We start from the raw sequence: 57,671 nt of genomic DNA, 5'->3' as shown, positions 1-57,671 counted from the left end.
TTGAGCCGGAAAACAACACGGTTTCCATTCAGGAGAACGTGGCCCTTGGCACATACATCGCCACCGCAGTGGGTGAAGATGTCGACACAACCAACCTGACCTTCTCCATCGATACCGACGGACCGTTCACCATCGACCCGAACACCGGCGTCATCACCGTGAATGGCGAAGTTGATTTCGAGGCCATTGAGAGCGCAGGCGGCCAGTACGCCATTGAAGTGTCCGTGTCCGACGGCATTGCCGATCCGGTTACCGACACCCTGTATGTCAATGTCGGGGATGTGAATGAAGGATTCACCGCACCTAATGTCACGTTCGACTCCATTGATGAAGAAACATCCATCACTTTCAGCAAGGAAGAGCTTCTCGAAAACGCTTCCGACCTGGACGGCGACGACCTCGCCGTGACTTCGGTCACCCTTGAAAAGGGCGATGGCACTCTTGTCGACAACGAAGATGGAACCTGGACCTTCGAGCCCACCGATGATTGGAGTGGCGATGTTGAATTCGGTTTCACCGTAACAGACGGAGAACTTACCGCTGACAGAACCGCTTCTGTCAAGGTCGAGAACATCAACGATCCGACCCTGCTTACATTTGCTGCTGCAGTGAATGATGACAACTTCATCCTTAACGGCAGCTTCGAAAGCATCGACATCGATAGCGGTGACTGGGCGAAGGGTCACGTACCCGAGCCTTGGCAGCTGGTCGAAGGCGACCGCTGGGAAGTCATGAGCGGCAACCGCGACGGCATTCCCGGTGCATCCGACCAGGACAACGTCATTGATACCGGCGTAGGAAGCGGCGAGGCACTGGTAATTTCGCAGACCATCAATGGCCTCAGCCAGGGACAGTATGTCATCGAGCTGGACCTCTTTGACCGCGGAGCCAACCTCAATCAGGCCGACAGCGGCAACATTGACGTGTATTGGAACGGCCAGTTGGTCGGTTCTTTCAACCCCGAAAACATTGACTGGGAAACCGGCACCATCGTCGTGGATGTCCCCGAAGGTGCGACCTCCGGCGAGCTGGTTCTGGCCTCCCATAACAACGATGGATTCGGTAACGTCATCGACAATATCACCATGCGGAGCGTGGACACCCTGACCGAGAATCCGGAACTGAACGTGGACGCCGCCAACGGCACCTACGTCGCCACCGCAGTTGCATCGGACATCGACTCCACTGACCTCACCTTCTCTATCGAAGGCGACTCACCGTTCTCCATCGACCCTGACACCGGAGTAATCACCCTGACCGACTCCGCAGCAATCGACTGGGACAACGCTGACGACCTGTCTGTCACTGTCACCGTGACGGACGGACAGAACAACACCGTTGAAGAGACCCTGAATATCGGCGTCAACGAACGTCCCACCGGATCGGACTTCACTGTTGAAGAAATCAACATGAACCAGCCAGTTGAGATCAACTTCATCGAAGACACCAACGTCTTTGATGCAGACGGCGATGTCACCGGCATCACCATCACTTCCGAACCCACCGGCGGCACCCTGCTCTACAACGGCGAGCAGGTGGTTGTTGGCGAGACCTACGATCTCGGCTCCGGTTCCTTCACCTTCGAAGCAGACCCGTCCCAATCATCCACCTTTGTTCTCGGCTCCATCGACGGCCAGAACCTGAACTGGGACAACTGGGGAACGTTGGTACAAGGCGGCCACAAGCTCACCCAGACATGGGGCGATAACACCGTGACCGTCACCAGCGGCAAGCTCAAGCTGTCCGGTAATGCCGAAGAAGGATACACCTTCCACGCAAATGGAACCGGCGGAAAGTTCGTGCAATACGACAACGATGCGAATCATATCGGCCAGGGGATCGGTGTCGGCAAGGGAGATGGAATTGAAAATACCAAGAACCACACTGAGTCCATCACTGTTGATTTTGGAACAACCATCGACAGTGCCACTGTCGGATTCGACGGACTGGGCGGCCACTTTGATCCTGATAACGTAGAGGTGGATGCCAACGCGGTCTGGATCGCCATGCTCGACGGCGAGATCGTCGGCTCCGGCGCGGTCAAGAACCTTGGCAACGGTGAACTGCTGAACGAGTACACCATCACCTCGGAAATGACCGGTGGAAATGGTTTCGATGAGATCGTATTCACTACTGACTCCGACGTCGGTTCCAACTGGGAACTGCGTTATGTTGGTGTGGAAAGAGGCCTTGAGACTTCCTTTGATTACATCCCCGTGGACAACGACGGTCTTCCGGCAGCAGAAGAATCCACTGTAACCATCGATATCAATCCTCAGACCCTGTCCAACGAGGCTCCGACTCTGGACCTGGCTCAGGGAACCGAGGTCACTGTCGACAGCGAACATGCGAGCTACACCAACATGCTCGGCGTTTACTTCGTGTCCGATGGCGATCCCATACCAGAAAGCCCGGAAGTCATTCTTACCAATTCCAACAATGCGTCCATGCTGCGGAACGTACTCGAGACCTTCGAGGGCGATCAGGATGTCCACTTCTTCCTGATCTCCGATGCAGGTGGCAAGGGCATCACCAATGGCGACATTCAGTCCTCGAACCTCCAGTTCGTCATGCATGAAGGGCATTGGGCTCTCTCCCTTGACCGGGGAGGAAACAGCAAGATTGTCGACGTTCAGTTCGACATTGCCGCCTTCAACCCCGATGGAGAGGAAGCGACATTCCAGTTCGTCAACGAAGCCGATGGTTCACTGACCGTATTGGTCGATGACCAGTTGCGGACCAATGACGATGACGATTTCGACGATCTGGTCATCAGCGTCGACTCCGCACAGGACAACACCGCTGATTACGCTGCCACCTATGTTGACAGCGAGGGCAAGGTTGCCGTGGCCGGCGATGTCTCCATCAATGATGTGGACTCCGCTGAAATGTCCGGTGCGACCATCGTTCTGACCAACGCCAAGGATGGTGACATCCTGAATACCGGCGACCTGCCGGACGGCATGATCGCTGAGATAACCGAGGCGAACGGCGAAATCACTGTCTCCCTTTCCGGCGACTTCCCCATGGACGTCTATGAAGATGTCATAGGAGGCATCACCTTCGAAAACAGCCGCACTACTCCTGATGAGACCGACCGGGTCATCGAGATCACGGTCATGGATACTGCCGGAGAAGAGAGCAACACCGCCACCTCGACCATTGCTGTCGTGGATGTTGCGGCCACCGGCCAGATTGTGCTGAACTCGGGATTTGAGTCCACTGCGACAATGACTGAAAACCCGTTTGCAACGACTGAGGTCGACAACTGGTCTAACAATGGCAACGACATGGCCGTTCGCGACTACGCCGGAGAAAGAACTCGCGATAACGGCCAGTTCATGGAATTGGATTCGACCCACGGCAATGACGTTCTCTCGCAGACTATCGCCACCAAGGCAGGAGAGACTGTCTCCATCAGCTTCGCTTTTGGCGGAACCTGGGGCTCGACGTTCGAATCAAACAACTTCGATGTCCTGCTGGGCGATAGCCTTGTAGCCAGCGTGCTCTGGAATAGTGATTCCGCGAAGTACGAACTGGTTCAGGATGGCGTAGTCATTCAGACCTACGAGCCGAACATCAAGAACGCTCACTGGGCAGAAGCTGAGTTCGAAGCTGTGGCGCCCACTGATCATGCTGAGTTGACCTTTGCCGAGCACCACTCCGCAGGCGGAGATCACACCGGAACGATCATTGACAACGTCCAGGTGGAGCGCGTCTTCGACACCCAGATCATCGGTAATGATGACGATCTGCTCAACGGTTCCAAGGGTGACGACATCATCTTCGCAACCGATCCGGAACAGCCTGAAGACGCTGCCGCAGATGGTGTGCAGATCTTCGGCGATGAGGGCAACGATGCCATCTACGGCGGAAACGGCAACGACCTTCTGAATGGCGGCGACGGCAATGACTTCATCTTCGGCGGCGACGGTGACGACATCATCAACGCCGGTAGTGGCAACAATTACGTGATCACGGGTGAAGGCAACGACACCATCCTCATCGACAGATCAGCATTGTCTGATGGTGAAGACATGATCGTGGTCGAGGACTTCCACGTCGGCACCGACGCCCTTGAACTGGGTGACGGCATGTCGGTAAAGGATATCACCTCGCACACGGACAATTCCATCGATTACACGGAAGTGCTCGTTGGTGACGATCAGGGCAACGATGTTGTCGTCAAGCTCCTGGGCGTAACGCAAACCGAACTCTCCGAGCACCAGACCACAATCAGCGACACCAACACCGCTGACGACCTAATCCAGTTCATGATCGACTCCGGTACTGAATAACAACAAAAGCCCGGCATATCATATGCCGGGCTTTTCGTTACAAGGGCTTGCCAACAAGCCGGATTCAAGCTACCAGAAGACTATATACTTTTACTTTACGATGAGGACTCAGATGAGACGACTGATCTTTGCAATATTCATTTCCATTGTGTCATTCAGCCCGGCCCTTGCCGGCCCGGACGGCACCACAACCATCAAGGAGTCGGTGGAGGCTGCCGTAAAGCACCATCCGCAAATCAAAGCACTGCTGCACAACCGTGACGCAGTATCCAATGACTTGTCATCGGCCCTTGGTCGTTTTTTCCCGTCCCTTGATCTTTCGGTCAACTACGGACTGCAAAACTACGATAGCAGAGCAACTCGTATTGACAACAAGGACGGAGACACCAACACTGCTTCCGACTCCACGCTGACTCTGACCCAGAACGTCTTTGACGGCATGAACCGTTACAATGACTACCAGGGTTCCAAGAATCGTCTCGAATCTGCCGAACATCGTTTGTATGACAACGTGGAAAACATCGCTCTGGACGCCATCCGCGCCCATATCGACATCGTTCGCGAACGCAAGCTGGTTGCGTTGGCCGGTGAAAACATCACGGCTCACCAGGAAGTGCTGGACTCCATCGCAGAACGCGTAGCCGGTGGTGCTGGCAATAAGGCTGACGAGATGCAGGCCAGAGGCCGTGTCGCACGCGCTGAGACCACCCTCATTTCCGACATGGGCGCCCTGCGTATCGCAGAAGCTGAATATCGCCGTGTCACCGGGCTTCAGGCCGGTCCGCTGCAGGACACAGGTTTCCAGATGGACGCAATCCCTGCTTCCATGGACACCATCATGGACAAGGCTCTGGATAACAACCCCAAGGTCAAGGCCATTAAAGCGGATGTCGCTGCAACCGAACGCGACAAGGGTGTTGTCACTGCCGCTTACATGCCCACTGTGAATATTGAACTCAGCTCACGCTACACCGATGACTTGGACGGTTCCGAGACCTACCTCAACGACAACCGTGCCATGCTCGCGCTGAACTGGAATCTGTTCAACGGCACCTCTGATTACTACGATCGCCAGTCTGCTGATGATCGCATCAAGGAAACCAAGGCCACTCTTCAGGATACCGTGGAAGATCTTTCCCGACAGGTTGCTACAGCCTGGACCGAGTACCAGACTGCGGTTCAGTCCATCCAGAAGCACCAGGAAGCCCTGCAGTACAGCATGGAATCCCGTGACATGTACCTGATGCAATTCAATGTTGGTCAGCGCTCCCTGCTGGATGTGCTCGACTCCATCAATGAAGTATTCAGCAACTCGGTACTGCTGGAAACCGCCATGTCCAACCGCGAATTCTCCCTGTACCGTTTCCTCACTCTGGAAGGTCGCCTGATCAATGCATTGGAAGTCAAACAGGCAGCTTACGATCCGGAAGCTCAATAAACAGAGCAACAATTGAATTCAAAAGGGCGTAGCTTTAGCTACGCCCTTTTTGTTTGTGCGGTGGTCCACATCATCCGGTCCTAGTGACGAGCCATCGTAACCGTACCCAGTCCGCTTCATTGCCAATAGCTGATGAAGATGCATTACGTTGGCTGACATCTCACTCAATAAGAAAAAGGTCGATCATCCAAAATGGACGATCGACCTTACTTTCCGAATTAGCATTAACGCGCAATGAAAAGCGTTGATAGCTTACCGATCAATAGTCTTCGATAACGCGATGAGAGCGCCATACGCCCTTGTTGAACCGCGCACGGAACACGACTGCAAGAACTGTCACGTACAGCACGAGGCATATCCATGGACCGTGAACGGAAGTTGATCCGAAGTAGCTGAGCAGCGAAAGCGGGATGACAAGACATCCGAATGACGCGCTGCCCATGACAGTCATGATGAATCGCGTATCGCCTGCACCCTTCAATGCTCCCACATAGACGATGGCCACCGCATCCACGAGGGTAAAGGCGGCAACGTACCGCAGGAGAACAATTCCAAGCGGGACGACATCATTGAAAGCCGCCACTTCGCCACGGGTTCGGAACAGCTCCAGAAGAGGCACCGGGAACACGAAAAAGATCATCGCCATGAAGAACATGTAGGTCAGCGCGATGTGCAATACGGACTTGGTTGCATAGAAAGCCCCGTCCGGGTTCCGATTGCCCATGGCCTGCCCAACCATGATGGACACGGCGATGTTCAGCCCCAGGGTCGGCAGGAACGCCAGGGTATCGATGGAAATGGCGATATTGCTGGCAGCCAGTTCGACTTCACCGATACGCCCGACGATGAACACGAAAAAGGTAATGCCGAATATTTCCAGAAAGAACTGCACACCACCGGGCAACCCGTATTTCATGAACCGCTTGAACAGCTCCGGCTCGAACCGGACAGCGGAAAGCACGCGGAATGACGCGTCATTGTGCTTGTTGAAGATGAGCAGGGCGAAACAGACGGCTGGTAGCGTATAGCCGAAGACGGTCGCCAGACCGGCTCCTACGATACCGAGTTCGGGGAATATCCAAACACCGTTGATCAGACAATAATCCAAGGGGATATTGATTCCGGCAGCCGCAAGGTTGACCAGCATCACCGGCTTGGTGATGCCGCGCCCGGAATAGAAACAGGACAACGTGATGCCGAGTAAGAACGGTCCGCCGCCCAGTGTCAGGATACGGAAGTAGACGACTTCCAATTCCCTCACTTCCGGCGGATGTCCACCAAGAGCAAAAAGCGGTTCGGCAATGAACCAGAGCGACGCGAGGATCAGGCCCGCGGGAATGCAAAACCATATACCCTGCCACAAGGCTGCCCCAACCCGCTCATGACGGCATGCACCAGTATATTGGGAAACAAAGACTCCGGTGTATTCGGCAACACCAAAGAAAAAAGAAAGGAACAGGAACGCGGCAATGCTCGCAGGGAGCGACGCGCCTAAGGCCTCGAGGGAATAGTTTCCCAGAAAAATTCTGTCCGTGAATGTCATCACTGTGGACGACATCATACTAACGACCAAAGGCATCCCTATTTTCAGGGACGCCCTATAGCCATTCGGCGCACTCCATCTTGTAAGCATCCGAGTGGGATATCCTACAAGAATGCACTCCACAACATTTTTGTACCAACAGCATACAACAAAATTGCAAAGATGCGTTTCAACTTATCGACAGGTAACGAGTGAGCAAGCTTGGCCCCGAAAGGCGCGGTCAACATGCTGGTGGCGATAATACCGAGCAGGGCCGGGATGTAGACATATCCGATGTGCGGCCCGGGGATATTCTCAACCCCTGTACCATTGATGATGTATCCTGCGGTTCCGGACAACGCGATGGGCAATCCCACGGCAGCGGCGGTGGCGATGGAGCGATGCATGGTCTGACTACACCAGGAGAGAAACGGAACCGTCAAGGTGCCGCCGCCAATACCGACGATGGCAGAAAAGATGCCGATGACATTTCCGGCGCCAAAGATACCGACAGTCCCCGGCATTTCCCGAGTTCCTTCCGTCTTCTTGCCGAAAAGCATCTGAGTGGCGACGTAGTACAGGAATATCCCGAACACCGCCTTGAGGACCATGGTGGAAAGGATCGACGCAATCCACGCACCAAGGTAGGTGCCGAGAATGATCCCCGGTGCCAGCCGCCAGAAGGCGGTCCAGTCGATGGCCCCCCTCTTGTGATGGGCACGCATGCTGGAAAGGGAAGTAAAGATGATCGTCGCCAGCGACGTACCCAGCGCAACATGCTGGATGTGCACCTCGGGGAATCCCTGCAACTCAAATGCGAAATTGAGCATGGGAACGATGACCAACCCGCCGCCGATGCCGAGCAGTCCGGCAAGTACTCCGGCCAAAGCGCCGAGTACGAGATAGAGAATATATGTGGTGATCATAATGAACTCGGCCCGCTTCATGTGAAGCGGGCCCGGTTATTGAATTATTCGCTGAACAGAACGCGCGAGGTAATATCCTCGACGGTCTGGGAACCGGTCAGCACCATTGCCTGCAACAGTTGGCCCTTGAGTGTGGCGAAGTAGGTTTCCACCCCTTCCTGCAAGCCACCCACGGCAGCAATGGAGACAGGACGCCCGATCATGACGGCATCAGCACCAAGGGCCAGCATCTTGAGGACATCCACACCATCACGGATGCCACCGTCAACGATGACATCGAGCTTGCCGGAAACAGCCTTGGCGATGCCCGGAAGCACAGCAGCGGAACCGGGAGCATGGTCAAGCACGCGGCCACCATGGTTGGAAACGACAATGGCGTCGGCCCCGACTTCAACAGCCAGTTCGGTCTCATCCGGGGTCATGATACCCTTGAGGATGAACTTGGCACCCCAGCCATGAACCGTATCGATCAGCGCCTTAATCTCTTCCGGCTTTTTGGGCGAAACAGGGCGACCCATCTGACGAAGGGTGATCAGTCCGGCGGCATCGACATCCACACCAAAGGTGGTACAACCGGTGGCCTTGGCTTTTTCAAATTTTTCTTCCAGCTCTTCCCCTTCCCAGGGCTTGATAAATGGAATGCCGTACCCGTCATTCTTATCAATGGCAGCGTATCCGGCCTCGTGAATGAATGGGGGCACGCCGTCACCGACACAACCGATGACACCGGCAGCCTTGGAGCCACCGACGACAGCATCGGCATATTCGTCTTCAGTGATTTTGCCGCCCATATTAAAGGATACACCACCGATGGGCGCTGCCATGATCGGCATAGCCAGATCATACCCAAGGACTTTGGTCGAACAGTCAGGCTCGGTAGCACCGTGCAGCAAACGCATGTTCAGCTTGACTTCGGCCAGTGCGGAGAGGTTGTTCTTGAACGATGAGGCAGTGCCAAGTCCGCCCATACCCGGAACTTCTCCGGCGCAGGCCTTACCGTCACATACCTTGCAGACCCGGCAGAATCCTTTCATCATCTCACGGGCTTTATCCTTGATTTCCTTCATGGTTCCTCCATCTGTCGTTATTTGTCTGCAAACACTATTCGTTCGACTTCTTCCAAATGTTCCCGCATGGCCTTTTCCGCCTGCATGATGTGGCCGCCCTTGATGGCATCAACGATGGCCTTGTGGGCTTCCAGTGAACGCTGCTGACGGTCCTTGGACTGCAGAACAGAGATCCGGCTCTCCACGAACTCGTCGTGCAAGGCGCCGATCATTATGCGCATGACCGAATTGCCAGAGGCTTCGGCCAATATTTCATGAAACAACTGGTCCAGTTCGCTGGTCATCTTACCGGCCTGAGCCGCCTCTTCCTGTTCGGAAATGACATTCTCCATCCAGGTGATATCACTAGGAGATGCATTGCGCGCTGCCAGAGCCGCAATTTCCGGCTCCACCAACTTGCGAACCTCGAAGATGTCCTTGAGTCTGGGCTGACTGCGAACGATTGAACCGGCAAAGGCTTCGGCAAAGCTGTCGGCATCGGCAACACGGACAAACGTCCCTGCCCCCTGCCTGCTTTCAAGAATATCCTTTTGTGCCAACGCCTTGATGGCTTCGCGGACCGTATTGCGCGAAACAGAGAACATCTCTGCCAACCGCCGTTCCGGTGGAAGCTTATCGCCCGGAGTCAATTCACCACGTTCGATCATGGCCCGTATCTGAAGTACGATATCCTGATAAATAGATTTTCGATTGATTGGTTTGACGTCCATAACTGTAGCTCCGTGGGTGAGAAAAAAGCATGTCCGGGTTGTGAGGCACGACTCTTAGGCTAGCATCTTCGGGACCAGCACCCCCACAACCCGGACCGGCCCGGCTCAAACACGTAAAAACCAACACCTCACGGCATTCACGGTCATTGGTTGGACCAATTCCCCAATTAGACCACTCTTTCACACAGGTCAACAACAGAATGCGTAAAAATGCAGATTCGCGCCTTGCAAGCTCACCCTTGACATTTTCATGTATCGAAAGGACTATCATGATACGTTGGACTATAATGTACCAAGGAGGTCCTGTGACACCCGACATTCTCATTGTTTCACTCATTCTGCTTGCCGCTATCATTCTTCTGGTGACGGAGCGGTTCACCGTTGATGTCACAGGCATCGGGATTATCGTGGTTCTCATGTTGACCGGGCTGCTCACTCCCAAAGAGGCCATGGGAGGCTTTTCCAATCCTGCTCCATTGGCTGTGGCCGCCCTGTTTGTCGTCAGTTACGGGCTGGTCCGCACCGGCGCCCTCAACTTTGTCAGCCGCATGGTCATCAGATACGCTAATGGAAGCCGATTGAAGCTTATGCTCCTGACCCTGTTGCTGGTCGGCACCCTCTCGGCGTTCCTGAACAATACCCCGGTGGTGGTTCTGTTCATGTCAATCGTCATGACAGCTTGTGTCCGGTTCGGGTTCACGCCGTCGAAATTCCTGATCCCCCTTTCGTACATCTCCATTCTGGCGGGAACATGTACGCTCATCGGTACATCAACCAACATTCTCGTCAGCGACGTGGCAGCCGGTCTCGGAGCCGCACCTATTACCATGTTCGAGTTGTCCATACTGGGCGTACCCATAGCGTTGGTGGGTGGCGCGTTCATGCTCATGTTTTCCGACTTTCTGCTCCCAGCCCATGACTCTCCGGATATCGACAGCCCATCTTCTCCCGAACTGTATCTTTCCGAACTGACCATTCCTGCCGACAGCAGCCTTATCGGAGAAAAGCCGGTGAAGGGCCGACTGGAAAGCCGGCCGGGAATCAAGATATACGAGGTATATCGCGGTCAACGTATTTTCCGGCTGGATGTAACCCGGATCATGCTTCGAGAGGACGATTTGATCCTTGTTCGGGCTTCAGCAGATGAAATAACCCGACTGCTTGACCAACGAGATGTCAGCCTGCCCTCATGCAGCAAGCCTCACTGTTTCAAAGCGCTCCATTCCGGCGTTTCCAAGTTGGTAAAAGTGCTGATCCCATCCGGTTCCAAGGCGCGCGGCACCCGGCTTCGCGATCTGTATCTGGCCGACTTTGAAGATGTCAGCATCGTCGGGCTTATCCGCAGGCACGAGCACTACTCGTGGAGAAAGGGCAACTCACAGCGCCTCAAGGTCGGTGACGTACTGCTCGTGCAAGTCAACGAAGCATCCCTGGCAACCATTCGTGAAGAAGACGATTTCATAATTCTCGACGATGACGTGGTCAAAGACATCGTCAACTGGAAGCGTGCGCCTATCGCCATGGTCATTTTTATTGCCATGATCATCGCAACAGCCAGTGGTATCACTGATATCCTGACCGCATCCTTTGCCGCTGGATTTGCCATGATCCTGACCAACTGCCTGAACATCTCCGATGCCTATCGGGCGGTGGACGTCAAGGTCATCATGCTGATCATCGGAACCATTGCCCTCGGGTCTGCCATGCAGAAAACAGGGGCGGATGCGTACTATGCCCACGCATTTCTCGGCATGTTCCAGGATGCAGGTCCCCATGTCATCCTGACGGCGTTTATTCTTCTTACCAGCCTGCTGTCCCACTTTCTATCCAACAACTCCACAGCCGTGCTCCTCGTGCCCATTGCCATTGCAACGGCTCAAACCCTGAATGTGGACCCCCGACCATTCATCATCGGAGTCGCCTTTGGTGCTTCGGCCTGCTACGCAACCCCCATCGGCTACCAGACCAACCTCATCGTATACGGACCTGCGGGATACCGTTTCGCGGACTATCTGCGTCTTGGTCTGCCAATGGTCGCCATCGTCTGCGGTGGAGCCGCCCTCTTCATTCCCGAATTCTGGCCGTTCTGATCAAAAGAGAACACAAATACAAAAAAGCCCGGAGCAACAGTTTGTTGCTCCGGGCGATACGTTTTCACTGATTATTCGGAGATCAGGCTTTCCGCAAGGTGTGCAGGGTGATCTCAGGCCCTGAACCAAGTCGCATGGGCGGTCCCCAGTAACCTGTCCCCACGTTGACGTACAGCAGCGTGTTTCCATGCAGGTGCAGCCCACGGACATAGGGCTGGAACAAATGCACGGCAAAGTTATACGGGAAGTATTGCCCGCCATGGGTATGCCCGGACAACTGGATATTGAATCCGGCTGCCTCGGCTTCATAGATGGAGCGAGGCTGGTGCGCCAACAGGATGGAAACATCATGATCCGGGGCATTGGCCATGGCCGCCTTGGGCGACGACTTGTGCGCGGGATGCATATGCTCACTACGAATATCGGTTACACCGCCAAGCAGGATGCGGCCCTGTCCGGTATCGATCAACCGGTGCTCGTTGAGCAGCGGCTTCATGCCGAGCTGATCCGACTTCAAGGCCCACTGCTCAACCCCGGAATAGTACTCATGGTTGCCGGTGCACATCCAGACGCCATGCGGGGCAGTGAGATTGGAAAACGGTGCTACCGCCTCGTTCAACTCCTGCACGGTCCCGTCGACGACATCGCCGGTGTGCACGATCATATCCGGGTTCTGGGCATTAACGGCATCGACCACTGCCTGAAGCCAGTCTTCTCGGATGGTCGGCCCCACATGGGTGTCGGATATCTGGGCAATGGTGAATCCGTCCAGACCGTTCGGCAGGCCTATGACCGGCAGTTCATTGGGTACAACAGGCGGCACGGAGCGGGCCTTGAAGATAGAGTAGCCCGTCAGCGGGAGTGTGGCTGTCAGGATAGCCGTATTACTTGCATTGAGCAAAAATCGCCGACGCTCCTGATCCGCCTTTTTGGTGTAGATGCGAGGGCGCCGACGGCCAAGGCGAAGACTGATCTTCTGCCCGATCCGCTTACACAATACCGGGATATCCCGCCCCAACATGAAAATAACCAGAAGGGACACGAAACCCAGGAACGTGTATCCCACCCAGTTCACATAAACCAATATATCGCTATCTAAACCCTGGCCATCAACCAGCCACTTGAGGCGCTGGCCGAACAGCAGAACCGGCACAGCCAGCCAGGCCGCAACCTTCCACCGTCTGCGTATGGAGGCAGGGTTTATGAGCCGCCAGCCGATGTACAACGTCAGAAACGTTGCCACCGCCAGCACGACAAACTTCCACATGATTAAATCTCCGCCATTTTAGATTGGTATCGACTTCACATGGGCATAAACGGTCTCAATGTCAAATATGTGCACCTATATTCCATTACTTCATAATAGACGATGCACCTTTGCCTCGACTGGCGGCTCTTCAATTAATTCAATATTTTCAACATCGGCAGTATCTTGTCATGGACCAGTTCAAGGTAGGACCTGGCAGCCCGGTGGAACTGGAACGAATCGGTAGAGGATGCAAGTGGATTGTCCATCACAGCTCGAATACCCCACCCGGAAGGCGAGAAATTACGATCAACATCACTGGAGGCAACATTGCTGAAAAGAGAACCATCTTCAATGCGCATCTTCCATACTTTACACCGTTCTTCCTTGATCCCCTCGTAGGCCAATATTTCCTTCAGTATCGGCTCCTGTCTTTCTGAAAACGGCTCATGGGGCGCATCCAGGGACGACTGGCTGGAAAGGAACGCCTTGTACACAGCGTGAAGACGCGTGCACGCCTCGTAAAAGGACTGGGCATTATCCCTTTCGGATGCGAGATATTCTACCTCCGGGTGACCGGAGTTGCTGTATTCGAATTGCCAGCGCATGTACGGCCTGTCCGGAAATGTCGCGGCACCGGCATGTCCCAGCATGGATGCTTCGGCAAACGATGCGGCTACACGCTCCTTGAACAGGTCAAGTTTGCGCGAAACATATGAATCCAGAACATCGGCATTCAAGGCTTCAAGTGTGGTCTGATCGACTTCATTGAGCGGAGAGGCTGTGCCGGAGAACCCGTAGTGCGAATAGGTGTCTTGAATGACGTGAGAGATGATGCCCAGCAGATGAAGTGCGTACGGCTCATTGGCAGCATTGGCAGCGAGGGTATGCTCGATAATCGCTTCGACCGCCCTGTTTCCTTCATCTCCCTTAAGACAGATCATCCGTGACTCGACATTGTCGCCCATACCACCGGGCAGGAAATGAAAGGGCACCCACACGTTCCACTGATCCATCCTGTCAAAGTTCTTCGACACCTCCAGCATCTTGTGCGCCGAAACCACCGGCAGCATGTACCTTCTATTGGCAATATCAACCGGCTGAGCGCAGACCGACTCGTCCACATATTGCGCGGCGGTGGCGATGGTGTTGGCAAGGTCAGGTGAAAACCCCGCCATTCTGGCGACCGCATAGGTCCCATGGTAGTGCATGTCCAACTGCATACGTTCCTCCAAGTTTGAATGTAATGAGTCAAAGCAATATAGACAACACGCATGAATTAGGCAATAAGATATTGAACAGCGGTATAATCCTGCAAAAAACAACTATCAAAGGGTTGACAAGTGCGAACCGTTGAGCCGCAATAGCTAGCGAGACTCAGGAAAAAATCCCAACTTAACTGTTCATTTTTCTGTGGAATCCTTCCAAAAACCGGTTTCAAACCGAAAGCCCTTATGGTAAGCCATTCTCGTCGTGGCGCACCGACGCCCACCACACCTGCCGACCGCCATACCTGTCGAAAATCAACCCAGCTGAATTTGATCCATTTTTTTTCTAAACTAGCTCTAGAAAAAAGTTAAATATTTTGGTGAACACTGGATGCGACAGCCTGTGGAAAACTTTTACAATTCCCGCATATTTGCCTATAATTAGTTACAATCAAAATACAGCAGCTCACTATTAAAAAAATTCCAAAACACCCCCTGTACAAAATCGGAAGCGTAGGATATCAATGTGGACACACTTCGGCTGTGCTCCACACACCCTGTCTCACAGCTAAAGTTCGCCGGAAAATCACCGCCTCACACGACATTCAGAGCGACATTCGGCACCCAATAAAAACCATTTCTGCGCGCAGTAGCAGAGGAGATTCGAGGATGGATACACCCGTCGGGGTATGGAACTACGTACGCGGTTTTGAGAACCTGAGCCTTTGTGACTGGCCAGGGCGAGCCACGTGCATTATTTTTCTCGGCGGATGCAACCTGCATTGTCCGACTTGCCACAACCATGAACTGGCGTGGGACATGCAATCGCTCCCTGCCATCGACAAGACCCGCATCACATCCTACCTGCGCGACCGCGCCGGATGGCTGGACGGTGTGACCATCACCGGAGGGGAACCCACACTGGTCCCTGCGCTGGGCGAGTTGCTCATGGAAATCAGAAAAGTCGGACTGCCCATCAAAATCGACACCAACGGGATGCGGCCCGACATCGTCGCCGAACTGCTGGAATGCAATCTGGCCGATGTTTTTGCCGTCGATGTGAAGGGACCGTACGCCAAGTACCCCGCCCTCACCGGCCATGCCGTTTCCGAAATTGCCGCCAAAGCCAACCTCGAACGCATATTCAGGATTGCACAGGCCAAACCCGAGGCATTTTACTTCCGCACCACCCAGGTGCCCGGGCTTACCGATAGTGATATCGAAACAGCCCAAAGCTACTTGCCTCTCGATTACGAACTGAAGATTCAACAATATGTGCCCCCAAGGAGGAAGACGGAGCATGCCCAGTCAGATCATGAAACGCGACGGCCGGTTGGAAACGTGGTCAACTGACCGCATCTCCCAAGCCATTTTCAAGGCACTCGCTGCCAGCGGTATCAAGGACCCCATTCTCGGCAAACGTCTGGCGAGAAAGGTTGAGCAAAAACTCGATGGAGTGGACATCCCCGAACAGGAGCATGTCCAGAACACTGTCGAGCAGATTCTCATGGAGTCCAGACAGTTTGAAATCGCCAAAAAGTATATCCTGTACCGGGAAAAGCGCAGACAGCTCCGTTCTCAGAAGGAAGCATATCTTGATATCAAGGATGTCATCGACACCTACCTTGATCAGGCCGACTGGCGCGTTAATGAAAACGCCAACATGACCCATTCCTTTCAGGGATTGATGCTCCACCTTTCGGGGACGGTCCAGGCACGCTACGCGCTGGAAAAGTACCCGGAAGAAATCCGCATGGCGCACGAGCACGGATACTTCCATATCCACGATCTTTCATTCGGTCTTGCCGGATACTGCGCAGGCTGGTCCCTGCGCGACCTGCTGCTCGAAGGGTTCAACCTCGAAGGCCGCGCCTCTGCCGGTCCTGCCAAGCATTTTGACACTGCCCTCGGCCAGATGAATAACTTTCTCGGCACGTTGCAGAACGAATGGGCCGGAGCCCAGGCGTTCAACAACGTCGACACCTACCTGGCACCCTTCATTCGCCACGACGGTCTCAATTACGAGCAGGTACGCCAGTGCATGCAGAAGTTCGTCTTCAACCTGAACACGACCTCTCGCTGGGGCGGACAGTCTCCGTTCACCAACCTTTCGTTTGACCTCGTCGCTCCCAAGCACATCGCTTCCGAGCCGATCATCATCGGCGGCAAATACGACGACACATTGACCTATGGCGACTTCGAAGAAGAAATGGCCATGATCAACAAGGCGTACATCGAAGTCATGCTGGAAGGAGACTACCAGTCCCGCATCTTCTCGTTCCCGATCCCGACGTACAACGTCACCAAGGATTTCCCGTGGGAATCCGACATCGGCGAATTGTTGATGCAGCTCACCGCGAAATACGGCGTACCTTACTTCCAGAATTTCATCAGCTCTGATCTCAATCCCGAAGACGTTCGGTCCATGTGTTGCCGTCTTCAAATGGATCTTCGCGAACTTCGCAACAAGACCGGCGGCCTGTTCGGCGCAGGCGATCTCACCGGCTCCATCGGTGTGGTCACACTGAACCTGCCCAAGCTCGCCTATCTTGCTCAGTCCGAAGATGACTTTCTTGAACTGATCACCGAATACGCAGAACTTGCCAAGGAATCCCTTGAATACAAGCGTAAGGTCATCAACAACAACCTTGAAGCGGGCATGTTCCCGTGGTCCAAGCGCTACCTCAAGAACGGATACAAGGGACACTTCTCCACCATCGGTCTTCTTGGCGGGCATGAAGCATGTCTGAACCTGATCGGCCGTGGAATCGAAACTGAAGGCGGCGTTCGCCTGATGCGCCGGGTGCTCAACCACCTGCGTCGTGTCACTTCCCGCTTTCAAGAGGAGACAGGCTCCCTCTATAACCTGGAAGCGACGCCTGCCGAAGGCACCAGCTACCGTCTGGCCAAGATCGACAAGTCGCTCTACCCGGACATCCAGGCACAGGGTAACGGAACCCCGTATTACACCAACTCGACGGCACTGCCGGTGGGCATTTCCGACGATGTACTCTACGCGTTGGAGCACCAGAATCAGTTGCAGCCGCTCTACACCGGCGGCACCGTATTCCACACCTTCCTTGGCGAAGCGGTCACTGATCCGGCTTCATTGAGGAACTTCATCCTGAAGGCGTTCACCAAGACCAAGATTCCGTATGTCTCGGTCACACCGACCTTCTCCATCTGCAAAGAACACGGATATGTATTGGGCGAGCACTTCGAGTGCCCCACCTGCGGCGAGGAAGCCGAGGTATACACACGCATCGTCGGCTACTACCGTCCGGTTTCACGCTGGAACAAGGGCAAGCAGGCCGAGTACACCGATCGCGTGGTATTCAGCGACTGTCTGTGTAGTTAAAAAAGTTTCTCCAGTCCTGTTTGAGGAAGCAGGATTTGAGGATAATGGGAATGTGAGGACTTCCATGTATGTGCATGGAAGTCCTCACGATTTTTTATGATGTCATCTACATCGCTCTCAACGCGTCTTTCCTCACACGCGTTTGAAGAACAAATGCCACACAACTACCATCAGGCACAAAAAAGGCGCACACTCACACGAGCATGCGCCAAGTCAAATCTGTATTGATCCCTCCACAGGTGGTCGATCCGTATCACACTGGAACAGAAACCGATTCAACGACCTCTCAGGCCATTGAATACTTCCGCCGTGAACGACCTTTCGGGAAAGAATCCAAAAAAATGTTACTGCAACTGAGCTATGGTGGCGTAGCAGGCAAAAGCCGCAGCCACACAAAGCGCCACTTTGATGGAGCTGACCATCAACCCGAGGCGCATCTGCTCACCAGAACCAGTGGAATCTTCAGGCGAGAAAATCTGACTCACCAGTTCACGCGGAGTAACAGCCTTACGATGACGTTTCGTGCCTATCAGGGTCGGTGTCCAAGTCTGCATATGAGTGCTCCTTTTTGCAGTTTTCTTAAAGCCCTCATAGGATGAGATTACAAGAATGTATAATCGTGTTTCGTTAGCCCTGCGATAACTTTTCGTTATGACTGGCTCTGCCATGAAAAAAGGCCACCCTTGCGAGCGGCCTTCTGATTTCACGTAATTCCAATGCGCTAGGGCATCATGGGGGCCATGGGCAGCCCTTCGTCGATATCAAGCCCGCAAATCAGATTGGCATTCATGAGTGCCTGACCGGAAGCACCGCGACACAGGTTGTCGATGGCGGAAACCACAATCAAGCGGTTAGTGCGCGGATCGACGACAATCCCGATATCGCAGAAGACCGTACCTCGCACGTAGCGGGTCTCGGGCAGTTGCCCTTTGGGCAGCACGCGAACCATGGGCTTGTCAGCGTAGAACTCCGTATACACTTCAAGCACATCATCCACTGTATGCTCGCCGCTGAGGGTCGTATACATGGTGGACAGGATGCCGCGATCAATGGGGAGCAGATGTGTGTTGAAAGATACGGTGATGTCCTTGCCAGCTACTTTGGAAATCTCCTGCTCGATCTCCGGGGTATGACGATGGGAAGCAAGACCGTACGCTTTGAAGGAGTCATGCACTTCACAGAAGAGCGTGCCGACCTTGGCGCCACGCCCTGCACCGGAGGTACCGGACTTGGAATCAATGACGATATTCTCGGTGCTGACCAGACCGGCAGACAGGGCAGGCGTCAGCCCGAGAATGGCCGATGTCGGATAACAACCGGGATTGGCGATCAACCGCGCACCCATAATCTCATCAAGATACAGTTCGGGCAGTCCGTATACGGCCTCAGCCAGATATTCCGGCTTGGTGTGCTCGGTGGCATACCACTCTTCATACGTGGCCTTGTCATTGATGCGGAAATCGGCTGACAGATCGACGACCTTAACGCCTTCATCCAGCAGCTCTGCGGCTATCTCCATGGCTGTCTTGTGCGGCACGGCAAGAAAGACCACATCACACTCGGCAGCCAGATCAGCCGGGTCGGGCTGGGAGATGACCAGCTCACCAAGCGGCAGTCGGGTCAGGAAAGGATAGATATCGGCCAGGGTTTTACCAGCCTCGGAGCGGGACGTTGCGCGGACGAGTTCCATGGACGAGTGGTGCGTCATCAGCCGCGCCAACTCCATGCCGGTATAGCCGGTGACGCCGACCAGACCCGCCTTGATTAGTTGAGACATATTCTCTTCTCTTATTTGGATTTGTTCACGTAGGTCATGCGAAGGTCATAGACGATATCGCACAACAGCTTCCGTTCGTCTTCGTCCAACCCCTGGTCGAATTTTTGCTTCAACATGCCGAGCACATCGATGGTGTGTTTGGCCATCTGCGGGTGAAATTCAGTCTTCCCGGTGCTGGGGTCAGCGGCTTCACCCAGGGCGACCATGGCCGAAGACGACAGGGAATAGATAAACGTGGTAAAATTGATGCCCATAGGAATCCCCTGCATGGGGTTTTCTTTGCACGGTTTGTCAGCCATCCTCTCCTCCAGTCTGCGATATTGTTGGTACAACTGTAAGTAAAGGCTGCAAGGTCCCGAGTCAACAATGAGAAAAGACAAAAAATACCATCTGCCAATAAAACCGCATACGTATTATGTTAAGGAGAAATAATATTTGATATGAATAGGCTTTTCTGGTTACACTCCCTGATGGAATCAAACAATATTAACAGTCTTTTCAAAGGTATGCCGATGCCATACAAAAAAGCAGCTCCCATTTTCCCCGTCATTTTTCTCTGTCTCGTTGGTCTCGTTTTTTCCGGCTGTACGGAAAACGAAGAAAAACAGGCAGCTGCACCCGAAGTCAGACCGCTGAAGGTGTCAAAAGTCGAAACGAGAGACATGCCCAATTGGGGCGAATTCATTGGTCAGATAAGTGCTGTTGATACAGTCGACATACGAGCCCGGGTAGAAGGGTTCCTTCTTGAAAAGCAGTTTGAGGAAGGTCGGGCAGTCAAAAAAGGCGATTTGTTATTCGTCATCGACCCGAAACCTTTCGAGGAAGACCTCAAAGAGGCAAAATCGGAGCTTGATTACAATCAGGCATTGCTGGAAAAAGCAAAAAAAGACATGGCCCGTTACTCAAAACTCCTTAAAGAAGGAGTGGTCAGCCAGACCGAGTTCGAGTCCTACCAGACCAGCTTCAGCACCTATCAGGCCAAAGTTCGCCAGAACAAGGCCCAGGTCGAAAATGCCAACATACAGTTGGGATACACCAAAATCTATTCGCCCATCGATGGCATCATCGGTCGTGTTCAGGTTGATGTCGGCAACCTCGTGGGTAAGGGCGAATCCACCCTGCTCGCCACCATTTCCACCGTCGATCCGGTCTATGTTTCTTTCAGTGTCAATGAAGCCGACTACCTCAAAGCCAAACGCAACCGGGAGCAGAGCAACCTTCCCGACGACGGCCTCAGGATGCTGCTTTCCGATGGTACCGAATACGAACACTCCGGTCAGTTGAGCATGGTTGACCGCGCCGTTGATCCGAAGACCGGCACACTGGGCATTCGAGTCCAGTTCCCGAATCCGGACGGCCTTCTTCGTCCCGGACAGTACAGCCGTGTTCTCATCCTTATCGAAGAAACCAAAGATGCCATTGTCGTTCCTTCCCGCAGCATCATCGACGTGCAGGGCATGACCTCCATCTACAAGGTTGATCAGGACAACAAGCTCGTGAACCAGCCTGTTGAGACCGGATATGAAGTCGACAACTTCGTCGTAGTCAAAGAAGGGCTCTCCCCTGATGATCTTATTGTCACGGATGATGTCCGTCGACTGCGCCCGGGCATGGAAATCAAGCCCATTGTCGTTCCCATGACAAAGCCGGGTGGCGAAGAGGTTGATCTGAATTCATCCCAGCCAAACGAGTCAAACAGCGACCAAGATGGTGCTGAGAACAAGGACGGCTAAGCCATGTTCGTCCAATTCTTCATCAATCGCCCTATTTTTGCCTCGGTTGTCGCGATCATCATTCTGCTGGTCGGGACACTGAGTCTTTTCTCACTGCCCATCGCGCAGTACCCGGAAATCGCACCGCCATCGGTCAGTGTCCGCGCCAACTATATCGGCGCCGATGCGGAGACCGTCATGGAATCGGTGGCAACGCCTATCGAAGAGCAGGTCAACGGCGCCCAGGACATGATGTACATGTCCTCCATCTCGGCCAACGACGGCTCCATGGCCCTCAACGTCACATTCGACCTGGGCAGAGACCTTGAACTGGCGACTGTTGATGTACAGAACCGCGTCAACCTCGCTGCGGCACAGCTGCCCCAGGAAGTACGCAATGCAGGTATCTCCGTTCGCAAACGGTCGCCTGACATCGTTCTCATCATCAATCTGACGTCAAAAGAACCGCAATACGACTCCCTGTTCCTGAACAACTACGCCAAAATCAACCTCTATGATGCCTTGCGTCGTATCGAGGGTGTTGGCGATGTTTCCCTGTTTGGTGACAAGGACTACGGAATGCGCCTCTGGCTGGAGCCGAACAAGCTCGCCACCTACGGCTTGACCGTAACGGATGTCATTCAGGCAGTGCAGGAGCAGAACGTTCAGGCACCGGCCGGACAGATCGGCATGCCCCCGACCCCCAAAGGCCAGCAGTACCAGATGTCCTTGCGCGTTCAGGGACGACTGGCGGATCCCGAAGAGTTCGGCGCGATCCTTCTCAAGGCCAATGAAGACGGCTCCACCACCCGCATCAGGGATGTGGCCCGAGTGGAACTGGGATCACGCAACTACTACACTTTCGCCCGTCTGAACGGACAGGACACGGCATCGTTGCTGATCTACCAGCTTCCCGGCGCCAATGCCCTGAACGTAGCATCTGAAGTGCGTAACGTGATGGACAACCTGGCCCAATACTTCCCGCAGGGAGTGGAATATCAGATCCCATACGACACGACACTGTTTGTTGAGTCGTCCATTGAAGAGGTCCAAAGCACCCTTATTGAAGCTCTGGTCCTCGTCTTCATCGTGGTGTTCGTCTTCCTGCAGAACTGGCGCACAACGCTCATCCCGATGATCTGTGTGCCAGTCTCTCTGATCGGTACCTTTGCCCTGTTCCCCATGCTCGACTTCTCCATCAACACACTGACATTGTTCGGGCTTGTCCTCGCCATTGGTATTGTTGTTGATGACGCCATTGTCGTGGTCGAGGCAACGCAGCGAATAATTGACGAAGAGGGCCTGTCAGCCAAAGATGCCACCATCAAGGCCATGAAGGAAGTAACCGGGCCGATCATCGCTTCGACGTTGGTACTGGTAGCGGTCTTCATACCTGTCGCCTTCATGGGCGGTATCACCGGTCAGCTCTACAAACAGTTTGCCCTGACACTGTCTGTCTCCGTTCTGATTTCATCAATCAACGCGCTGACTTTGTCACCAGCGCTCAGTGCCCTGCTGCTCCGGCCTTATACGCCAATCGGCGGACCACTGGGATGGTTTTTCGATAAATTCAACCTCATCTTCGACTGGGTGACCGCCCGCTACAACTCCGGTGTTTCGCTGATGGTCCGACGCTCCATTCTTGGGCTGCTCGTGGTTATCGCACTGACAGCCGGAGCCGGTGGTTTCCTCAAGATACTGCCATCAGGCTTTGTGCCGGACGAAGATCAGGGATACTTCATTGTCAACTGCATGCTTCCTGAAGCTGCCTCTTTGGATCGAAGCGACATGGCTGTCCAGCAGGTTGAGGAATACCTCAAAAATGCACCGGGCATCCGCAGCTTCGTCACACTGGGCGGTTTCAGCCTGCTGACCGGGTCCTATTCATCCTACAACTCGGCCCTGTTCGTCGTTTTGGATGACTGGTCAGAGCGTACGACTCCGGACCTCAGTTACCAGGCGATCATGGGGCGGGCTCAAGCTGAATTCAACAGGATTCAGGACGGCATCGTCATGGGATTTGGACCGCCTCCGATTCGTGGTCTCAGCTCGACCGGCGGCCTGCAATTTGAACTGCAGGATCGCACCGGTGGCGCACTGACAGACCTGTCGGCTGTCTCCCGATCCTTTATGTCGGAAGTCAACCAACTGCCCGAAATCGCCTCAAGCTTTACGACTTTCTCCACCAATGTTCCGCAATTTTCCGTGGAACTGGATCGCGACAAGGTCAAAAAGATGGGAGTACCGGTCAATCAGGTATTCCAGACCATGCAGACGTACCTCGGCGGTTACTACATCAACGACTTCAACAAGTACGGACGCACCTACCGCGTCATGGCACAGGCCGAGCCCGAGTACCGAACCAAGATTCAGGATATCTCCCGCTTCTACATGCGTTCGGAAGATGGCAAGATGGTCCCGCTTTCAACCGTAGCCGAAGCCGAAAGGACAACCGGTCCGGAGTATGTGCAGCGGTACAACATCTTCAAAACGGTTGAGATCACGGCCAACCCGGCTCCCGGAGTCAGTTCCGGTCAGGCCATGGCCGCCATGGAGGCTGCTGCACGGCAGAACCTCCCGGATGGCTACGGGTATGAGTGGACAGGCATCGCCTATCAGGAAAAGAACGCCGGAGGACAGACCGCCATGGTCTTTGCCCTTGCCGTTGTCATGGTCTTCCTGGTTCTTGCTGCGCAGTATGAAAGCTGGGCGACTCCGTTCGCCGTCATCCTCTGTGTGCCGCTCGGCATCTTCGGAGCCATGGCCTCGCAGTGGATGCGCGGGTTGGAAAACAACGTCTATGCGCAGATCGGACTGGTCATGCTCATTGGTCTGGCTGCCAAAAACGCCATTCTGATCGTCGAGTTTGCCAAAGAACAGCATGAAAAAGGACTCAGCCTCCGAGAAGCAGCGCTTGAGGCTGCCAATCTCCGGTTCCGTCCCATTCTCATGACTTCCTTTGCCTTCATTCTCGGCGTTATCCCGCTGGTGACAGCGAGCGGTGCAGGCTCTGCCAGCCGACACGCCCTCGGAACATCGGTTTTCGGCGGTATGATCGCAGCCACCATTCTTGGCGTCATCGTTGTCCCGGCCCTCTATGCCGGAGTACAGGGAGCAGCGGCCAAAACCGGAAAACTCCTACGACGAACAATCGGCTTCAAATCGACTAAAGAGCAATAAGCAAAAGGGGCGTCCATCTGGACGCCCCTTTTTTTCTCACTATTGGTTCTTCCCTATTCAGCGCACATGAATCAGTCCGACTGTTTGGCAGATTCCTGGACGTGCTTGCCGTCCTTGTCCAGTGACCGTAACGGCACGCAAGTAGCTGTGCCGACGATTCGCCAATCGGTCTTGGGGGTAAAATCCTCATCCCCGGTGAATATCCTGAGACTGCCTCCAGGAGTGATGGCAAATAATGGGATACGTTTCTCCTCGCACTGATCGAGATAGTCCTCAAATGTGAACTTCTCGGTCAATGGCGTGGTCTTGAGTTCCGCGCCACCTTCAACCAATTCCATCAAACTTTTGTACGTTACTTTTTCATCAAACAGAGGGCGTCCGCTCAATCGGAACGTGGACTTGGCAGTCTCCACGGAATCATCCGGCTGCCTGTTTCTGACAGTAAAAACATTGCTGGCACCGAACTCAATGCGATAGTGCTGGGCTGCCAGCGCATTCAACTCCTTGTTGGAGCTGAGAGCAAGCAGTCGCCCCACCCCGACAAGGTTCAAATGGCGCTCGGCATGTTCTGATACTGGATTTCCCCAGTATGCAGGCAGTCCTTCCATTCGCGCTGCCATGACATTGTTCCAGTTCTGATCGGTAAGCTGTACCCGAAATCCGTTCTCCACCAGACAGGTGGCAATATTGCGCGACAGGATATCCGCCCCCACAATAAGGAACCCTTTGGGATCAGGTTCCGCCACCTTGAGCCATCGGGCTATGGGCCGGGCCGTAAAGCTTTGCAACAGGACCGTCCCCACGATCATGACAAACGTCAGCGGAACCAATTGCTGCGCTTCCGGATAGCCAAGAGACTCCAGCTTGATGGCAAAGACAGCGGAAATAGCCGCTGCCACGATGCCTCTAGGGGCAATCCACGAGAGGAAATGGCGTTCGGCCCCTGTCAGCTTGGAACCAAAGGCAGATACCTGTGCTGAAATCGGTCGTGCCACAAACTGGAGCACGCCGAAAAGAATCAGGGCCGACACACCCAGATCATTGAAGACCGACAACTCCATGCGAGCCGCCAAAATAATGAACAGCATGGAAATCAGCACCATGCTCAGGTGTTCCTTGAAGTCGAGGATATCCACGACCTCGACGCCCTTGCTGTTGGCAAGCCAGACGCCCATGACCGTCACGGTCAAAAGACCCGATTCCGGTTCGAGGGTATCGGAAATGGCAAAGGCCGCGCAGACCAGAGCAAGGGCCGAGAAGTTGTGCAGGAATGAAGGAATCCAATGTTTGCGCAGGGCCACACTGAAGATAAAGCCGCAAATGGACCCCAGCACGCCACCGATCAGCAGTATTTTACCGAATACGGCCACCATATCGGCAATGCCATCCTGAAGCCCGACAGCCACGATGAATTGGAATACCAGCACTGCCAGCGTGGCACCAATGGGATCGATAAGAATACCTTCCCACCGAAGGATATTTGAAAGGTTGGCATTGGGACGCACGGTCCTGAGCATGGGGACGATAACCGTAGGTCCGGTAACAACCATGAGCGCGCCAAAAAGGAAGGCGATCTCCCACGAAAAGCCCATGAGCATCCGGGTTGCCACAGCGGTGATGCCCCAGGTCAGTACCGCTCCGATGGTTATCATGTTGCGTACGACTTTTCGCAGACCCGAAATATCCTGAAACCGGAGCGTCAGGCTTCCTTCAAACAGGATGACCGCAACCGCCAGCGAAATGAACGGAAACAGCATATTTCCGAAAAGGGCATCCGGCTCAAGGTATCGTAAAACCGGGCCGACAAGTATGCCGCATAAAAGAAGAAAGAGTATTGCAGGCAGTTTCACGCGCCAGGCGATCCACTGACAAAGAATACCAATGACCAGAATTCCTGAAAGAGCAGCTAACTCTAGACCATGCATCGTACCTCCGATTAGCCGCTTTGGAAAAGGACCTGCCGACAGCAATACTGAGGATCATTGTTGGCAGGTAGAAGAACACCTCAATACAACATTTTTCAACTTACCCTTCATATACGTATAATCGTACTTTCGTCAAAGTTTGCTGCATCTTCCCGCTCACTTTTACCATGAGACAAAAAAGTCCCGGCGTCGAAACACCGGGACTTGCGATCCACACCAGACGGATCGGTTATTACAACTCTTCGCGTAGTACGCGCTCCCCTGTGGGGGTTTTGAGCACTTCGCCCAATGCGTGAACAACGTCCTGATCGTATTTGGTATTTTCCTGCAACAGGATTCCCAGCGCATCCTCAGGTGATTTGGCCCCGCGATATGAACGGGGGCGAATCATGGCGCAAAACGCGTTGAGGGATGACAGGATGCGTGCAGGCAAAATGATTTCATTACCTGTCAGCTTCTTGGGATACCCGCTGCCGTCGACATGTTCACTCATCTGGTAAATGGCGATGAGCACCCCTTCGGCAATATCGATATCCTTGAGGATGCGGTAGGCGTGCTCCACATGATTTTCCATGGTCGCCTTTTCCTCAGGAGTCAGCTTCCCGGGTTTGGTCAGAATCTCATTGGGCACGAACATCTTGCCTATCTGAGAGAGGTTGGCCGCGGTTTCAATTTCCACCACATCGGTCTCGGGCAAATGCATGTGGCGAGCCACCTCGACCGATAAACCGGCCAGCAGCTTTGTGTGACCACCCAGATAGGGATCTGCCGCTTCAATGGTGGAACCAAGAGCCTCCATGGCCCGACGGATAAGCCGACGGTTCTTCTCCTGTATGGCGACAAATTCCGTCATATCGCGATACACTTCGACAATGCCGATGCAGGTGCCATCTGCACCGCAATAAGGAGATTTCGCTATCTGGAAACGGTAACGCTGAGAACGCAGGAAGACCGACTCGTTAACGACAACCTGCCGATTTTCCATCAGAACGATATCGTCCATGGAAGAGAGGCGCTTGGCCGTATCGTAGCCAAACACTGCCACGCCATCCATGCCGATGATCTCGTCCCGGCTTCTGCCCACAGCCAGGGCAAAGGCATCATTGACGTACGTGTACTTGCCTTCGGCATCCTTGAGCGTGATGAACTCTTCGATATTGGCATTGATTGAGTCGATGAACCGCTTCTGGTCCTCGATCTGCAACGCCAGCGCCTTGAATTCGGCTGCAACACGTTTTGACTGCACCCCGGCCATGACCCACCAGGCAAGCCCGGCCATCAGGAAGGCGGTCAGTACACCCAGTCCGGTGACCACATAGACCGTACCACTGTAGCTCTCGATGGGGCCGAGAACACCTTGTGCTCCGGCTTCCTGAACGATCCACCACTGCGGCCCATTCACCGGGACAGCCATGGAGAACACCTTGCTGCTCTCATCCGACAGACTGCTCCGCTGGGCAAAGGGCAGGATGTTGTCCTCATTCAAAGAAATATCAGCCACCACATCCGAGAACCCCGAAGCGGTCCAGGGTGTCACTTCCCTGTACACATTGCCCATGCGCTGCATAAGGCGGGTTTTCTCACCTTCAGCCGACAGGGACGAATTGGAAAGCAGTTCAGTGATCTGCCCCGAGACCTGTCGTGTAATCATCAGGGTACCAACCGGTGCCTGTTCGCCATCGGTATCGTCCGGCGGGAAGATGGGCACGTATACGTCCAGCTCAACTCCCTGCCCGGTTTTTCTGAGGGGCGAGAACCGTGGGGACTTCGTGCGGATAGCCTCGGAGGCCTGTGCCACCTGTTCGGCGAGCATGGGAGGCAGATGACCATCCGTGGCGATATAAGCGTCGCCTTCCCGGTTGAGGATTCGTGCATTGACGAACCCGGCATAGGCGGAAAATTCGCGCAGCATGTTCTGCATCATCGGCAACTGCTGGGCCAATTCAGGCACGCCGCTGTCGACATCCTGCCCGGGAATTGCCCCGAAAATGGATGCCAGGTCGCCGTTGATCGAATCAACTTCAGCGGCGTAGAGCCGGAACAGGTCCGACTTAATCAGCCGGTCACCCTGCTGAGAAAGATTCTCCAGCCACGCCTCGACCATCTGAGCCCGCCCGTGGGCGAGGAGTCGAAGCCGTTTCTCCTGATTATCCAGGGTCACCTGACGCTTTTCATCGATGGCCCGGCCACCCAGAAAAGCCATCCCCGCGGACAAAACCAGCACAAAAGCCAAAACAACGGCAATTTTTACGCCTTGTTTGGCCCCTCCTATCGGTTCGGACGCTTCGGTCATGGTAATGTTTGATGCCATAGTCAACTCCATCTGGTGTTTTACGGAACAGGTAAAACGTTTTCCTGTTTCACGTTGTTCGTTGTCGCTTTCTTCCCGAACCGTTTTTTGGTGGGAACGTGCATCCAACGAAATTTCTCATTTACTGAATACTGGGGAATATAGTGCTTGTACCGAGCGTGGGACAGCACCATGTTCGTCTGATTATCGAGCACGTATGCCCCGCTATCGGTATAGACGACGAGCACGGCATGGCCGATGCCTCGGATGTAATCCTTCACGGCCACAATGCGCATGGAGTCGATCGAAAAACCGAACTCCTGCAAGGCATAGTACTTGGCGATTGCATAGTCCTCGCAATCGCCTGATTTCTTAAGAAACTCCATGGGGGTGGCCCAATAGTCCGATACGCCATAGTTGGCAGCATCCAGCCGGTAGGGCCACAGGTTGAAGAACTTGTTGACGGCTTTGAGCTTGCCCATGGCGTCCTGCCCTTCAACTTCCTTGACCAGCTTGGACCAACCTGATTTCGAGGGCAGCTTGGCAGTGGAAATGTACTGGAAGAACCCTTTCCACTTTTCCATTTTACCGAGCACACGGGTCCAGTTGGGCAATTGCTTGATCTTCCCCTTGAACTCCACGGTACCAAAGAGCTTCACCTTGGGAGGCGCGGAATCTGCTGCTGCGGCCGGACCACAGCAAAGGCAGACGACGATGCACGCAACACACACGAGCATCGCCGCCGGATGTAATATGGACGACCTCTCAGTCATACTGAGGGCTAGCGCTCCCTAAGCGCGTTTTGCTTGGCCTTGAGGATGGGCTTGAGCAGATAGTCGAGCACGGACTTCTCTCCGGTCAGGATATCCACCTGAGCAGTCATGCCCGGAATAATGGGCAATTCCTGACCGCGATACTTCATCACGTTCTGGGTAGTGCGCACCTTGACGAGGTAGAAGCTCTCCCCTTTCTCGTTTTCAATGGTATCCGCGCTGATGTGCTCGACTGTCCCTTCCAATCCACCATAGATGGAAAAGTCATAGGCAGTGATCTTGACCTGTGCTTTTTGCTGGGGATGGAGGAATGCGATATCCGCCGGCTTGATCTGCGCTTCCACCAACAGGGTGTCGTCGAGAGGGACCACTTCCATGATCGACTCGCCGGGCTGCACAACACCACCAAGCGTATTGATATAAATGGATTTTACGATACCTCTGACCGGGGAACGAACATCGGTTCGGGTCACGCGATCACTTCCTGCTGCCAAGGACTCACGAATGGAAATCAATTCAAGGCGCCGCTCGTTGATCTCTTCCAACGCTGCGGAGCGGTGCTCGGCCTTGCGTTGTTCGATGCGTCCCAGTGCTTCTCTGGCGGCACTCTGCACTCTGGGTATCCCCAGACGCAGGGCGTCCACATCACCTCGAAGCTCCACGACTTTTTGTTCAAGATTGAGAAAGTCCAACTCGGAGTGGATCTGCTTCTTGACCAGCGGGCGAGTGATATCCAACTGCTTTTCCGCCACCTTCAGACTGGAAAGCAGTTGCTTCCGGCGCCCCGCCATCTCGTTCACTTCCTGCTGCTTCTGCTCGTACTGGTCGCGCAAGAGGGCGAGTTCTATGTCCAACTGTTCTTTTTGTGCCTTGAATATCCGGCGTTGGTCATTGACCAATTGTGGAGCCTTTTCTTTCAACTCTTCATCAAATACTGGTTCAATGCCTTCCACCACGCCAATGAGTCGGGCGATGGCGGCACGGTGCTCCAGGGCCTTGGCCTGTGCGTCACGATAAAAACTGGCGGCCTGCTCGTTATGCAGACGGCAAAGAACATCGCCCTTTTCAACCACCTGCCCCTCGTTGACGTAGATATCGCTAAGGATACCGCCTTCAAGGTTCTGGATTTCCTGAATGCGCTGGGAGGGAATGATGCGCCCGAATCCACGAGTCACCTCGTCGAGCACGGCGAACTTTGCCCATACCAGGAAGCCCACGAACATCAGGATAATGCAGGTGGACATGATGTAGGTGTAGCGGCGGCCTTTTCCATACATGGCCTGGTCCACCTCGGACATGAACAGCAACGTTTCTTTATCGTATTTCTTCATGTCGACCTCACATGGAAACCTTGATCTTGCCGGATCGCAAGCCGTCGAGCACAGCCTGCTTGGGACCGTCCACCACGATGCGTCCCTTGTCCATGATCACCAGCCGGTCGACCAGATCAAGCATGGAATGGCGGTGGGTGATCACGATGACCGTCTTGTCCTTGATATACGGTTCCAGCTTTGATTTGAGCCGGTATTCGGACTGGTTGTCCATATTGCTGGAAGGCTCATCCATGATCAGGATTTCCGGGTCGGGAAGAATGGCCCTGGCAACGGATACAGCCTGTCGCTGCCCGCCTGACAGGGACGATCCCCGCTCGCCGACCATCATGCCGAATCCGGCGGGATGATCGGTAACGAAATCGTTGACTCCGGCTACGTCGGCGGCAAACTTGATGGACTGGTCGTCGGCCTCGGGCAGGCCAAAGGCGATATTGTCGCGAAGGGTACCGTAGAAGAGCAGCGAATCCTGCGACACATAGCCAACCTTACGTCGAAGATCAGCCACATCCATTTGCCGCAGATCGATGTTACCCACCTTCACCGAACCGGCCACAGGCTGATACAGCCCCACACACAGCTTGCCGAGGGTGGATTTACCCGCACCGGTTCGTCCGACAATACCGACCTTGTCGCCGGGTTTGAGCATCAGATTGACCTCATTGAGGACCGCCTTATCCGTACCGGGATAGCTGAAGGAAACATTCTCCAACTGCATGGATGCTTCCATCTCACCGTAATGAAATGTCTCTTTGTCATCAGGACGCTCAGAAGGCATGTCCATGAGCATATCCAGCGCATTAAGCGCCATGCGCGACTGCTGGAAACGGGAGAGCAGCCCTGCGACCGCACTCAGCGGCGCCATGGCCCGCCCCGAAAGGATATTACAGGCGATAAGCCCACCAACGGTCAGTTCACCCTTGGAAATCAGAAAAACACCGATGATGATGATCGCAACGGACACCATCTGGGTGACGAACACCGAAAACGTGATGGACAGGTTGGCAAAGACCTTTGCGCTGCTGTTGGACTGGGCCGACATACCGACGACATTCTCCCAGCGGGCCTGCATGCGACCTTCTGCCATGGAGGTTTTGATGGTCTCCAACCCGTGAACGATCTCGAAAAGAAGCGCGTTCTTCTGCGTGGATTCCTTGTAGTGGTTTTCGATGATGTGCTGAAACGGCACCTGCAGGAACAGGCCGAACAGGATGACCAACGGCACAGCGATAAATATGGGCCATGCAATGGGACCGCCGATAAAATGAATAACCGCAATGAACAGTATCAAAAACGGCATGTCGATGAGCGCCACCAGCGAACTGGAACTGAAGAACTCTCGTAGTGACTCGAATTCACGCACATTGTTGGCAACGGCTCCGGCCGACTCCGGCATGTGGTCCAGTCGGGCCGACATGAGATGCTGCATGATGCGCGACCCGATCAATACGTCGGCATTGCGTCCGGCCACGTCCACGAAATAGGAGCGAAGATTTTTCAGCAGAAAGTCGAAAAGATAAGCGATACCTATACCGATGGCCAACGCCCACAGCGTGTCGATGGCATTATTCGGTATGACCCGATCATAGACGTTCATCACGAACAGCGGCGACGCAACAATGATCAGGTTGGTCATGATGGACGCGCCGATAACGTGCTTGTAGATGGGCCAGAATTTGAGCATCACGCCCCAGAACCACCGCTTGCTCTTGACCTGCTTCAGTTCACTGGCCCGTTTGTCGAGCTTTGATGCGCGATGGCACAGAATGGCGTATCCGGTGTACTCCTCTTCAAGCTTGTCCATGGGCATCTCGGTTTCATCCATGCCGTGACCGGGGATGATAACCCGTGCCTTATTGTCATCCGTATCCAGCAGAACGCAGGCATTGCCGCCTCGCAGCAGCAGGATGGACGGAAGGACCAGTTTGGATATTGACCGAGGTGTCTTGCGATGAACGGTTTTGGCCTTGAAGCCAATCCGTTCGGCAGCGCGAACAATGGAAGCCGCAGTAATGACCCCTTCCTGCTGGGGAATACCCGCCTTGAGCGTTGCCGATGAAACGGGCTTGCCCAAAAGACGACTTATGATGGACAGGCAGATGACAAGGGGCGGCTGAAAATCGATGTCTTTATGGTCGAGCCGTTCATCCCTGCTCAATGCTTCCGGCCTATTGGACTGAGGGGGCTGCTGCTTGCCAGCTCCGGGCGGAGGAGCACCAGCGCCCTGTTTCGGCTTGGGAGCATCCGGCTTGGCCGCCGAAGGCTTTGAGCGGGCGGTTTCCTCTGTGGGAGCTACCGGCTCTTGCGCTGTATTGGGTGGAGTTTTTTTATCTGATGGCATAGTGAAGCCTAGCTAAGTAATAGTAATGACACTTCTTGAAATCGGAAAATCACGTTTTGTGAATACATCTTATTATCCAAGAATTCTACCATTGATGCGCCTGCTGCTTTTGTCAAGGCTGAACTGAAATTTATATCAATATACCAACACCTTTCGATTCATTCCATCACATCGAAAAGGCTGAATCATCTCCTTTGACACCAAGCGAAAAAACCAAGTGTCATTAACTGCCAAAAAAGACAAGTAAGTATCTTACTCACTATAATCAATGACAATCTTGCCCATGGCCTCGCCTGTAGCCCAGTATCTGTGCGCTTGGGATATTTCCGTGAAGTGGAACCGGGATTCATCAAGCAGCACAGCCAGTTCATCCGCTTCAATCAATGAGGTGATTTCGCGCAGGATATCGCCGTACTGCCACCGTCCCTGCCCTGTCATCAGCGGCAACAGCATAAACACCACATGGAGCGACAGTGATTTGGCATGCAGCGGACTCAGATCATTGGTGGAGCGACTGACCGTAGTGACGACGCTGCCGCCGATCCCGGCCAACGGGAATGAGACATCAAGATTGGCACCGCCAACCGTATCGTAAATCACGTCAAATCCGTCGCCATCCGTCACTTCCTGCGTATACTCGACAAGATCGGTCTCGCGGTAGTTGACCGGGATAGCGCCAAGGCTTTCCACGATCATGGATTTGGTATCCGAAGAGACTGTAGCATGCACCTCGGCTCCGGCGTACACGCCAAGCTGGGTTGCAATATGCCCGACCCCACCGGCACCGCCCTGCACCAGCAGGGTTTCGCCCGGAGCGATCCCCGCCTTGGCGAACAAACCAAGCCACGCCGTGATCGATACCAGTGGCAGGCTCGCCGCATCCGCAAGCTCCATATTCTCGGGCGCTCTGGCCATCAGTCGTTCATCCACGACCATGTATTCGGCTAAGGCACCGGGAATGTTACCCAGCCCTCCGGCACAACCATAGATAGCATCTCCCGGCTGGAAACGGGAAAAACCGCAGCCAGCCTCGACCACGACACCGGAGACATCCATGCCCAAAATGGCAGGCAACTCGGGCGCAAAACCCAAGGCACTCCCCAGTGTGGCAATCTTGTTATCAATGGGATTGAAACTCGACCCGACAACCCGAATCAGGACTTCACCGGGCTTTGGAGTCGGCACGGAAACCTCACGCAAGTCGAAATCATATTGATCGCCAAACGACCTAAGCATCATGGCCTGCATGTTCACTCCCCCTTGTGGTCTGTCCAGGTTAAATGACGGTTCGTCAAAATATGCAGAGGGCATGGTGCAGGGTATGCACCATGCCCAACTGGTGATGGCCCACGCCTACTTGTACTTGGCGTGGCAATGGCCTTTTTGGTGCACGAGCTTATCGACTGTTTCATTGAGCAAATCCATGTCAGCCACGGCATAGGCCGCAGCAAAGGCATCGCAAGCCGCAATGTATTCCTCATAATAGGGATCGCCATACCCCGGATAGGCAACCATGAGCTTGGAGTCTGAAAGAAACTCCTCCACAGCCGCCTTGGGAGGCATTTGCCCCTGATGAATCATCTTGAAAAGAACCTTGAAGCTCTTGCCCATGCGCTTTTTGAGCGCCTTGTATTTCGGTTTGGGCGGCACAGCATTCGGATCGGCATCTTCTGCGTCAGGTATCAAATCGATATCTTCGGAAACACAATCCGCAGCGGACTTGATCTTGGCCCGCAGGGATATCTGCCCGTATTCATCCTTGACGGTGAATTTCATCTTCTTGAATTCGTTGGCACATGAAAGTTCGCCACCCTCACCTGTTTCGAGGGCGCTCGCCAACTCACGGAAGAAGTCGGGCAACTCTTCGCGTGACAGGTACTTATCCAATTTCAGAGAACTCATTCCTTTCCTCCGTTTACGGTGAATGGTCACCATACAACAAATGCGAAAACATCGACAAGAAGAAGCTACAAAAAACGCCTCGGAGCAATCAAACTCCGAGGCGTATTGTTTCAATGCTGGTTGAAAGCGGCCCTTCCAACCGGGGTGAGGCTTGTTAGAGCTTCAACTCCCCTGTCGAATAGCGCTTCTCAAGCCTGTTCGATATCTGGATGAGCGGGAAGCAAACCAGAAAGTACATCAAGCCGACCAGTCCAAAGACCATGACCCCCTCGGGGATGCGCTGCACGGTCAACCATCCGGCGCGGGTGATGTCGGTGACACCGATAACGGATACGATGGAAGAGTCCTTGATCAGCAGCACATACTGCCCGACAAGGGACGGCAAAGCCATTCGCAGCGCCTGAGGCAGAATGACAAGCCACATGGTCTGTCGCCAGGTATGGCCCAACGAACGGCATGCCTCGGCCTGTCCGGGCGGCACCGCCTGGATGGCTGCGGACACGATCTCGCAGATATACGCGCCCGAATAGAGCGTGAGGCTGAATACGGCCGCTTCAAACGCTTCCAGATGCAAACCGACTTCCGGAAGGATGAAGAAAATGATGAAGACCTGGACCAGGAACGGTGTTCCGCGCATGAAGTCGACATAAATCGACAGCAGGCGGGACATGAATGACCCCGAGTTGGCGCGGAAGATACCCGCCATGACACCAATGATCGTTCCACCCACCAGACTGAGGGCGGAAACAGCGACTGTCATCCCCAGCCCCTTGTAGAACAGGGGCAGGCTAGCCATGAGTTGGTCGAAATAGAATCCCCACATGATTACGCGCTCCTGAAGGTCAGACGTCGTTGGAATAACTTGGTGGCGCCTTTAAGCAGGTAGTACAGGAAGAGATAGAAGGCGGCCACGGTGAAAAAGGCTTCGGTGGGCATGAAACGCTCGGAGTTGAGCAACTGGCCCGCACGGGTCAGCTCCATGACGGAGATCAGCGACAGCACGGCAGAGTCCTTGACCAGCACGATGGCCTGTCCCAGCATGGAAGGCATGGTATTGGCCAACGCCTGGGGCAGGATGATGTATCCGAACCGCTGCACGATATTGAACCCCTGGCCCATGGCTGCTTCCACCTGACCAACGGGAATACCTTTGATGCCCGACCGGAGGATTTCCGCCACGTACGCCCCGGAGTTGCACGACAATGCGACCAGTCCGGTATTGAGTTCATTGACCTGGAATCCGAGGGACGGCAGGCCGAAGTAGAGAAAGTAGAGTTGCACGAGCAGCGGCGTGGAGCGAATGACTTCGATGTAGACCACTGAAATGGCGACCAAAGCCTTGATGCCTGAGATACGGCAGGCACACGCGATCATGCCAATGATCAGGGAGCCGATAATGCCGACCAACGAAATCCACGAGGTCTGCACCAAGCCGTCCAGAAAGAGCGGCATGTACTCCCATATAATACGAAAATTGAAATATTCTAGCATGATAAACTTATTTTAAAATGTGAAAACCGCGCCCCGTCAAGCGGAGCGCGGCTGATTCAACCAATGGTGTTCTAGTGGTCTTTCTTCCAATCCAGGGAATCGACCCAGTAGTCGATATTGGCATCGTAGCGGCCATCGGCCTTAACCCACTTGAAGAACAGATTGATCCACTGGCGCAGGTGCTCATCCTGGGGACGAACGGCAAATGCCAGAGGCTGCTCGGACATGACACCGGGAATGATGGTCATGGAGCCTTCGGGGAAAGAAGTCATACCACCGACGATAGCGGACTTGTCATTGACGGCAACATCAGCATGACCGGCCATGATGGCGTTCAGCAGGATAGGACCGCCGCCCTTGTAGGACTTGATTTCGGCGTTGGGGAAGAGACGCTTGGCGTCGGCTTCACCGGTACCACCGATCAGAACGGCGATTTTCACGTCAGGGTTGTTCAGCTGTTCCCAGGAGGTCAGCTCGGAACCGGACTTGGTCACGGCAACGGAGCCGGTGTAGTAGAAAGCATCAGTGAAAGAAACACGCAGGGCACGCTTCAGGTTTGCGGTCATGTCGCCAGCGAGCATGTCGGCTTTACCGGAAAGCAGTGCGGGGATCAGGCCGTCCCAGTCGTAATCGAGGAACTTGATCTTAACGCCCATTTCTTCGGCCATCATCTTACAGAATTCAACGGAGCTACCGGTGCGCTCACCGTTCTTGTCAACAAAGCTGAACGGAGGGCCCTGGGTCTGAACTGCGACACGCAGCTCACCACGTTTGATGATTTCATCCAATGCATCGGCAGAAGCGGTCTGGACGGCACCCAGAACCATACAGAGCATAAGGGCAAGACTAACAATACGTTTCATCATCTCTCTCCTAGAGTTAAAACTGTGTATATAACAATCTGGCATTACACCATTTGTTCCAAAGCTTTGTGAGGCTCCATCCAGTCGAGCTGCTGCATGGTGCCTGCTTCATGCCAACTGAGAATACCCTCAGCGGCAGTCAGGCCACGCAACAATGGAGGATTCTCGGCAAGGGCAGTCTTCGCCCCTTTCGCTGCCACCTGCCGCAACCAGCCCAGATGGGCGGCTTCGTAAGCGCGGGAGGCAGTCGCGGCCACGGCGCTGGGGATATTCGTCACGGCATAATGAATGACACCGTCCACTTCCCATACCGGATCGGCGTGGGTGGTATACCGGTCGATACTCTCGACGCCGCCACGAAGGTTGGCAGTGACATCTACAATTACGGAGCCACGCTTCATCTGCGGGAGCATGGTCCGGGGAATGATATGATAGCTGCTGTCGGGCGGGATGGTGGTGGTATGCACTACCATGTCCGCCTCAAGGATTTCGTCGTGAACAGAAGGCTCGGACGCGTTGACCAGCTTGATATTGGCCGGAAGAACAGGGGTGAGTTCGCGGATTTTGTCGAATGAAAGTTCTGTCAGTGTAACCTGCGCCCCGAGACCGGCAGCGGTACGGGCTGCGGACTCACCAGCAGGACCGGCACCAAGGACCACGACCTTTGCCGGAGGCAGACCGGGAAAGCGGACAAGACTGATGCCACGCCCACCGTGACGACACTGAAGATATTCGCCGCCGATCATGACACCATACTGGCCTGCAATAATGGACATGGGCTCCAACAGCGGAAAACGGCCATCATCGGTCCGGACGTTTTCCAGCGCAATGGCCGTAATCTTTTTATCAAGCAGCGTGCGAATCAGCGGCAGTCGCGTTTCACTGTGCACATAGCTGTAAAGGATCTGCCCTTCACGAAAAATGTCAAATTCTTCGGGCTGCGGTTCCTTCACCTTGGTCAGCAGATCGCTGTTTTCCGAAACCGCCATGGCATCGGGTACGATGATCGCACCAGCTGCCTGGTATTCTGCATCGGGCGCATCGCAACGCGCACCGGCACCTGCTTCCACAAACAATTCATGGCCGTCGCCGGCCAGGGTTTTGACACCGCCAGGGGTCAGGGCAACGCGGTTTTCTCCCGCTTTCACCTCTTTCAGCACACCTATGCGCAAGGGAACTCCTCTTTCTCTCATGAACACGGAACAGCGCCCCATGAACATCTGTGGATGAAGCGCCTGCGTAATTACAGCGGCCAAATCACTATCAAAAAATTTCACGGCAAACAATACAACTACGGGAAAAAACAATAAAAATGGCTTTATGATGTAATTGTCACCACGCTGTTTTTTACACCAACAGCGTACAATACCTGACTAAAACACTTGCCCAATAAACAAGACAGGCCCCGTCATATTATGACGGGGCCTGTCCGGTTAGGGGATGGGAGGTACTAGGTCATGACTGATCATGAAATTTTTTCTTTCCTGCGTCGCAGGTTGGCCCGCCCTTCCGCTATCATCGATTCAAGTCCATATTTCTTCACGCGATACCCCATCTGTCTGGCTGACAACCCGAGTGCCTCAGCAGCCTTGTACTGAATCCAGCCGCTGCGCTCCAGAGCGGCCAGCACCTCATTACGCTCAAACTCACGGAGCGTGGAATGGCGCGGTGCTTCCTCGGAAAACCCCACAACTTCCTGCACAGCGGCAGTCTGCCCCGGTGCGAGGTAGGATTTGAGGAACTCCAGGCTGATGCGCTCGGTATCGGACATAATGACCAGCCGTTCGATCAGATTCTGCATCTCGCGAACATTACCCGGCCAGTCGTACCGGATGAGGGCATCGAGCGCAGTGGAAGTAAAGATCATCTGACGCCCGTAGTTCTCGGCCATCTGATTGATAAAATGATTGAGCAGCGATGTGATATCTTCCTTTCGCTCCCGCAGAGGGGGGATACGTATGGGGAAGACATTGAGTCGATAATAGAGGTCGAGCCGGAACTTGTTGCGCTCTACCAGATCACCGAGGTCACGGTTCGTTGCGGCAAGGATTCGCACATCAACTGCACGGGTACGGTTGGAGCCGAGGCGTTCCAGTTCCTTTTCCTGCAGCACACGCAACAGCTTGGCCTGCAACCCCAAGGGGAGTTCGCCAATCTCGTCCAAAAAGATCGTTCCGCTGTCTGCTTCCTCGAAACGACCGGGGCGCGAACCACTGGCTCCGGTGAACGCACCCTTTTCATGACCGAACAGTTCGGATTCGAGCAGATTGCCGGGGATGGACGCGCAGTTCACTTTAATGAACGGGTGCCCTTTTCGCTCGGAAAGTTCATGTATGATGCGTGCGATGAGCGTTTTTCCCACACCGGATTCGCCCAGCAGAAGAACGGTGGCGCGAGTGGGAGATACCTTCTCCATCTGCCGCTGGACCTCGACCATGGGCTGCGACTGGCCGACGATATACGGGCCCTTGGAATTCTTGGAAATCTGATATTTAAGGGAGGTGTTTTCCCGCTTGAGCACGGCCTCCCGTTTCAGCACCTTCTCATTGAGCGAGATAAACTGACCGATAAGTGTCGCAACAACCTTGAGGAAGTCCACATCCTCTTCAAGGGCCACATCGTCAGCGAACAACCGGTCCACATTGAGGACTCCGATGGGATCGCCATGCAAAACAATCGGCACACCCACAAAGGAGATCATGCCCCGCTTCAATCGTCTGGAGCCGGTCTTATCAAGAAACAATGGCTCCTTATCAATATCTGGCACATAAAACGGCTCACCGGTCTGGAAAATACGCCCGGTAACGCCCTCATCCAACCGATACACGCCACGCTGTTTCTCCTCACTGGTCAACCCATAGGATGCGTTGATGGAGAGGTGGCCGGTTTTGGAGTCATACAACGTCACAGTGGCGCGTTGCATGGATAGCTGTTCGGAAAGGATGCGCAGGACACCGTCCAGGGCGGATTCCAGATCCAGAGCCTGATCAATGGCCTGACAGATGGTCAGGAGGGCGGAGAGTTTCAATCCATGCACTGTAGAAGACATGCCTCACATACAAGCAAAGGCGATGCCAGAATCACTACAGGGAAAAGTTGTATTATATTGGTAACCTACGAAACACTCTAGAAAACGGGGCAATCACAATTTTGTTATTTGCCCCATTCACAATCTACATATGTGAAAATCCGCTAAACTATTCCTCGTCGAATTTTGCGAAATCCTCAAAGAAACGCTGCCTGCGCTTTTCCACTTCACCCGGATTGGACATGATCATATCCAACTGCCGGGTATGGGTGATCAGGTAGCCCAGAATCTTCAATCGGTGTCCCATGGTCTCTTTGTCCAAGCCTTCCACACGCGCCGTCACTGCGTCGGCTCGAACCTTCACCCGGAAATCGAATTCTTCAAGTATATCGCCGACAAATTTGGCTCGGCTGATGCGACGGCTTTCACTGGCAGCGCCGCCCTTGAACTGGAAGCTGGCATAGTTTTCACTGACACGATCACTGACAAGCGACTCGACACCACAGAAGTGGAAGCCAAAGCGTGATTGCAGACAGCAGTAGTTCTTTGAAATCATGAAATAGTTTTTCTGGGTGTACTGGGACCGTCCGGCTGTCACCAAATTGGGATTGGCCGTGGCCTCGAACATGACCGACATCAAGCCCTTGCCATGAACCGGCGGCGGCCCATCCCACGGCACGGCCTGCATTCCGGCCCACAGAGCGCGCATGGGGAAGGAGTCCACATGCTCGAACAGCACGCACCGGTCTTCGCGATCCTCGCCTTCCGGCAGGATGCCATTACCCAGATTCAGCACCCAGAACTGCTTGGGAACGTCACAAATAAGCTGCTTGGAGGCGGCCTGAACAAACGCCTCGTTGGTGCCGAATTCAAACATTTCGCGAACGGCCATCTCATGACAAAAACGCATAATATCATGAAAGGTCATGCATTTTGATGGCCGGAAATCCGGGCTCTCGGGGTTGGTGAGGTTGAGCCGCACGATATGACGGGCTGCCTTGCGCAAGCTCTTCAGTACCGGACTGCCGCTCATGACCCGCTGTTTGGGCTTCTCCTTGAGCAACGCTTCGACCGCGCCGTCGTAGACTCCATGGCCGTCAGCATCCACGGTCAGAATCTGTCCGTTTTTCACCGCGTCCAAAGCGCCTTTAACGCCGAACAGTGCCGGGACACCGAACTCACGCGCCACGTTGGCAAGGTGACCGGCGATGCCACCCTGCTCGGCGATGACCGCACTACACCTGTCGAGCAAGGCCGCACGACTGGGCAGTGCCTGTCGAAGCACCATGACACCGCCGTCAGGAAAGGAGAGCGTATCCGCATCTTTTCTGATGCAGTGAACCGGTCCGACACCAACGCCGGGGCTGGCAACACGCCCACCGGACAACAACGGCTCCGGCAGATCGGTATTCGGAACCGATGATTCTTCATTTTCCAGCAGCATAAGCGGTCGGCACTGCAACAGGTGCAGTCCGCCGTCCTCGGTGATTGCCCACTCGATATCCTGGGGGGTTCCGAAATATTCTTCTATCTCCACAGCCATACGAGCCACGGCAATGGCCTGCTCATCCGTCAGCGATGATTCATCATGCTGATCCTCCAACAAATCCGAACGGCAGATGCCTTCACCTTCATGACAGACATACTGTTCGGTCTTGCTGGCAATATTACGCTCGACCACCTTCATGGGATCGGCACGGTTCACCACCAGTTCGTCGGTATCTGCCGAACCATCGACCACCGCCTTGGGCAACCCCCACACGGACTGGATGGAGACATTTTCGTTTCTGATATTCACAGGACTGCGGGAATAGGCGACTCCACCTGCCAGGGCCGAAACCATGCTCATGCACCCCACACTCATGGCGACATCTTCGTCACGGATTCCCTTGGACACTCGATAGGCCATGGCCTGCATGGAATATTTGGAGGCGACCACTTCCTTGTAGGCGTCGAGGAGTGAGCCTCGATCGACATTCAGAATCGACCGATACTGACCGGCAAAGGAAGAGCCTTCCGCGTCTTCGCCCAGCGCACTGGAGCGGATAGCCAGCTTGAATTGAGTGCCGCTGCGCTCAGCCATGGCATCATATGCATCAAGAATGGCGTCGGCCAACGCATCAGGCAGCTGCGTGGATATGATCATCTGCATGATCCGTGATGAGGTCTGGAACATGACTTCCCGATCTTCGGGGTCGGCAGACTGAATGAGCCGATCGATCTCCAGCTCCTTGCTGCCGGATTTCATGAACTTCCAGAAGGCATCCGTGGTGATGACGAACCCTTCGGGAACATCCAGCCCCAATGCGTTCTTGGCTTCTCCGAGCATGGACATCTTCGGGCCGCACAAATCCACATGGTCACGCCCGATTTCATGCAGGTCGAGCACCAGCGCCCGTGGCTTCGCTGGCGGATCTTCCGGCTCGACATACGGCATGATTTTGTCCTGAATATCCTCGAATCGATCAAACAGGCGATCATAGGTGCCGGGGTTCAACTCGGAAAGATGGCGGATCATCTGAAAAATGGATGTCGATATCCGGGTGCACAATGAACGCACATAGTGCATGCCGTAGGGCGTATACCCCCTGAGCGCCTCTTCCAGCTCCCCCATCAGTTCATGGGCTCTGGTGTTGGCCTGGATCAACGAACGAAAATGATCGTACCGAGCCGCATACATCTTGCGGACCTCGGCCAATTCTTCCGGAGTGGGTTTGGAGGAACCGAATAATCCACCAAATCCCTTTCGCACTGCCTGCTTTATCGTATCGAACATGATTCCTTCCGTAGTACGGATAACAAGAAGATCAACCCGCCTGCTCTATTTTTGCCAAATGCAGACGATACCGCGCTGCAGCATCTTCAATTTTATAAAGAACATCGACGAACTCAACGGGCTTCATCAGATAATCGAACGCACCCAGCTCCATACCGCGAATAGCCGCTTCCATAGACGCATGTCCCGTGAGCATGATGACTTCGGCCATGGGCCACTGCTGCTTGATCTTGTACAGCGCGGTCAGCCCGTCCATGCCGGGCATCTTGACATCAAGGATGACCACTTCGACCTCGCGCTGTTCCATGGCGGCCAATGCTTCCTCTCCATCATGGGCCTCAGTCACATCAAATCCACGTTTGGCCAATCGTTTTCCCAGTGTGGTGATGAACGGAATCTCGTCATCCACCAGAAGTACTTTGATTCCTTCCATACCATTCTCCCGTTATTGCACAGCCTGATCGATTTTTTCGATCAGCTCTTCCAGAGCGCACGGTTTGAGCAGATAATCGAACGCGCCATGTTCCATTCCATCCCGGGCAGCCTGCTCGCTTCCATGACCGGTCAGCATGATAACCGGCATCTCCGGAACCATTTTCTTAAAAATTTCGAGCACCTCAATGCCGTCCATGTCTTCCAGTTTCAGATCGAGAATAGCCACATCGAAATCGTTTTTTCGCAACACCTGAATCCCCTCGGTTCCACTCGTCGCCGGCGTAACGGCAAAACCGCGTTTGTTCAGGCGTTTATGAAGTACTTCGACAAAACCTACCTCGTCGTCCACCAGAAGGACGCGTGTACTTTCTTCGCTCATGAGCTTCTAGTCTCCCCGACGAAGAGCGATATGACGCGCCCTCGCCTCAAGAATCTTGTTTTCCTGTCCCTGCTTTTTATCATGGGCTTCGGTGATCTTGCTGATCAGCTCATTCATGTCGCACGGTTTCATCATGTAATCGAATGCGCCCGATTTCATCCCCTCGATGGCGGTTTCCACCGTGGCATGTCCGGTCAGCATGATCACCTCGACCAGTGGGTGAGCGCTTTTCATGGCCTTGAGTGTTTCCATGCCATCCATGACCGGCATTTTCACATCCAGAACAACCACATCAATGGTCTTTTCCGACAGGATGTCGATACCGGACTGGCCGTCCAGAGCGGTTGTCACGTCGTACCCCCGCTTGCTCAACCGCTTGGCCATGGTTTCGGTAAATCCCTGTTCATCATCAACGAGTAGAATTCTGGCAGACACGGTCACCTCCATTTTCTGTTTCATTCGACATTGCTGTTACACCTCCTCGGTCACAGCAGGCAAGACAATGGTAAATGTCGTTCCTCTGTTTACCACGGAACTGACAGAAATGGTTCCGCCCATCTTGTTGATTATGCCGTAGATGATTGAAAGCCCCAACCCTGTTCCCTTGCCCACCGGCTTGGTGGTGAAGAACGGGTCGAAAATACGTTGCAGATTGGCCTGGGGAATGCCGCAACCGGTATCGGATATGGCGATGGAGACCGAACCATTATCCCGTCGCGTCATGATATCAAGATTACCCCCGCCCGGGTCCATGGCGTCGATGGCGTTATTGATGAGATTGAGCAAGACCTGCTGCATCTCCGAGCTGCTCCCTTCCACCTGGGCAATGGCGTCATCCAGACTCGCTTCCATCACCACGTTGGCAAATCTTGCCCGCTGCTCGCAGAACTCCACCATTTCCAACACCAACTCGTTCAAGTCGATATGCTCGATGGTGGGGTCGATCTTCCGGGCAAAACTGAGCAGCTTGTGCGTGATTTCCCGACACCGTGCACCCTGTGTGCGAATCTGGTTCAGGGCGCGCTGTACTTCACGCTCGTTGTCGTCCTCTTCCAGTCCCTCATCAAGGAGGTCCTGAATCCAACCGGCCTCTTCGACCATGATGGCGACGGGATTGTTGATCTCATGAGCGATTCCGGCGGCCAACTCGCCCACGCTGGCAAGCTTTCCGGCCTCGATGACCTGATCGTTCATCATTTCCTTTTCAATGTCGGCCAGCTCGACCTTGCGAGCCATGCGACGACTCATCAGGTAAGCCATGACCGCGATGGCCACGCCACCGATCAGCATGATGACCATGGCTACATTCCGTGCCTGATGCTGGGCGGAATAGGCATCGGCCACATCCTGCTGAAAAACCATGATCCAGTCGCCGGACTTGAGCGGGCTGGTCACATAAATGGTGTCATTGCCGGTCACGGGATTGGTTTCAATGGTCATGGCGGCCCGACCGCGCCCCATGGGTGCATCATCGAGATCAGCCACGAGTTCACGCAGGAAATCCACCTCGCCGGTCATGTCCCGGCGCGGCGTGGTCTGGAATTCACCCTCTTTATTGATTATATATGCCAGTCCCGTTTCACCGATGCGGATATCCTCCACCAACTCGGTAAAGGCGATAAAATCAAGGGTTGTCCTGAGTACCCATTCCTGTTCCCCGTCACGGAGCAGCAGGGAAATGGTAAAGTGGGGTACACCGCGAATGCCAAGCTCCACATCACTGATATGAACACCGCGCTCGGCCACGGCCTTGAACCAGTCGGCGTCGGAGTAGTTCACCCCGGTCAACTTATACGGCCCGGCGTAGGCTATCTGAACGCCCTGCTCGTTGACCAGGCCCAGATCGACAAAATCGCTGCCGTGCATGCGCACCAGCGCATCAAGAACGCGAGCAACGCCACCCTTCTCACGAAGGTGATCGATGCCGACGACTTCGGCTATGACCTGCAACTCTTCGGCTTTTTCGCCAAGATAGACATCGACAGACTGGTCGTGTTTGAGCACCAGTTCATGCAGATGTGCTTCCACCTTGGCCTTGTAGGCCACGCTGTACTGGTATCCTGCAATGATCGTCACGATCAGCAGGGGCGTGAATGAAACAAGGATGATGGTGAACATCATCGACTTGGTCAGACCTTGATAATAAGGAGCTTCGGACACTCGTGCCTCCGGGAAAATGTTCCTCTCCACTCACCACGATCGGATACGCTGAGGGGGATACAGTCTACCGGAATATAACAAAATAGGTTGGGTACTTCAACATACTTCGCCCGAATATGCCTTTACGCTTACAACGGCATAAGTCCCTACCCGACCTTCCTGCGAATGGTATCGACGTTGAGCCTTCCTTCGATGTACTGCGCAATGGCTGCCACTGCCTGATCCGAAGTGCGGAACGTACACAGCCCCGCCTCCTTGAGCTTATCCACCAGCGGATCGTACAAACGGCCACCATCCACAACACCGATGATCGGCGTGTCCAGTTGCGGCAGGAGGTCCTCAAGCAGTGCGGCGATGGACCGCTCATCCTCGAAGGTGAACTGGTCATGTTCGGGATCGGCCAGCGTACGCATGACCGGGGACATGGGATCAAGACCGGCGACCACTGCATCGACCATCGGGTCTTCAGCGAGGATTCGGATCACATCGGCATGCACCTTGTCATCGGCCCCGGGCGTGATATCCAGAGGGTTGGTCACCGTAACGAGGTTATCCAGCCTGTTGGCGATAAAGAGCTTGTCCAGTCGTGTTCGGCTTTCCTCGGAGAGTGGCGCCAACTCCATGCGGTAGGTATCCGACTGGATGGAATCGGCCATGCCCACGGCCTCGAAGCCTGCGCCCGACATGGCTGCCAGTCGATTGCCTCGGATGGTCTTGCCGTGCAGTCGCTCGGCCAGCATGAACAGGTTCTCGAACTGGGAGAACGAGTCGGCCACGATAGCACCGGCCTGACGGACACAGGACTCGCACACGGTATAGTCACCTGCCAGCGACGCGGTATGCCCGCTGGTGGCGGATTTGCCCTCCGGGGTGCGCCCCGCCTTGTAGAAGACGACTTCCTTACCGGCGAGCACAGCCCGTCGCACAGCCCGGCAGAATTCGAGACCATCCATATCGTTGAACCCTTCGGCATAAATGGCGATGACATCCACCTCGCTGGAATCCGCAAAGTAGGCGGTCAGATCCCCCAGGGTCAGGTCGGTCTGATTGCCCACGGAAATCATGTAGGCCGGATCGAGAATGGGACACTGCGACAGGCGGGTCAGCATGAATGCGCCCGACTGGGAAATAAAGGCTGCCCTATGATGTTTGCCCGGAGTAAGCACGGGCAGTTTCTCCTCGGGAATGAACCACGTATCGTATGCACCTGGCCGAGAAACCACTCCCATACAATTGCCGCCCAGGAAGACCGGCCCGACACCCGTGGCATGGGACGCCACGATCTTGTCGATGACCTCCTGCGCTCGCGCCCGACTTTCCTCGGTTTCACCCATGCCGCCGGGAATGATCATGACGGATTGTGCACAATCAAGCTCCAGCACCTCTTCCACCAGTCCCGGCACCTGGGCCGACCCCACGGCCACCACAAACAAATCGAGGGGCTGCCCCAATGCGGCAAGGGACTCAACACAGCGAACGCCGTCGATCTCGCCACCGCCAGGTCGGATGACAACCATGTCATCCTTGTTGAACCCGGCCTGCATGACGTTATTGAGGATGATGCGCCCAAAATTCATGCGACTGCCAGACACGCCGATGATACCGATACGCTTGGGGTGCAGCAGTGCATCGATCTTTTCCACGGGGCGCGATGCAGGGAGTTGCTCGGGCAGGGAGAAGCGACACATGCCGTCCAGCGGGACCATCAGGTAATCCGAATAAGCAAAGGGATTGATTTCCAACTCTTCGATGACAAACGGTGCATCGGGATTGTCGGGAGAATAGTGGTTGGCCATGTCGATGAACGACGAGAAGCACTCGATAAGCTGCTCGTCGGAAACAATACGTCGTTGGCCGCGAGTCAGTCCGGCCAGCTTCTTGTAGGAAAGGGTCTTGCGAAACAACTCGAAAAAGGTCTCGCCATCGGTCAGCGCAGCAGACGCGGCAACCACAGCCTGTCCTTTGCGGAATCGTTCAGCGTACAGCTCGGTATCTGTGCCGCCCAACCCTGCGCCGAGCACCATGCCGAACTCCCGGGTCCGGCGAATGCCCACGATCAACTCATTACCAAATGCCTGGGAATCGGTTTCCATGAACTGAACAAGCAGCACACCACGGATATCGCGGGAGATGGCAGCGATCAGCGCTTCCCCGGTCAATCCGGCGTACTCAACGGGAGCCATATCCGGCGTTTTTTCGAGGAGCGCGGCAAAAGCCTCCGGCACTTCATACAGCATGCGTCGCCACGCAGAACGTATCTTGTCCGGCGCGTTTTCCACCACGCGCACGCCACCGACTTCGGTCTTGTGGATGATATTGGGGGAGACTATTTTCAGGACAACTTTTGGCCCGGGCAGACCGCTCAGAGCCTCATCGGACGGCTTGCCACCTCGCGGCAGCAGTACGGTTCCGGGTGGTGTTTCTGCGCCCGACTCCCGAAGCAGCTCATACACCTCATACTCAAACAGGGTGTCTCGCCCTTCTTCATGAGCCCGCTCAAACAGATGCGTGATGGCATCGTAATCGATGCTGACTTCCACTGTGCCAAAAGCAAAATTCCCGTTGGTCATACTCTTCCCCAAAGCGCAAAGGTAAATGTCTGACAATACGGGACCACTCGGGTTGGGTCAATGGGGGCATGAGAAAAATGACTGTCGGTCACTCTTTTCCAACAATCAGGTATCTGGGGAACTGTTCGCCTAGCCAGATCATGCTGAAGCAAGAAGCGCAAAGCCGAATATCCCCAAAAGCAGGAGCAGAAGCATTCCGCCGCAGACGAGAAGTGCCACCCACGGCACCCAGCTATTAACCCCACCAAAACTCCGAAGATAATTGACGTAATTCTGGCCGTGATATGACTTGAGCTCGCTAATCTTCTCGTTGGCATGCTTGAAGTAGAGGTAATTGGCGGCAATGGCCCAGCCGATGATCACCAGTAAATTGAAATAGGGCAACCAGAGGGTGACAAAGGCAATAGCGGCCCACATGTACATCTTTCGATACAGGAACCACCAGAAGGAAAAAAAGAACGCGGCCCAGTTCCATCCGGCATGAAAACCCGAAGGCGTGGCGCCGTAGCTGTGAAACTTGGGCAGGTAGGTGTGGGCATTGCCTTGTACAAAGGCGGCGTAGTCTTCGTCAGTGTGAGGCAGTCCGGCATCGAGGTTCATGAGCATCTCCCAACAGCATTGATTGTTTTACCCGACCCTACCACCAACCCCCTGTTCATGACCACCTTTTTGCTCCTTTGCGCAGCCCTCGGCCATGAACAGCCGCCCGACCAGGGTTGATTCGTTGACCCAACATCCGTTTTACCGTATCCATTCCGGGGCGCGGATATCATTGTCCGCCCACACCCAAACAGCTATGAACCCTGCAAGGGGAATTCAATACACAGTAAGGAACAGAAGATGAGCAAAACGCCAGAAACACCTGAAAAAGGTAAAGATTTCATCCGAACCATCATCGACAAGGACAACGAGACCGGCAAATACGGCAAACGGGTACACACCCGGTTCCCGCCCGAGCCCAACGGCTACCTGCATATCGGTCACGCCAAGTCCATCTGTTTGAACTTCGGGATTGCCCAGGATTACAATGGCAGGTGCAACCTCCGATTCGACGACACCAACCCGGTCAAGGAAGATGTGGAATACGTGGATTCCATCCGCAAGGACGTCGAGTGGCTCGGTTACACATGGGATGCCAATCCTTTTGCTTCCGACTACTTCGAGAAGTTGTACTACATTGCCGAACTGTTCATCAAAATGGGCAAGGCGTACGTCGACCACCAGTCCCCTGAAGAGATTCGCGAAAACCGCGGGACCCTCAAGGAGCCGGGGGTCAACTCCCCGTACCGCGATCGTACACCCGAGGAGAACCTCGACCTGTTCCGTCGCATGCGTGCTGGCGAGATGAAAGACGGCGAATGCATCCTTCGCGGCAAGATCGACATGGCAGCACCCAATGTCATGCTGCGAGACCCTGCTCTCTATCGCATCAAGCACGCCGATCACCACCGTACCGGCGACGCATGGTGCATTTACCCCATGTACGATTTCACCCACGGGCTTTCCGATGCCATCGAAGGCATCACCCACTCCATCTGTACGCTGGAGTTCGAGAACAACCGGCCCATCTATGACTGGTGCGTGGACACCCTGATGGAAGGTCTCAAGCAGACCGAGCTTTTTGGCGAGCATGAAGCCATATATAATGAGTTGGCTGCCCTGCCCGGTTTCAACGAGCGTCCGTACCAGTACGAGTTCGCGCGGCTGAACATCTCCGGCACGGTTCTCTCCAAGCGCAAACTCATCCAGTTGGTGCAGGAAGGACATGTCTCGGGCTGGGACGATCCGCGCATGCCGACCATTTCCGGCTTCCGCCGCAGAGGCTACACCCCGGAATCCATCCGTGATTTCTGCGAGCGCATCGGCGTGGCAAAAGCGGACTCCATGGTCGATTACGCCCTGCTCGAACACTGCGTGCGTCAGGACCTTAACGACCGCGCTGCCCGCTACATGGGCGTTGTCGATCCGGTCAAACTGGTCATCGAGAACTACCCCGAGGATCAGGTGGATGAATTTGAAGTCCCCCTGCACCCCGAATATGAATCATACGGCAAGCGCATTGTTCCGTTCACCCGCGAATTGTGGATCGAACGGGCCGACTTCATGATTGATCCGCCCAAGAAGTTTTTCCGCATGGGACCGGACCGAGAAGTACGCCTGCGTGCCGCCTATTATGTGAAATGCACCGGCTACGAAACCGACGAGCAGGGCAATGTGACCCTGATTCGCGCCACGTACGATCCCGAAACCCGCGGTGGCTGGCTCGAAGGTGGCCGCAAGGTCAAGGGAACCCTGCACTGGGTATCCGCCACCAAGGGCCTCAAGGCCGAGGTGCGCAACTACTCGAACCTGTTTTCCTGTGAAAATCCCAATGCGCCCGAAGAAGGCAAGACCTTCGTGGATTACGTGGATCCCGACTCCCTTGAAGTGCTTTCCGAGTGCTGGGTGGAGCCGTCACTGGCTGCCATGAAGCCCGGAACCAACTTCCAGTTCGAGCGCACGGGCTATTACTGTGCTGATAACAAGGACCACAAACCCGGTGAGAAGCTCGTCTTCAACCGCACTGCAACCCTGCGTGACAGCTGGGCCAAGATTCAAAAGAATATGAAATAGCACTGGTTTTACATGACATGGCGACACTTTTCCCTTGTGGACGAAGTGTCGCCATGTTCAATTATTATAGGCAATTACAGTTTCAACGTTATAAACTGAACAAAAAATTTCCGAAAACGGCTTGACATTGATTGCATGATCAATCTAAAAAGAAGACAGATTGATTGCATGATCAATCGAACTCGCCGTAGAAAGGACGGCCGATGGCGATGACAAAGAAAGAAGCGATACTGAGAGCGGCCCAGGAGGCCTTCGGGCAACTTGGATTCACTGCAGCCACTGTTAAGGATGTGGCGAGTCGGGCAGAAGTATCTTTTGGACTGGTCTCCCACTATTTCGGCAGCAAACACGAGTTGTTTATCGCCGCGGGTTTTGACATGGCGGACAGGCTTATCGCCCGGTTGCATGACTCCACTAAGGAAGTCTCTTCAGGGCTTGATGGCATACAGAAGTATATGACCGCCTACTTTGAATTTACCGAAGAGCACCGGACACGGTTTCCCGTATTACTCCGCTGCTCTCCGTTCAGCCACATGGAACCAGGCGTTGACGCCGCCATGGTGGCAGAGAAGTTCAGCTTCTTCATCGATGAGCTGAAACGGTGCGTGTCCATGGGCATTGCCGACGGATCGATCCGCGATCTCCCCCAGGAGAAAACAGCGTTGATCATCTACGGAAATATCGTCGGTAGCGTTCGCACCACGCTCCTCACTCCCTACGAATCGGATGGGATATTTGAGGAGACCATCAACCACGTGACACGCAGCCTCAAGAACAGCCCTGGCAAGGACGGCTGTTGATACAAAGTCCGCCGAAACAGAGGATTTGTTTTTTACAAACCTGATTTTAAAAAGAAGCGAGATAGGAGAGCGACATGTTTTCCAATATTAATATCACCAAAATTATGGATATCATCATCGGACGCCAGTGCTGGCACCAGTACCTTGAGTCCTGGAAGTCCTGGTCACAGGACTGGACAGGAAACTCGAACTCTTAGGCCGAACCTGAACACCTCCGACGGCACAAAAAGGAATGGACCGCAACCCACACCTGATAGCCTGAAATCCTGGTTCGGAACCCGGCATGCCGGGACCTCGAAAGGGAGTCGCAACAGCGACTCCCTTTTCTATTGGGCAATAAAAACTCACGCATAACCATACTGTCGCACAAAGCGTCGCATTGCGACATAATTGTCGCACATGCTGCAATGCGACGTTGCATGCGACACTACCCCCTCCCCCTATATGTCATTGTCAATTTGTTAGACTTTTTATAACCCCTTATATTCTTGATAATAATCAGAATAAAGACGCTTTGGCACACAGATTGCTTTATACAAAACATATTTCAACCGCCAACCCAATTTACACTGTGGAGGGGACATGTTTGATCGCAACGTAACCAAGGTAGTTCAGGACTGCATTCTCGACAGCGGCATCCAGGCAAAGGTCGTGGCTCAAAGGATTAACAAGCCCTATTCGACCCTGATGCGCGAAATCAACCCGTTCGACGCCAGCGCAAAGCTCGGAGCCGAGACACTGCTCGAAATCATGAAGGTCACTTCCGACATTAGACCCCTGCAGTTCATGGCTACAGAAATGGGCTATTCTCTGGATAGCGGACACGCATAAATCATCGCAACCAAGGCAACACTCCTCAGGCTGATCTTCGGATCAGCCTTTTTTTGTCTTCACACCAGCACTCATCATCCTACAGATCGTACTACAGCCAAGGCCGACATTGCTTTGGACATTGACAAGCACGCCCCTCACAGAAGTGAACAAGGCATGAATATCCGAAACTTATCAAAAATAATCCGACCATCCTTGCGCATTTTTTCTGAAAAACATATTGAATAGGGGTATTTTGAACCCTATACCCGCGGAAAACATGAGCAGCAACACAAGGAAAACGACTCCACCAGGCCCCCTATGTCGCAAGGCGGCCCTGTCTCAAACATTGATGGTAACAGTGGGCGTCGTCCTTTTCTCCTTCATTATTGTAGGCCTCAATACCCTTCGGACCCTCCAGCAGGTGGACGAGCGAATTGACAGCCTGGCCACTCTGGCCGAATCCACGCTGAGTTCAGCCGTCTGGCAGGTGGATCACACAGCCGCAAGAGACTTTATCCATGCCTTGCACCAGGATTCCATGGTGGTCTTCGCCCAGGTCATCACCGGCCGCGAAACCATGGCGTCGCAGACCAAGGCGCCCTATACAGGAAACTCCTTCGCGTTCTTTAAAAACAATAGCGGCTTCAAAACGCGATCCGTAGAAATTCGCAAGTTCGACGACTGGATCGGCACCTTCAATATCGCCATCTCCCTTGATAAGATTCACCACGATATGATGGTCTATGCAGGGATCACCCTTGGCCTGAGTGCCATCATGATTTTTCTGCTTTCACGGATGATCATATCCTGTTCGCGCAAGCACCTCTTTGATCCGTTGAAGCGACTTGAAGAAGCAACCATCACCATTGCCGAAGGCGATCTCGACGCGCCAATCGAAACAGACCTCAAGGGGGAACTTGGTTCTCTGGCTCGCGCCATCGACGACATGCGCGACTCCCTCAAACACCTCGTGGATGACCTCCAGCTTTCCAAGACTCGACTTGAAGAGCACAAGAACGCCCTTGAGCAGACTGTCCGGGACCGTACCCTGGAACTCAAGCAGAAGAACGAATCACTGAATCAGGCGTTGATCGATGTCCAGAACGCCAAACGGTATGCGGAAGTGGCAAACCTGGCCAAAAGCAGTTTTCTTGCCAGCATGAGCCATGAAATCCGCACACCCATGAACGCCATTCTCGGGATGGCCGATGTGCTGGCCGACACCAAACTGGACAAGGATCAGGCTCAGTATGTTCAGGTCTTCCGAAATGCCGGAGAGAACCTGCTCATCATCCTCAACGATATCCTCGACCTTTCCAAGATCGAAGCCGGCCACCTCTCTCTTGAAAAGCGCGGTTTCAGCCTCAGCGAAGTCGTGGACAAGACCTGCACGCTCATCGATGCCAAGCTTAATGAAAAGCCCATCAACTTCTCCTGCACGGTCAATGCAACCTTGCCAGACCGATACATTGGCGACCCGGAGCGACTCCAGCAGATCATGATAAACCTGCTGGGCAATGCGGCCAAGTTCACTCAGGAAGGGGATATCAAGTTCACGGTTGAACGAGTCGAAGAACAGTCAAATCGCATGACACTGCTCTTTTCGGTGAGCGACACCGGCCCGGGAATCCCCACGAACAAACTGGACTCCATATTCGATGCATTCACGCAGGCCGACGGGTCCACAACCCGCGAATTCGGTGGAACCGGACTCGGACTCGCCATCAGCAAACAGCTTGTTCAACTGATGGACGGGCGTATTTGGGTCGAAAGCGAGCTGGGGAAAGGGTGCACATTCAATTTCACCATCAGCCTGGAACGGGACCAGCTCGATGCTGTTCCTTCTGTTCCGTCACCGGCGCAGGAAGTCGCTATCAACGTACCACCTGAACTGAACATCCTGATGGTCGAAGACTCCAGTTACAATGCCTTCGTCATTCAGACCTATCTGCGCAATACGCCCTGCACACTCACGGTAAAGACAAACGGCAAAGCCGGAGTCGAAGATTTCATGGAAGCAGAGTACGACTGCGTACTCATGGATATCCAAATGCCCACCATGGACGGCTATGAAGCCATCCGGACGATCCGGGAATGGGAAAAGGAACAAAAACGTCCGCCCACTCCGATTATTGCCATGACCGCATATGCAATGGCTGAGGATGCACAAAAATGCATGGATGCCGGCGCTGACGGCTATCTGGCCAAACCGGTAAAAAAGAGCGCGCTGTTCGACATGCTGATATCCGTGACCGCCCCGGATACAAGTGCGCCCCGACCGACGGTTGATGACCTGAACGAATTACAACGGACGCTTGACGCTTCCCGTTTTGCCCTGGAGCGAAACGATATCAGTTCACTCAAGGCCCTTGGTGAAGACATCATCGACCGAGGCCACAGCATTCCGCTTCAGAAGATTATCGACATAGGTGGGCAACTCATGAAGGACATTCGTGACGAAGCATCCAGCGAAGCCATGGAGCACACCCTGTCCCGACTCGACGATTACGTGAAAAGGATTAGCAAGCTATAATAATTCACTAACACAGCAAGACCAAGGGAGCCTCGCATGACAAGTACGCCTACTCGCCTGATCTGGTGCCATGGTTCATTGAGTGAACCATGGGGAGCCAAAAGCACTGCCTTTGCTGAAACCGCAAAATCTCTGGGATACACGCTTGAAGCACCGGACTTCAGCGACCTGGAAAATCCCGACGACCGCGTCCAACGTCTGGCAGACATCCTTTCCGATGCCAAAGGTCCGACTATCCTGCTCGGCTCCAGCATGGGCGGCTACGTAGCGACTGCCGTTGCCAAGCAGGCCCAGGTTGACGGGCTGTTTCTCCTCGCTCCCGCCTTTTACCTCAAAGGCTATGACGTTCATGTATTCTCGGGACTCCCAGAATCCATCACCGTGATCCACGGCTGGCAGGACGATGTCGTGCCAGTGGACAACTCCATTCGTTTTGCCAAACTCCATCGTGCGGCATTGCACGCTCTTCCCGACGACCACCGTCTTTCAGCTTCCATCGACACCATGACCTCACTGCTTGCCCATTATCTCCAGTCGTTCCCTTCTCCATAAAACCGGTTTTTACGTCACAATCTTGCAACTTCGCCTGGACTTCTCGTTCAGGCGAAGTTTTTTTGTATTTTTTATACACCATCCCTATATCAGCCAACTGGTCAACATAACTACCGATCGACGTTTAAAACACGGTGGCAAAGGGAAAAAGGGCTATTCTTTTTCCGATAGCCGTTGACGCAAAACTGAAAATTAGGCTAACTTTGTGACTAGGCAGCAACTTTAAACATGTGGGGGGTAAAGCATGTTTGAGAAGAATCTGACCAAAAAGATGCAAGACATCGTTTTGGAAGGCCGCGTACCTGCCAAACAGGTATGCAGGGAAATCAAGAAGCCGTATTCGACACTGCTTCGAGAATTGAACCCGTTCGACAACCATGCAAAGCTGGGCGCAGAGACCATGTTCAAGATCTGCAAGGTGACACGCAATGTCTCCATTCTTGAGTTCATGGCCCGAGAACTCGGCTACACGCTGATACCGCTGGAGGGTGTTGAAACACCCGAACCGAGGCAGCACAGAAAGGCCTCCAAGCGTGTACGCCGCCAGGCTGCAACCATGTAGCAGCCTTGCGAGAACCCAAAGCGCCCCCCTCTCCGGGTCACTAGCGACACCGGGGAGGGGATTTCATGTGTTTTTTGACAAAATCTCCACGTTGTATTTTGACTTTTCAGTACAATTGGTTTTAATTGGTGTTTGCGCTTCGACGCTTCACAATCGCACATTTTTTTCTTTTAAGGAGGAAGGGCATGTCCCAAGATACGTTCAAAAAAGCACTCGCTGTAGGCCGTCCGCCGAATGTCGTCCAGAATTTCCCCAATTCACAGGCGTTGATCGTCAGCGGCAAGGTCATTGACCGCGCAATGCTCGAAAAGGGCCAGGCCATGACAATCGCTGCCAACGGGCGCAACATGTTCATTATCGAGGGTGCCCTGAAAGCTGCGCAGCGTGCCAATGCAGCCATCATCATCGAGATTGCACGAAGCGAATCCACCTACTGCCCCACCACCCTGTGGAACATAGCTCGTCGTGTGGATTACGCATGCAACAAGCTCGGCATCACCATTCCGGTGGCCGTGCACGCTGACCATTACTTCATGAAGAAATGGGAAGACGTTCCGGTTGCCAAAGCGGAAATCCCCTCCCTTTTCGACACTGGCGTAACCTCCATTGCCATTGATGCATCCCACATGACCGACGACCTCAACCTCCTCGCCAACATCGAAGTTTCCTCCGCCATCCCGGGTTGGGCCGGCTACGAAACCGAGATCGGTGAAATCAAGGGTGAGTTCGGTCTCTCCACGCCTGTTGAAGCTAAATTTCTTTGCCAGGGCCTGAATGCCCACGGCCTGTGTCCTGACTGGATCGCCCTGAACAACGGCACCACTCACGGCATCGAGGCTTCCGGCGAAGGCATCCAGGTGGACATCACCGCCGACATCCACAAGGCCCTTGAGCCGTACGGAACTTCCGGTGCACAGCACGGTACCTCCGGTAACGACTCCAGCCGCCTGAGAGAAATCGCTGCCAAGACCAGAACCACCAAGGCCAACGTGGCCACTGCCC

43 protein-coding genes (2 of these 43 cut by a window edge) are annotated in these 57,671 nt (G+C 54.2%); 15 read left to right on the top strand and 28 right to left on the bottom strand.

Annotation, left to right across the window (positions count from 1 at the left end; genetic code table 11):
• Positions 1–4,298, top strand: the end of a protein-coding gene (locus DPRO_RS16280; protein ID WP_097013012.1) for a VCBS domain-containing protein. It extends 4,717 nt beyond the left edge of the window; 4,298 of the gene's 9,015 nt are visible here — the last part of the coding sequence; its start codon lies beyond the left edge, outside the window; the stop codon is at positions 4,296–4,298.
• Positions 4,299–4,410: 112 nt separating this feature from the next.
• Entirely contained in the window at positions 4,411–5,736 is a 1,326-nt protein-coding gene (locus DPRO_RS16275; protein ID WP_097013011.1) for a TolC family outer membrane protein, read from the top strand.
• 259 nt (positions 5,737–5,995) lie between these two features.
• Here DPRO_RS16275 and DPRO_RS16270 read toward each other — a convergent pair whose 3' ends face one another.
• The 4 genes from DPRO_RS16270 to DPRO_RS16255 form a co-directional block, all read right to left on the bottom strand.
• Positions 5,996–7,315 carry an MATE family efflux transporter gene (locus DPRO_RS16270; RefSeq protein ID WP_322788573.1) on the bottom strand — a complete coding sequence of 440 codons (1,320 nt, stop codon included), beginning with the start codon at positions 7,313–7,315 and terminating at the stop codon, positions 5,996–5,998.
• Positions 7,316–7,383: 68 nt separating this feature from the next.
• Positions 7,384–8,184 (bottom strand): sulfite exporter TauE/SafE family protein, encoded by an 801-nt coding sequence (locus DPRO_RS16265; protein WP_097013787.1) that lies wholly within the window; start codon positions 8,182–8,184, stop codon positions 7,384–7,386.
• 44 nt (positions 8,185–8,228) lie between these two features.
• Positions 8,229–9,251 (bottom strand): alpha-hydroxy-acid oxidizing protein, encoded by a 1,023-nt coding sequence (locus tag DPRO_RS16260; RefSeq protein ID WP_097013009.1) that lies wholly within the window; start codon positions 9,249–9,251, stop codon positions 8,229–8,231.
• A 17-nt stretch (positions 9,252–9,268) separates the two neighbouring features.
• The gene (locus tag DPRO_RS16255) at positions 9,269–9,961 is read right to left on the bottom strand and encodes a FadR/GntR family transcriptional regulator (RefSeq protein ID WP_097013008.1); all 693 of its coding nucleotides are present in this window, start codon (positions 9,959–9,961) and stop codon (positions 9,269–9,271) included.
• A 305-nt stretch (positions 9,962–10,266) separates the two neighbouring features.
• Here DPRO_RS16255 and DPRO_RS16250 point away from each other — a divergent pair, with 305 nt between their 5' ends.
• Positions 10,267–12,051, top strand: a complete 1,785-nt coding sequence (locus tag DPRO_RS16250) for an SLC13 family permease (protein WP_097013007.1) — start codon at positions 10,267–10,269, stop codon at positions 12,049–12,051.
• Between the two features lie 82 nt (positions 12,052–12,133).
• Here the strand turns inward: DPRO_RS16250 and DPRO_RS16245 are convergent, their stop codons facing one another.
• Entirely contained in the window at positions 12,134–13,318 is a 1,185-nt protein-coding gene (locus DPRO_RS16245) for a metallophosphoesterase (protein ID WP_097013006.1), read from the bottom strand.
• A 134-nt stretch (positions 13,319–13,452) separates the two neighbouring features.
• Positions 13,453–14,520 (bottom strand): DUF6765 family protein, encoded by a 1,068-nt coding sequence (locus DPRO_RS16240; RefSeq protein WP_097013005.1) that lies wholly within the window; start codon positions 14,518–14,520, stop codon positions 13,453–13,455.
• Positions 14,521–15,174: 654 nt separating this feature from the next.
• On the opposite strand from DPRO_RS16240, the gene DPRO_RS16235 reads away from it, so the two are divergent.
• Together DPRO_RS16235 and DPRO_RS16230 are read left to right on the top strand one after the other, a co-directional pair.
• Positions 15,175–15,858, top strand: coding sequence for an anaerobic ribonucleoside-triphosphate reductase activating protein (locus DPRO_RS16235; protein ID WP_097013004.1), 684 nt, complete (start codon positions 15,175–15,177; stop codon positions 15,856–15,858).
• The gene (locus DPRO_RS16230) at positions 15,806–17,863 is read left to right on the top strand and encodes a ribonucleoside triphosphate reductase (RefSeq protein WP_097013003.1); all 2,058 of its coding nucleotides are present in this window, start codon (positions 15,806–15,808) and stop codon (positions 17,861–17,863) included. The genes DPRO_RS16235 and DPRO_RS16230 overlap by 53 nt, the downstream gene beginning before the upstream one ends.
• 344 nt (positions 17,864–18,207) lie before the next feature.
• On the opposite strand, the gene DPRO_RS16225 is transcribed toward DPRO_RS16230, so the two are convergent.
• The 3 genes from DPRO_RS16225 to DPRO_RS16215 all read right to left on the bottom strand — a co-directional run bounded on the left by DPRO_RS16225 (position 18,208) and on the right by DPRO_RS16215 (position 19,939).
• Complete coding sequence (locus DPRO_RS16225) at positions 18,208–18,417, bottom strand: hypothetical protein (protein WP_097013002.1); 210 nt, start codon at positions 18,415–18,417, stop codon at positions 18,208–18,210.
• 167 nt (positions 18,418–18,584) lie between these two features.
• Positions 18,585–19,640, bottom strand: a complete 1,056-nt coding sequence (gene argC / locus DPRO_RS16220; RefSeq protein ID WP_097013001.1) for an N-acetyl-gamma-glutamyl-phosphate reductase — start codon at positions 19,638–19,640, stop codon at positions 18,585–18,587.
• 11 nt (positions 19,641–19,651) lie between these two features.
• Positions 19,652–19,939 carry a DUF1844 domain-containing protein gene (locus DPRO_RS16215; RefSeq protein WP_097013000.1) on the bottom strand — a complete coding sequence of 96 codons (288 nt, stop codon included), beginning with the start codon at positions 19,937–19,939 and terminating at the stop codon, positions 19,652–19,654.
• A 207-nt stretch (positions 19,940–20,146) separates the two neighbouring features.
• Here DPRO_RS16215 and DPRO_RS16210 point away from each other — a divergent pair, with 207 nt between their 5' ends.
• A complete protein-coding gene (locus tag DPRO_RS16210) occupies positions 20,147–21,373 on the top strand; it encodes an efflux RND transporter periplasmic adaptor subunit (protein WP_097013786.1) in 1,227 nt (408 codons plus the stop codon).
• A 3-nt stretch (positions 21,374–21,376) separates the two neighbouring features.
• Positions 21,377–24,532: an efflux RND transporter permease subunit gene (locus DPRO_RS16205; RefSeq protein WP_097012999.1), complete on the top strand. Its 3,156-nt coding sequence runs from the start codon at positions 21,377–21,379 to the stop codon at positions 24,530–24,532.
• Between the two features lie 71 nt (positions 24,533–24,603).
• On the opposite strand, the gene DPRO_RS16200 is transcribed toward DPRO_RS16205, so the two are convergent.
• The 19 genes from DPRO_RS16200 to DPRO_RS16110 form a co-directional block, all read right to left on the bottom strand.
• Positions 24,604–26,457: a cation:proton antiporter gene (locus tag DPRO_RS16200; RefSeq protein WP_097012998.1), complete on the bottom strand. Its 1,854-nt coding sequence runs from the start codon at positions 26,455–26,457 to the stop codon at positions 24,604–24,606.
• A gap of 232 nt (positions 26,458–26,689) precedes the next feature.
• Positions 26,690–28,768 (bottom strand): HD domain-containing phosphohydrolase, encoded by a 2,079-nt coding sequence (locus DPRO_RS16195; protein ID WP_097012997.1) that lies wholly within the window; start codon positions 28,766–28,768, stop codon positions 26,690–26,692.
• A 20-nt stretch (positions 28,769–28,788) separates the two neighbouring features.
• Positions 28,789–29,520, bottom strand: a complete 732-nt coding sequence (locus DPRO_RS16190; RefSeq protein ID WP_097012996.1) for a transglutaminase-like cysteine peptidase — start codon at positions 29,518–29,520, stop codon at positions 28,789–28,791.
• 8 nt (positions 29,521–29,528) lie between these two features.
• Complete coding sequence (locus tag DPRO_RS16185) at positions 29,529–30,851, bottom strand: HlyD family type I secretion periplasmic adaptor subunit (RefSeq protein WP_097012995.1); 1,323 nt, start codon at positions 30,849–30,851, stop codon at positions 29,529–29,531.
• A 7-nt stretch (positions 30,852–30,858) separates the two neighbouring features.
• Positions 30,859–33,192, bottom strand: a complete 2,334-nt coding sequence (locus DPRO_RS16180) for a type I secretion system permease/ATPase (protein WP_097012994.1) — start codon at positions 33,190–33,192, stop codon at positions 30,859–30,861.
• A gap of 252 nt (positions 33,193–33,444) precedes the next feature.
• Positions 33,445–34,431, bottom strand: coding sequence for a zinc-dependent alcohol dehydrogenase family protein (locus tag DPRO_RS16175; protein ID WP_232005629.1), 987 nt, complete (start codon positions 34,429–34,431; stop codon positions 33,445–33,447).
• A 114-nt stretch (positions 34,432–34,545) separates the two neighbouring features.
• Complete coding sequence (locus tag DPRO_RS16170; protein WP_097012992.1) at positions 34,546–35,094, bottom strand: GAK system XXXCH domain-containing protein; 549 nt, start codon at positions 35,092–35,094, stop codon at positions 34,546–34,548.
• Positions 35,095–35,248: 154 nt separating this feature from the next.
• Positions 35,249–35,917 (bottom strand): amino acid ABC transporter permease, encoded by a 669-nt coding sequence (locus tag DPRO_RS16165; RefSeq protein ID WP_097012991.1) that lies wholly within the window; start codon positions 35,915–35,917, stop codon positions 35,249–35,251.
• Positions 35,918–35,919: 2 nt separating this feature from the next.
• A complete protein-coding gene (locus DPRO_RS16160; protein WP_097012990.1) occupies positions 35,920–36,585 on the bottom strand; it encodes an amino acid ABC transporter permease in 666 nt (221 codons plus the stop codon).
• Between the two features lie 71 nt (positions 36,586–36,656).
• On the bottom strand, positions 36,657–37,451 hold the full coding sequence (locus DPRO_RS16155; RefSeq protein WP_197706479.1) for an ABC transporter substrate-binding protein: 795 nt from the start codon (positions 37,449–37,451) through the stop codon (positions 36,657–36,659).
• Between the two features lie 41 nt (positions 37,452–37,492).
• On the bottom strand, positions 37,493–38,725 hold the full coding sequence (locus tag DPRO_RS16150) for an alanine dehydrogenase (protein WP_157917530.1): 1,233 nt from the start codon (positions 38,723–38,725) through the stop codon (positions 37,493–37,495).
• 188 nt (positions 38,726–38,913) lie between these two features.
• Positions 38,914–40,497 (bottom strand): sigma 54-interacting transcriptional regulator, encoded by a 1,584-nt coding sequence (locus DPRO_RS16145; protein WP_097012988.1) that lies wholly within the window; start codon positions 40,495–40,497, stop codon positions 38,914–38,916.
• Between the two features lie 148 nt (positions 40,498–40,645).
• Positions 40,646–43,252 (bottom strand): PEP/pyruvate-binding domain-containing protein, encoded by a 2,607-nt coding sequence (locus DPRO_RS16140; RefSeq protein ID WP_097012987.1) that lies wholly within the window; start codon positions 43,250–43,252, stop codon positions 40,646–40,648.
• Positions 43,253–43,283: 31 nt separating this feature from the next.
• Positions 43,284–43,685, bottom strand: a complete 402-nt coding sequence (locus tag DPRO_RS16135) for a response regulator (protein ID WP_097012986.1) — start codon at positions 43,683–43,685, stop codon at positions 43,284–43,286.
• A 12-nt stretch (positions 43,686–43,697) separates the two neighbouring features.
• Positions 43,698–44,066, bottom strand: a complete 369-nt coding sequence (locus DPRO_RS16130) for a response regulator (RefSeq protein ID WP_097012985.1) — start codon at positions 44,064–44,066, stop codon at positions 43,698–43,700.
• A 6-nt stretch (positions 44,067–44,072) separates the two neighbouring features.
• Positions 44,073–44,525 carry a sigma-54-dependent transcriptional regulator gene (locus DPRO_RS16125; protein ID WP_232005628.1) on the bottom strand — a complete coding sequence of 151 codons (453 nt, stop codon included), beginning with the start codon at positions 44,523–44,525 and terminating at the stop codon, positions 44,073–44,075.
• A gap of 12 nt (positions 44,526–44,537) precedes the next feature.
• A complete protein-coding gene (locus DPRO_RS16120; protein WP_097012984.1) occupies positions 44,538–46,226 on the bottom strand; it encodes a sensor histidine kinase in 1,689 nt (562 codons plus the stop codon).
• Between the two features lie 146 nt (positions 46,227–46,372).
• Positions 46,373–48,796, bottom strand: a complete 2,424-nt coding sequence (locus DPRO_RS16115; RefSeq protein WP_097012983.1) for an acetate--CoA ligase family protein — start codon at positions 48,794–48,796, stop codon at positions 46,373–46,375.
• Between the two features lie 138 nt (positions 48,797–48,934).
• Complete coding sequence (locus DPRO_RS16110) at positions 48,935–49,396, bottom strand: hypothetical protein (RefSeq protein ID WP_097012982.1); 462 nt, start codon at positions 49,394–49,396, stop codon at positions 48,935–48,937.
• A gap of 240 nt (positions 49,397–49,636) precedes the next feature.
• On the opposite strand from DPRO_RS16110, the gene DPRO_RS16105 reads away from it, so the two are divergent.
• From DPRO_RS16105 to DPRO_RS16075, 8 genes are all read left to right on the top strand, one after another.
• A complete protein-coding gene (locus DPRO_RS16105; protein ID WP_097012981.1) occupies positions 49,637–51,409 on the top strand; it encodes a glutamine--tRNA ligase/YqeY domain fusion protein in 1,773 nt (590 codons plus the stop codon).
• Between the two features lie 203 nt (positions 51,410–51,612).
• A complete protein-coding gene (locus DPRO_RS16100; protein WP_232005627.1) occupies positions 51,613–52,209 on the top strand; it encodes a TetR/AcrR family transcriptional regulator in 597 nt (198 codons plus the stop codon).
• Positions 52,210–52,283: 74 nt separating this feature from the next.
• Entirely contained in the window at positions 52,284–52,406 is a 123-nt protein-coding gene (locus DPRO_RS20645) for a hypothetical protein (protein ID WP_269459700.1), read from the top strand.
• A 385-nt stretch (positions 52,407–52,791) separates the two neighbouring features.
• On the top strand, positions 52,792–53,040 hold the full coding sequence (locus tag DPRO_RS16095; protein WP_097012980.1) for a phage regulatory CII family protein: 249 nt from the start codon (positions 52,792–52,794) through the stop codon (positions 53,038–53,040).
• A gap of 331 nt (positions 53,041–53,371) precedes the next feature.
• Positions 53,372–55,555, top strand: coding sequence for an ATP-binding protein (locus DPRO_RS16090; RefSeq protein ID WP_407681414.1), 2,184 nt, complete (start codon positions 53,372–53,374; stop codon positions 55,553–55,555).
• A 36-nt stretch (positions 55,556–55,591) separates the two neighbouring features.
• Entirely contained in the window at positions 55,592–56,107 is a 516-nt protein-coding gene (locus DPRO_RS16085) for an alpha/beta fold hydrolase (protein WP_097012978.1), read from the top strand.
• A gap of 244 nt (positions 56,108–56,351) precedes the next feature.
• A complete protein-coding gene (locus tag DPRO_RS16080) occupies positions 56,352–56,669 on the top strand; it encodes a phage regulatory CII family protein (protein WP_097012977.1) in 318 nt (105 codons plus the stop codon).
• A 185-nt stretch (positions 56,670–56,854) separates the two neighbouring features.
• Positions 56,855–57,671, top strand: partial view of a class II fructose-bisphosphate aldolase gene (locus DPRO_RS16075; protein WP_097012976.1) — the 5' portion only. The gene runs 452 nt beyond the window's last position; the window shows 817 of its 1,269 coding nt (coding positions 1–817); its start codon is at positions 56,855–56,857; its stop codon lies off the right edge, out of view.

Source organism: Pseudodesulfovibrio profundus (assembly GCF_900217235.1).
Taxonomy (GTDB): Bacteria; Desulfobacterota; Desulfovibrionia; order Desulfovibrionales; family Desulfovibrionaceae; genus Pseudodesulfovibrio; species Pseudodesulfovibrio profundus.
This window is presented reverse-complemented; position numbering and strand designations above follow the sequence as displayed.

Coding starts and splice junctions, on each gene's coding strand:
- DPRO_RS16275 (WP_097013011.1), top strand. CDS start 4,411: ATGAGACGACTGATCTTTGCAATATTCATTTCCATTGTGTCATTCAGC.
- DPRO_RS16270 (WP_322788573.1), bottom strand. CDS start 7,315: ATGCCTTTGGTCGTTAGTATGATGTCGTCCACAGTGATGACATTCACG.
- DPRO_RS16265 (WP_097013787.1), bottom strand. CDS start 8,184: ATGATCACCACATATATTCTCTATCTCGTACTCGGCGCTTTGGCCGGA.
- DPRO_RS16260 (WP_097013009.1), bottom strand. CDS start 9,251: ATGAAGGAAATCAAGGATAAAGCCCGTGAGATGATGAAAGGATTCTGC.
- DPRO_RS16255 (WP_097013008.1), bottom strand. CDS start 9,961: ATGGACGTCAAACCAATCAATCGAAAATCTATTTATCAGGATATCGTA.
- DPRO_RS16245 (WP_097013006.1), bottom strand. CDS start 13,318: ATGTGGAAGTTTGTCGTGCTGGCGGTGGCAACGTTTCTGACGTTGTAC.
- DPRO_RS16240 (WP_097013005.1), bottom strand. CDS start 14,520: ATGCAGTTGGACATGCACTACCATGGGACCTATGCGGTCGCCAGAATG.
- DPRO_RS16235 (WP_097013004.1), top strand. CDS start 15,175: ATGGATACACCCGTCGGGGTATGGAACTACGTACGCGGTTTTGAGAAC.
- DPRO_RS16230 (WP_097013003.1), top strand. CDS start 15,806: ATGCCCAGTCAGATCATGAAACGCGACGGCCGGTTGGAAACGTGGTCA.
- DPRO_RS16225 (WP_097013002.1), bottom strand. CDS start 18,417: ATGCAGACTTGGACACCGACCCTGATAGGCACGAAACGTCATCGTAAG.
- argC (WP_097013001.1), bottom strand. CDS start 19,640: ATGTCTCAACTAATCAAGGCGGGTCTGGTCGGCGTCACCGGCTATACC.
- DPRO_RS16215 (WP_097013000.1), bottom strand. CDS start 19,939: ATGGCTGACAAACCGTGCAAAGAAAACCCCATGCAGGGGATTCCTATG.
- DPRO_RS16210 (WP_097013786.1), top strand. CDS start 20,147: ATGCCGATGCCATACAAAAAAGCAGCTCCCATTTTCCCCGTCATTTTT.
- DPRO_RS16205 (WP_097012999.1), top strand. CDS start 21,377: ATGTTCGTCCAATTCTTCATCAATCGCCCTATTTTTGCCTCGGTTGTC.
- DPRO_RS16200 (WP_097012998.1), bottom strand. CDS start 26,457: ATGCATGGTCTAGAGTTAGCTGCTCTTTCAGGAATTCTGGTCATTGGT.
- DPRO_RS16195 (WP_097012997.1), bottom strand. CDS start 28,768: ATGGCATCAAACATTACCATGACCGAAGCGTCCGAACCGATAGGAGGG.
- DPRO_RS16190 (WP_097012996.1), bottom strand. CDS start 29,520: ATGACTGAGAGGTCGTCCATATTACATCCGGCGGCGATGCTCGTGTGT.
- DPRO_RS16185 (WP_097012995.1), bottom strand. CDS start 30,851: ATGAAGAAATACGATAAAGAAACGTTGCTGTTCATGTCCGAGGTGGAC.
- DPRO_RS16180 (WP_097012994.1), bottom strand. CDS start 33,192: ATGCCATCAGATAAAAAAACTCCACCCAATACAGCGCAAGAGCCGGTA.
- DPRO_RS16175 (WP_232005629.1), bottom strand. CDS start 34,431: ATGATGCTTAGGTCGTTTGGCGATCAATATGATTTCGACTTGCGTGAG.
- DPRO_RS16170 (WP_097012992.1), bottom strand. CDS start 35,094: ATGAGTTCTCTGAAATTGGATAAGTACCTGTCACGCGAAGAGTTGCCC.
- DPRO_RS16165 (WP_097012991.1), bottom strand. CDS start 35,917: ATGTGGGGATTCTATTTCGACCAACTCATGGCTAGCCTGCCCCTGTTC.
- DPRO_RS16160 (WP_097012990.1), bottom strand. CDS start 36,585: ATGCTAGAATATTTCAATTTTCGTATTATATGGGAGTACATGCCGCTC.
- DPRO_RS16155 (WP_197706479.1), bottom strand. CDS start 37,451: ATGATGAAACGTATTGTTAGTCTTGCCCTTATGCTCTGTATGGTTCTG.
- DPRO_RS16145 (WP_097012988.1), bottom strand. CDS start 40,497: ATGTCTTCTACAGTGCATGGATTGAAACTCTCCGCCCTCCTGACCATC.
- DPRO_RS16140 (WP_097012987.1), bottom strand. CDS start 43,252: ATGTTCGATACGATAAAGCAGGCAGTGCGAAAGGGATTTGGTGGATTA.
- DPRO_RS16135 (WP_097012986.1), bottom strand. CDS start 43,685: ATGGAAGGAATCAAAGTACTTCTGGTGGATGACGAGATTCCGTTCATC.
- DPRO_RS16130 (WP_097012985.1), bottom strand. CDS start 44,066: ATGAGCGAAGAAAGTACACGCGTCCTTCTGGTGGACGACGAGGTAGGT.
- DPRO_RS16125 (WP_232005628.1), bottom strand. CDS start 44,525: ATGAAACAGAAAATGGAGGTGACCGTGTCTGCCAGAATTCTACTCGTT.
- DPRO_RS16115 (WP_097012983.1), bottom strand. CDS start 48,796: ATGACCAACGGGAATTTTGCTTTTGGCACAGTGGAAGTCAGCATCGAT.
- DPRO_RS16110 (WP_097012982.1), bottom strand. CDS start 49,396: ATGAACCTCGATGCCGGACTGCCTCACACTGACGAAGACTACGCCGCC.
- DPRO_RS16105 (WP_097012981.1), top strand. CDS start 49,637: ATGAGCAAAACGCCAGAAACACCTGAAAAAGGTAAAGATTTCATCCGA.
- DPRO_RS16100 (WP_232005627.1), top strand. CDS start 51,613: ATGGCGATGACAAAGAAAGAAGCGATACTGAGAGCGGCCCAGGAGGCC.
- DPRO_RS20645 (WP_269459700.1), top strand. CDS start 52,284: ATGTTTTCCAATATTAATATCACCAAAATTATGGATATCATCATCGGA.
- DPRO_RS16095 (WP_097012980.1), top strand. CDS start 52,792: ATGTTTGATCGCAACGTAACCAAGGTAGTTCAGGACTGCATTCTCGAC.
- DPRO_RS16090 (WP_407681414.1), top strand. CDS start 53,372: ATGGTAACAGTGGGCGTCGTCCTTTTCTCCTTCATTATTGTAGGCCTC.
- DPRO_RS16085 (WP_097012978.1), top strand. CDS start 55,592: ATGACAAGTACGCCTACTCGCCTGATCTGGTGCCATGGTTCATTGAGT.
- DPRO_RS16080 (WP_097012977.1), top strand. CDS start 56,352: ATGTTTGAGAAGAATCTGACCAAAAAGATGCAAGACATCGTTTTGGAA.